Here is a 57,671-nt window from a genome sequence, read left to right on the forward strand (position 1 = left end):
GTTTGCTGGCAAACAAGCAATTTCAGGTATCTCCTTTTTACTATGGAGATGGTACTACCGGTATGTATAACGATACGTACTACTATCGCCAGAGTATCAGGGTTACAGGAGAACAATTTCTTGTCAACGGAATTCCTTCCGGAGAGGCGAAGAACAATCTTGTGGCGAAGAACGGATATGTATGGCCGATGGATAAGATGATTCCGCTGACATCAGAAAAAACGTTCCTGGGAAATATGGAACAGGATCCCCGCTTCAGCATGTTTGTAGAAGTGCAGCGCAAGGCCGATGAAATGCATGAAGCTATTTACAGACAGTTAACAGAAGAGAATTTCGGATATGATCCTTATGTGCCGGACTACAAAAGAATAGACTATATCAATGTAATGGAACCACGTTATTCCGGCAGCTACAGAGTGATCGGTTTCAGAATGATGTTTGCACCTACCAATGAGGCTTTTCAAAAAGCAGGTTTTCAGACGGTGGACGATGTGCTTGCATGGGATAAGAAATATATGTCCATTCCCGAACCCAATTGGGATGAGTATGACATGACTAAGTTTGGATTTCCTTCCGATACAGTATTGGCCTACCACTGGGATTTCGCCAAAGCGCTTTTACCCACCAACGCCAGTGTGCAACCCAAACCCTACTACTCCGCATTCTTTGTGAACGATCTTAGAAATGAGTATGTATCCGACGCACTGCCTTTAACTTTCGCTACCGGCACTGATGGTAAAGTAACAGTGAAGATAAAAGGCTCCGATGCACCAGCTGCCACCATCCTTGAAACCATCAACACTATTCAGGGACCCATGCATGTGGTAGACCGCCTGCTGATTCCAAAGAATTTTAAAATGAATTGATATGAAGTGTGCCAAAGCTTTATTATATCTCCCTCTGTTTACCATGCTGGGCATCAGCTCATGCGTGAAGGACAGTGATCTTCAACCGAACGGATTTGACAATAACAAGATCAATCTGGTGGTGGCTGATAACTTCAACCTTTCTTCTTTCAGCGCTGCGCTGCGTCGCAGTTCACTGGATAAATATCTGCAGAACGGCGAGGGGCCTTATACGCTGCTGGCCCCGTCTGACCTGGCTTTCAGCAAGGCAGGTTATGGAAGTGCAGTAGCTGTGCTGGCAGGCGATCCGGTAGCTGTTACTAAAATAGCGAACTACCATACCATGGAAGGAAAGTATGAGCTCAACAAGCTTCCCTTTCTTTTCAATCAGGAGCTGACATCACGCGGCGGGAAATTATATGCTACACATTGGGTGAAAGGCAACGATACGGTACTTACACTCAATGGTGCAAAAGTGGTGGCTACCAATATTCCGGCATCAAACGGATTGATCCAGGTGATCAACCAGGTACTCACTCCCTATCAGCACGATAAAATTTCTTCGGCCATCGCATCTGAGAGCAGCATCACCTTGTTTTTTCAGGCGCTGAAAACATCGGGGTTGCTGTCTTCAATCGATCAGGATGGTGCGTATACAATATTTGCTCCCACCAATGCTGCCATGGAAGCAAGGGGTTACAAATCTGTTCAACAGATTCTCCAAACCGATCCTTCGCAATTGAAAGAACTGGTGAACTATCATATCGTTCGCGACAGGCGTTTTATTTACGACTACATCCTTAGTACAGGAGCTTCAAACACTACAAAGCAGGCCATGATGAATGGCATAACGGTCGATGTAAAACTGCTGCCTGATCCGGATGCACCGGGTAGTTTCAACAGCATTTCTCTGCGGGGGATCGGCAATACCTCCGACGTGAACCTCAGCAAACGGGACATTCTTACCGGGAATGGCGTTCTGCATGTGATTGATCAGACATTGCGGGTGGTGCGTTAGTCCGCCGCTCAAAAAATTGACAGAAAAAAATAACTCATGTATAAAGGTATTGTCAGCTTTTGTTTTTGTATTGCGATGCTGCTCTGCAGCACACTGAAAGCGCAGGAAACATCCGGCGGGCTTTCAGGTAAAGTACGCGACGCTGCAGGTAAACCGCTGTCAGGCGTTAGTATCGTGGCTGTGCATACAGCTTCCGGTACAAAGTACTCCATCGCCAGCGATGAAAAAGGATTGTACTTTCTCAACAATATGCGTATCGGTTCAGGTTACACCATCACAATTTCGATGGTGGGCATGCAAACTGAAACCAGAGAAAATGTAGAGATCAGATTAGGTGGAAGTCAGCAGCTCGATTTCACATTGAAAGCTGCCAGCACCGAACTAAATGCCGTAGTGGTATCTGCCAAAACCAGCAAGCTGCGTGCAGATATTTATGGTGCAGGAAAGAATATCAGTGGTGAGCAGGTGAGGAATATGCCTACTGTAAACAGAAGCATCACCGATATCACCCGCCTCACGCCACAGGGCAGCAGGGACAATAGTTTCGGAGGATCCAACTTCCGCTACAACAACGTTACTATCGATGGCGCTATCAACAATGATGCAATCGGGTTCAGTCCTTCACTCGGCGGACAAACCGGTACTTCCGGAATGGCCGGCAGCAGCACCCGTACCAATCCCATCTCTCTCGATGCTATCGAAGACATGCAGGTATACCTTGCTCCCTTCGATGTGAAGATCGGTAACTTCACCGGTGGCTCTGTGAATGCTGTTACGAGAAGTGGAACGAATAAGGTTTCAGGTTCCGTGTATGGTTTCGGAAGATTCGCTGCCATCACCGGAAAAGACAATGCAGGAAAGCTGGGTAAGATGAACAGCGATTTCTACGATTATCAGGCCGGCTTCCGTGTTGGTTTTCCCATCATCAAAAACAAACTATTCTGGTTCACCAGTGAAGAGATCACCCGCAGACAAGATCCGACACAACTTACAGTAGGTACACAGGAGACCAGCCACATACTTTCTTCCGCAGATGCAGAAGCTATTGCCGGCGCAGTGAAAAGCCGATACGGAAATATCTTCGACGCAGGCACTGCAGGTGTTTACACCAATACCAGCGAGTCGAAGAAATTCTTCAACAGACTCGACTGGAATATCAACAACAAACATCAGCTGGCGATCCGCAACAATACCATCTTCAGCAAGGCTACGCATATGGATCGTGATCAGCAGGATTTCCGGTTCAGCAGCATGGCCTTTGAGCAAACCAACAATCAAAGCAGCACAGTAGCTGAACTGAAGAGCCGCTTCAGCAATCAGCTTTCAGGTAATCTGGTAGTGGGTTTCACTCAGGTGAATGATAAACGCGATCCGCTGAGTGATCCAAGTCTGCCACAGGTACAGATCATGGGAAGAACACCGGGTTCAACCATCTATCTGGGAACTGACCGTGAAGCCAGCATCTTCAACATGAGGCAACGTACATGGGAGGTAACTGCCAACCTGAATTACACATTGGGAGCACACAAGCTGCTGGTGGGTACACACAATGAGCTGTACAATATCCGCTATGGATTTGTGAACGGATGGAACGGCCGTGTGGACTATCTCAGCATTGAAGACTTCCTCGGCAACAATCCGTACAGGGTGAGAGGTAGCTACAACTACACCAACAATACCCGCGACTATATTATGAAGAATCCGGCCGCAACATTCAACGTGCATTTGTACAGTCTTTATGCACAGGATGAGATCAGGGTGAGCGATAAACTCCGCATCACACCTGGTCTGCGCGCCGACCTTGCTTATCTGCCAGATATGCCAACACTCAGTGATAAACTGCGTAACATCTACGATGATCCTGCATTTGGGAACACCTATACCTATACTCCGCTGAGCCGTATCAAAAACAAATTCCTCAACAAGGTACAGCTCAGTCCTCGTGTAGGATTCCGATACGATGCATTCGGCAATGGAGACCTGATTGTGCGTGGTGGTGCGGGGCTCTTCACCGGTCGTATTCCATTCGCATGGCTGGCATACACCTACTACAACACAGGCAACAGCTATGGTGCATTTGATCAGAAGGCAGATGAAAAAATATTCGTACCAGGAAGTGACGCCATTAAACCTAATCCTAATGGAATCGGAGAGTTCATTCGTCAGAACGGTGCTGTGATCAATGATCCCAACAGTGGCAAAACGCAGATAGATCTGGTGGACAATGATTTTGTTCTTCCCAAAGTATTCCGCGGAAGCCTGGGAATCGACTATGAAACCAGTGAGAAATGGAAGTTCACACTGGAAGGTCTTTATACCAAAGTGATCAAAGATGTAATGTTCCAGCAGCTGAACACCAGTGATAATCCATTGTACAACGGATATGATAAAGAGCGTCGTCAACCGGTGTACAGCGGAACAGTAGATGCACGCTTTTCCAATACCTACCTGCTCAGCAACACCAACCAGGGAAGCCGCTACAGCATTACAGGAATCGTAAGTAAAACCATCAATGGTAAACTGAATGCAAGCATTGCTTACACGTATGGACAGTCAAAAGATCTGAGCAATGGAGTAAGAAACTCTATGGAGAGCAACTGGCAGCTGAATCAGGCGCTGGTACCTAATAATCCGGGATTGGCTTACAGTAATTTCGATACGCGTCATCGTATTGTTGGTAATTTCTCTTACACGCACAGATGGGAGAAGGCTGGAAAAACCAATGTGTCGCTGTTTGTAAGTGCACAATCGGGTGCGCCTTTCACCTATGGCATAGTGAACAACAGTGTGCAGGGATTGCCTCAGCAGGTTTCACTGGTGTACATCCCAACGAGAGAAGAAGCGGTAAGATTCTTCAAGAATACAAAAGAAGCCACTGCACAGCAGCAGGCTGATGATTTCAACCGTTTCATCGATAACAACAAATACCTGAATGGCAGAAGAGGCGATTTCACAGAGAGAAATGCAGCACGCACTCCATGGAATGTGCAGGCAGATCTGCATATATCTCATGACTTCTTCGTGAATAAGCCCGGTTCTAAATTCATCACGTTGGTGGTGGATGTAATGAATATCACCAACCTGATCAACAGCAACTGGGGTATTCAGTATTTCTCGCCCAATACTTTCAACAGTACGGCCAGTGTGGGTTTAACGCCATCGTTGTTTCCTCCGGTTCAGAATCCTGGCAATTATCCGGTGTATACTTTCAGAGATCCGGGTAAATCGTACAGCATCGATTATTTCGGATCGAGAACACAGATGCAACTGGGCATCAGGTATACATTTTAAGCATTAAACTGATTATATGCGCATCAATATGAGACAGTCAAAAAAATGGTGGATACTTCTTCCTGCGATGTTGTTAGCACTGGTTACACTGGTGATCAGCGGTTGCAAAAAGAATGACAAGCTTCCTCCGTTACAGATAGAAATAAAGAGCTATTACCCCAATAGCGGACAGGCAGGTACACTGGTAACTATCGAGGGTACAGGATTTGTAACCAATATCAACCAGTATAAAGCAGATATCGGAGGAACAGAGGTTGAAGTGATAAGTGCAACAGACAAGGCGCTGGTGGTGAGAATGCCGGGAGCAGGTAAAACCGGAAAGCTCAACATAAAGATTGAAGATAAGACCTACGCTGTAGGTGACTTTTCTTATCAGACGCTGACCCTTACCAAACTGTTTCCTGTGAATGGTTCGGCAGGTTCACAGGTGCGTATCAGCGGTGCCGGTTTCAGCAGTGTAAGCGAACCTGCTGCGGTATATTTCAATGGCGTAAAAGCGCTTATTGTAAGTGCAGCAGATACGGTGTTGGTTGCGGAAGTGCCAAAAGATGCAGGTTCAGGACCAGTAGTGGTGAAGGTGAATGGTATGGAAGTAAAAGGTCAGCATTTCAAATATCAGTCAGTGCTGGGCATCAAGCCAATGAGTGGCGGGGCCAATACCAGAGTGGTGATCAAAGGTTCAGGTTTTGAATCAACACTTGACGGAAATCTGGTTGACTTCAACGGAAAACCAACTCCGGTAATTTCTGCAACAGAAACAGAACTGGTAGTTGCAGCTCCTGCAGGTGTTGAAACCGGTGCGGTGAGTGTTACAATCAACGGACAACAGTTCAGCGGTCCTGCATTCACGGTAGTGCCTAAGCCTGTGCTCGGTCTCATCACTCCGCTCAGCGGACCAAAAGGTACGGAGATGATCATCAATGGAGATATCTTCAGTACAGAAAAGGATGAGAATAAAGTATTCATCAATAACACAGAAGTGCCTGTAACATCGGCCACAAAAAATCAGCTGAAACTGATATTGCCTGGCGGAACAGGAAACGGTCTGATCAAAGTAGTGGTAAACGACCAGGCTACAGATGGACCACAGTTCAAAGACCAGACATTAGGCATCAGCTCCATGACTCCTGAAAACGGATTCGGCGGAACAACAGTCACTATCACCGGTACAGGGTTCAGCCCGGTATTGTCTGATAATATCGTTACGTTCAATGGGCTTCCTGCTATTTTGAAATCAGTTACAGAAATAACGCTGGTGGTAGAAACCCCGGCAGCATTGACTTCGGGTGAAGTAAAAGTAAAAGTGGGGGCACAGGAAGCAGTGGCGCCGCAGATCTTCAGAAGGGCAGGTGTGAAAACACTGATTGGTGGTCCAAATTCCGATCAGCTTGGCCTCAATCCTGGTGATATGGCGCTGGATAGTCATGATAATATCTATGTAACTGATCCCAATAATAACCGCGTAGTAAAGATCACACCACAGGGTGTTATGTCTGTATTGCAGGCGAATGGCGCTGATATTTATTTCCAGGGGCCAAGTGGCATTACGATTGATAAGAATGATAATATCTATGTGTCGGACTCCCGGACCAATGAGATCAGAAAGATCACACCATCAGGGCAGAACCTGCTGTACGCATCAGGATTTATGCCTGCAAACATCCAAATCGATCACAACACCGGCCTGCTTTATGCGAACGATAAGAACAATAATTCGGGTATGTATAAAATAAGCACCAGCGGAACCGTAACCAAAGTAGCAGGACCAGCATGGGTTCGTGCACGCATGGCCATCGATGGAGCCGGCAATGTTTATTATGCTGATGAGAACCGCACCAGTGGCAATGCTGTGATGAAGGTAACACCATCCGGCAGTTCGTTTGCTTTGGCAGGATCCAGTGATATCGGCTATCAGGATGGAGCAGGATATGAAGCCTTGTTCTACGGAATTAACAGCATCATATTCAGTAACCCAGGTGAACTGCTTGTTGCCGACAGGAATAATCAGGCAATACGTGCGGTGGAAGTGGCAACAGGAAAAGTAACTACACTGGCTAAATTCAAGGTAGGATATGCAGATGGTATACTGCAGGATGCCAGATTCGGTGAGATAGCAGACCTGGCAGTAGCGAAAGATGGAAGCATCATTGTGGTTGATTCGAGGAATAAAGCTGTAAGAAAGATCTTTTTGCAATAACAGGTAGACTGAGAGAGCAAGCCCACCTGATTGAGTAGCAGGTGGGCATTTTTTTTGTCCAGGAAAACAATAACGGGCTTGTTTGTACGTTACTGGTCCGGTTCGTACGGTTACAGCCCGATTGTACATTCCCCAAATATTATTGTTCTCCTGTTAAAACCCCTAAGTATGAAAAGATCAGTACTCTTTTTGTTAGTATTTGCTATGGCTGTAACCAGCTGTAAGAAAAGTAAAGATGATGTGAGCAATCCTGAGAGCAGGGATTCTTACCAACCTGTAACCACTGGAAGTTTCTGGAAGTACAAAGTGAGCGGCGGCCTGTTCAATTATGAAACAACTGCTACGGCTACCGGAAAGACCACCACAATTAATGGCATTAACTACAACATCCTTACAAGTACAGGAGGATCATCAGTTGGTGAAGGATATTATGGATACAAAGATGGAAAGTATTACACGAGAGTGGCGGGTGTTTCACCAAATACAGGAGCTTCTTTCGATCTGAACATGCTTTACCTGAATGAAAATGCAAAGCCAGGGGATACCTGGACCAATGAGGCTGGTCAGGGAAATGGCTTCTCTGCAAAAACTCCCGGCAAGCTTATCGCTAAAGGATTAAAAATGACTGTAGCCGGAAAAACTTATACTGATGTAATTCACACCGAAGTGATCCTTCAGTACGTATTGCCTGAAATCGGAGTCATGAACACCGGATATTATCAATATTACATCGTAAAAGGTGTAGGTATTATCAAGATCGAGTTCAGAACCGAGGATATTGATGAAGATCCGCTCTCCATCACTGAGCTGACAGACTATCAGATCAAATAAAGATTTTTCCCATCGCCTGATAAAAAATGTTCAAACCGAAAAGACCTCACAATTGTGAGGTCTTTTAACGTACAGATAAAACTACTATTTTGGGGATATAGTTGACTAGATCTTTAAAGCCGATTGCAAAAATGCTTTCACTTCATCAGCAGGAATTGCAACAGAACTTGTTCTGCACACGCGTGCGATATTGATTCCCATGAAACGTCCTTCACTGTCGAAAACCGGACTGCCGCAATCCGAAGGAAATAATCTTGCATCGTGAATGAAAGTTTTTCTGAAGCTGTCGTTACGCACACTCTTGCCTCCTTCGAATTGTTCTGCAGGATGTTTTTCGTTAGGACCTGAAAAGGCCTGCTTCTGCAATTGCAGTTTTCTTGAAAATCCGAAACCATGTCTTTTGCCTTTCAGTGTAACCATAGAACCGGGGAGCTGACGTGCGATCTCCCATCCGTAATCGTCACTGTTGTTGACTTTCACGCCATTGATGCTTACAATTCTGTCGCCGGTTTTGAGTTTGGCGCCACTGATCTTGCCGTAGGCAGGAATATGATCGATGTATACTTTGTTGTTACGGTCTGTTGTTGTTACACCCAGCCAGGTGTTGCCGTTCCTTGGAATAAAACTGATGGAAGGCGAGCTAAGCACACTGATCATGGCTGGTTCGCTGCCAGTAGCAGACAGCAAAAATTTTCCTGCCGTAAATGATCCATTGTTCTCTGTTTGCTGAAACAGTTTAATGCCATTGCCGAGATCGGCATTCACTTTCAGCAGTACAAGATCTTTCAGTGAATCTCTTGACACCACTGTTGCAGCATAAGTCTTATTTTTTTGTGAGATGCTAATGGCATCATCCCCTACAATTGAACTTTTGCTGATGATGTAGCTGGTATTGGCAGCTGCATTCGGAACAGCGATGAGTGTACCCATTGCATCCAAAGATTCATTTACTTTTTTGCTGCTGATGCTGAAGCTGGAGTTTTCGACGGAAGCCAGCAGTGCAGAAAAATTCTGCGGCATGTTCTCCAGTGCAGGAATCGGCTTGATGGCATATGCAGCGGGCATTTCAGGTATCTTTTGTTCCTGTGCTAATTTGTCGAGAAGAAAGAATTTTCCAGACAACAATGCATCCCAGTACTTACGGAACTTATCAACTGGCACTTCGTAGTTGGCGTCCATCGATTGCCAGATTCTGCTGTGAATGCCAATTACACGACCGTTGAGATCGAATAAAGGTCCACCTGAATCGCCGGGTTCCATCAATGCTGTATTGCATAAGAAACCGGGGAAGAGTGTGCTCTCATTAACATGACCGAACCTCACCAGCGGATGTCCGCTCTGACGCATATTGGCCGGATAGCCCATGCTTATGGTAGGTTGAAAAGGAGTGAGAGAAGATGACCAACCCATTTCTGCATGCGGGTATTTTCCTTTGTTCAGAATTTTCATGATGGCTGCATCGTTCTCCGAAATGCTGCCAATGCCTTTGGCGATCACGGTTTTTCCATCGGGGAAGATCACCTGATACACACCGCCCGGGCTCGATGCGTGAGCTGCTGTGAGGATCAGTCCGTCTTCACTTACCACTACGGCGCTGAAAGTTGGACCGGTAATTCTCTGCTGGGTAGTATCGTAGCTATGCGCTGAAACGGTAGCAGGAGCTACTTTTTTCACCACTTCCTGAATGGATTTTTCGAGCGATCTGTAATCGAGCTGCTGGCTGAAAAGAGGCCCGGAAGTGAGCAGGAGAGCAAGTCCGGTTATGGTGGAAAACAATCTGATCCGCATCTTTTGATGGTTTTAAGCTGATGATGTTGGGTGTGGTACCAACTACTGACAACCGGAGGGGCGGATAGGGTGAAGCGGCGGGCAGTTATTTTCCGGGGAAATAGTACATTTGTCACCATCGATGACTGCTATCTTCCGTATGACCAAAAACACAAACCTGCGCAAATCTGCGGGATCCATGCTTCTTGCCATCCTATGGCTATGCTCATTCTCCGCCAATGCCCAATACGAGCATTGGTTGAACCGCAGTTATCCTGAGCGGGTAGGGGATATCAAGATATTCATCGATGGTCTGCTGTTCAATCCTGACTCCAATGCCATTTTGCAAAGGATCGAAGGATTGCGGGAGTTTGGTAAAAAACACAACGATAAAGAGATAATGCTGGAGGCAACCCTGGTAAATGCCTATTATCTCAGCATTCATGCAGCCGACAGAAACCGTGTGGTGCGGTTGTTTCAGCATCTGATCGATGAAGCCAAAGAGAAAGGTTCTTTGGTGTATGAGGCCAGAGGCCATCGTCATCTTTCTTATTATTTCTGGAATTACATCAAGAATTATGAGCTGGCATTCGAGCAATTCCTCCTGCTCGATCAGGTATTGGAGAAAATGAACTCCGATATTTTTCCTGATAAACTCGATCATTTATATCAGATCGGATTAGCGTACTATCATTTTTCAGAGCATCGCGAAGCGATCACTTATTTCTCTAAGGCATTACGCCTGCCTGAAACATCGTTCAACAAAATATATGTGAATCAGGCGAGGAACACTATGGGACTGAGTTATCAGGCGATCGGGCAATTGGATTCTGCCGACCAGTGTTTCCGCGATCTCATCAAAGCCAATCCCGGCAATATCTGGGAGGGCATCGCCAGTGGCAATCTCGGCTACAGCTATTACCTGCGGAACAATTATGATGCTGCTATTCCTCTGCTGGAAAAAGACATCAGCATGGCGCTGAAAGAAAATGACTACGGACTGGCTTCCGGCTCCGGTATGACGCTCGCCGATATTTATTTCCGGAGAAACCAAACCGAAGCCGCAAGAAAACAAACTGTATTGTGCCGTGAGTATGTGTTGAAATCGGGTCAATATTCCCGCTATCGTTATCTCTATCCGTTGATGAGCAAGATGTATGCAGCCGAAGGCAATCTCTCACTTTCCAATGTCTATCTCGATTCTGCCATCATTGTAAAAGACAGTCTGGCCCGGGAATTCAATGCCCTACAGATGATGCGTGCTGCACAAAAAGCGGAGCAGGTTCAATACAGGGCATCCGTAACGGACATCGAAAATAAACGCCGCCTCAACAAAATTGAACGCAATATTCTCATTGCGGTGGTGATGATGATGATTGGAATTGCATGGTACTGGTATCGTTTGCAGGTGAAAAAGCAGCAACGGCAGGAAGAGCAGATGCGTAAGGCAGAAGAAGAACTAGCCACTGCCACCAGACAGCTGAATGAATTTGCACGGCATATTTCCGAAAAAAATAAACTGATAGACCTGCTGCAAGAACAAAACGGACAGCAGGATAACGAACTCTTTCTCCAGCTCCAGCAAAGCACCATTCTCACGGAAGAAGAATGGGACAGTTTCAAATCTCTTTTTGAAAAAGTACATAGCGGCTATCTCCGCCGGCTGAAAATCAAACTGCCAGAATTGAGTCCGGCAGAAATCCGTTTCATGACGCTTGCCAAATTACAGTTCACCAATAAAGAAATGGCAGCAACACTAGGAGTGTCGCAACAGGCTATCCGAACCACCTGGCACAGACTGAGAAAAAAACTCGATCTGCCGGAGGAGGGAAGCCTTGAAGAACTGGTGAACTCCATCTGACAGAATAAAAACTCCTTACTGTTTTCTGGATCTGAATGTATTTGCAGTCTGCCGAAGCAGTTCTGCAATGTTTTGTATTTCAATGTGTTTGATGGTTGTAACGTTTTTGTGACGCTCCTGTAACGCTTTTGAAATGCGTTAAAAATTGAATCCCTTCTTACTGTCTATAGTTTTGTCCGGCATCAAACCACCACCCATGCCGGAGAGAAAAAAACTATTGCTTTGGCTGATTGCAATGATCTTGATTTTTCTGTTGCTGCTGGTGATCATCTGGCTTGTGTACAATTATCGTATACATCAACTCGATCGTCAGCTGGAGCATCCTCTTTCGTTTTCATACTACCCGAATACCATCATACAAGCAAAACCAAACAACCTGAAAACAATCTGTATATGAACAAAACATTTACAGTTCCCAACCCTCTGAATCATTTTTTCTTAACTGTTTTCATCTGCCTGCTGACCTTGCAGGCAAGAAGTCAGCAAAACCTGTATGTGGATGGAACCGCCACCGGCACCAGCAATGGAAGCAGCTGGATCAATGCCTACAATAAGCTCAGTGATGCATTGACTGCGGCTGCGGGTGGAACTACCCCAGTTAACATTCATGTGGCCAAAGGAACTTATTACCCTGCCGGATTTCAGTCGGGGATTAACAGAGATAGTGCCTTTACCATATTGCGCGGAGGAATAAGAATGTATGGAGGGTATCCTGCGGGTGGAGGGGTAAGGGATATTGCGAACAATCCGGTTTATCTCGACGGCAATATCAACAACAATGCAACGAATACAGACAATAGCTATCATATTATGGTAATTGCAGGATTGGTTCCAGCAGCGGACAGTGTGATTGTCGATGGATTCATTTTCCGAAACGGGCATGCCTCCGGTCCCGGAAAGAAAGCTTATCTGGGCTATGATATTTTGCAGCAATATGCTGGTGCACTGATGATGCAGCTGAATAAGAACAGCGGGAAGATAAGGGTACGTAATTGCGGATTCAGCGATAACAAAGCTGTGAATATGGGCGGTGCTGTACAGCTGTCGTTTTCGGATGCGTCGTTTGAAAATTGTTCATTCAGCAATAATAATGTAGCTGTGGGAAGTTTCGGCGGTGCGGTGTTTGTTGGAGGAAGTAAATCCAGTTTCACCAATTGCAATTTCAGTTCAAATTCAAGCACCCGGGGCGGTGCGATATATAATTCTGATGCAAGAGTAGAGATAACTGGTTCCCGCTTTGTATCCAATAGTTCAGACAGGGGAGGAGCGATTGTTAATACCAATATTTCTTTCGTTACTATTTCCAGCACACAATTTGAAAACAATGTTGTTACTGTCGCAGGCGGTGCTATTTATCAGGAGGGTGGCACCATACTGCTAACTGCTTCACAGTTTCTCCGAAACAGTGCGCAATATGGCGGCGCTATCCGCAATCAGTTAAATCCAATTCTGTCTGTAAAGAATTCAGTATTCACCGGTAATACCAGCAGCAATACGGGAGCGGCAATGAGTCTTTCAGAAGGAAGTGACACACTCGTGAACAATGTGTTTGTTCTGAATAAAGACAACAGTACTGTTGGTGGCGGGGCGCTTTGTGTAACAACAGGGAATTTTTCCATTGTTAATAATACTTTCTATGCAGACACCACTACTCTGGGAAAGGGCGGTGCAATTCGGATGGAAGGGAATACTGGTTCTGTAAAACTGCAGAATAATATCTTTTTCAAGTGTAAAGGATCCATCGGTAATGATGTGTATAACGATGCAGCAATGCCGTATACAGCAACGAATAACAGTTTTTCTATTGATCCGCTTTTTGTGAATGAGCCTTTGCCGGTGGGAGCTGATAATACGTGGGGTACAGCTGACGACGGCCTGGGGTTGAGTGCAGCCAGTTCATCTGCCAATGCTGGAAACATAACCGGTGTCAGTTCTTTATTGCCTTCCACCGATCTGAGTGGTGGAGTAAGGTTTTTTGGAGGCTCGATTGATTTGGGGGCTTATGAATCGAGGGTGGGTCCATCCCGTGTGTTGTATGTAGACAGTACTTCCGGCAATGATGCAAACAATGGTGTGAGCTGGGCATTTGCTCATAAGACACTTGCACATAGTCTAAGTATCGCAAACATGGAAGGTAGTGTGATAGACAGTATTCTTGTTGCGAAGGGCACTTACTTTCCTACCGGTGCACCAGGCGCCACAGATCGCGACAGTGCATTCGCCATACTGCGTTCGCGTATCAAATTGTATGGAGGTTATCCTGCAGGAGGTGGTGTTAGAGATCATCTTGCCAACAAAGTAATTCTCGATGGAAATATCAATAACCCTGCTGACAGTGCAGACAACAGCTATCATGTGCTGGTGATTGTTGATCCCCGCAATATTTTCGACAGTGTTGTTGTTGATGGATTTACAATCCGCAATGGCGTAGCCAACGGAGCTGACAGTAAAGTGTATAAAGGATTGAACGTGCAAAGGAATTCAGGAGCTGGCGTGTTTACATTAATGACAGGCATTTCCGCGCAACCTAATCTGGTGCGTTTCATCAATTGTACTGTAACCGGAAATTCTTCCAATGGAGAGGGAGCCGGTATGTATAACAACAATAGCTCGCTTTCTATTTCAAACTGCAGCTTTACGATAAACAGAACGCTCGTTTCCGGCGGAGGTATAACCAATGTTTCAGGTGCTTCTCCTGTAATCAATTATTGCATCATTTCTGACAACAGTGCTGTTGTATCTGGTGCTGGTATGTACAATCATTCTTCAGATCCTGTTATAAAAAATAGCAGTATCATGAATAATATTGCAAGTGGAATTGGTAGTGGCAATGGAGGAGGAATGTATAATTTTTCCAATTCGGCACCGCAAATTGATAGCTGCATTATTTCCGGAAATGCAGCAGCCAGAAATGGTGGAGGAATTGGAAGCATGGGGGGATCCAATCCAGTGATTAGAAATAGTAGTTTCATAAAGAATAGTGCTGTAAACACTGGTGGAGCAGTTTATGGTTTAAGCGAAAGTGATCCGGTTTTATATAATTGTACTCTTTCAGAAAATACAGCTCAATCCGGTGCAGGTGTCTACTGTTTTGTAGGTTCGGATCCTACTCTCATCAAATGTAAGTTTATCAGGAATATCGCTTTGGGAAGTGGAGGTGCTGTAGGTTTTGCTAATGCAGATTTTTTAAAGGTGGACAGTTGTGAGTTTTCCGATAATGAGGCGAAGTCCGGGGCAGGTATTTTTGGTGGGCGAATAACACTGCTTTCAATAAAGAGCAGTCGTTTTGTTCGGAACCGTGTAGCCGTAAATGGAGGCGCACTCTTGGTTTCCAATGAATTGAATGGTGTGCTGGAAGCAAATGAGTTCAAAGAAAACCATGCACAGAAGGGAGGGGCTATATATGAAACAGGCGGTAATATGAATATTAGGAACTGCCGTTTCGAGAGTAACACAGCAGACCTAAGCGGAGGTGCGATATGGTATGAAAACGGAAATTTTCTGATTAACAGAACTTTGTTTGGCCGTAATCAGTCACAGTATGGCGGTGCATTGCGGCACGAAGGCGTCAATGTTATACTTTCTGTAAGAAACTCAATCTTCGAATCCAATGAAAGTACCAATACCGGTGCAGCGTTGAGCATGTTTCAGGGGAAGGATACATTGGTTAATAATGTTTTCGTCAGCAATAAGGACAATAGTGTTCCTGGAGGTGGTGCTGTATGTGCAGCCAACGGAGAATATCATATCATCAACAATACATTTTATGGCAATAGTACCAAGGGTAATGGAGGGGCAATAAGGTTCGAGACTGCTGCGGGACAGGCACGAATTCAGAACAACGTATTTTATAAGTCCGTTGCTGTTACTCCTGCAACCAGTGATATTTTCAATGAGAACGGAATGCCGGTTGTTCAGAGTAATAACAGTTTCGTTGATCCTGCATTTAAGAATGAAGCTGATGTTGATGGGCCAGATGATAAATGGGGAACTGCAGATGATGGACTAATGCTGACAGCCTGCAGTGAGGGTATCGATGCCGGTGAGAATAGTTTCCTCGATGTTGCAACGGTTGCAGATATTGCTGGTCAACCGCGTATAAAATTGAGTAAGGTTGACTTAGGAGCATATGAAGCTGATCGTGTTTTTTCTTTGAACGAAACCAATGCTGCATTATTGGCTGATAGCTATTGTGGCACTGACGGATGGCTGAATTTCTACAACAGCAATGAAGCTAAGTTGCTTGTTGCTGTGAAACCCGGAACTAATGATCTGGGAGTTATTTCGGCTACTGGTAATCTCAGAGCAGGATATGGAACCAATAGTACAGCAGTAATGTCTGCGCCATTTGGTAAATCTTCTAATTATTATCCTTTCAACCGGAGCTTTACCATCACTACCTCCAAAACACCCACAGATTCGGTAGGAGTGCGCTTCTATTTTGCATCAGCAGATAGCGGAGATGTGAAGAACACAACATCGTTCGATCTGCTTCGCGATCTGGTATTGTATAAAGTAGATGGAGCCAATGCATGGAATGGTACAGCAGCAGGATACACTGGTTATGTCTATTCAGAAAAAGCAACGAAGACAACTTTTACGCTTGGAGAGTATCAGGGAGCGCAATATGCGGAATTCTATGTAACATCATTCAGTTCAGGTACAATGGCAGTTGTACAATCAGCACCATTGCCTTTGGATCTGTTAAGTTTCTCTGGTCAGCTGATCAACGAAAAAACAAAACTGCAATGGCTTACTGCCAATGAAGTAAATTTAGACCGCTTCGATGTAGAACGAAGCAGTAACAATAACAACTGGAAAGTGATCGGGCAGGTGAATGCAAAGAATACGGCAGGCAATCAGTCCTATGAGTTATGGGATAACAATCCCGGCAGTGGATGGAATTACTACCGGTTGAAGATGGTTGATATAGATAGCCAATACAAATACAGCAAAGTAGTTGCCGTGCGCACAAATGGGCCTGCATTACAAGTGTATCCCAACCCAAGTAACGGTCAGTTTACAATTCAGAGCGATAATGCGGCAAGTGAACTGAAGATGTTTGATGTGAATGGAAGATTGGTGCATAGTCAGCGATTAGTACAGGGGGGTAATAAAATCAATGCAGGTGTTTTGAGCAGGGGAGTGTATGTGCTGAAGATTGAAGATGGAGTAAAAATTTATATCGAAAGAATGATAATATCGAAATAAGTAAAGTTCGAGTTTTCATATGCGGCTCATCCTTGTGGCATTATCCCAATGATGAGCCGTTTTATTTTTTCTGATGACAGCAGTGAGCCGCTGGTAATCTTTTTTGTTTCAGGAAACGGATCGGGGTGTTAATTTTGCCATGTGGAACCAACCGACATCATTGAATACCGTTCACTGCTCACCGGCATTGCATATCGCATGTTAGGGGAGAAGCAGGAAGCTGAAGATATTGTTCAGGATGCGATTGTGCACTGGCTGGCTATAGATACTTCGCAGGTGAATGAGCCTCGCAATTATCTGATGCGCATGGTTACTAACCGCAGTATCGATCGTCTTCGGAAACTGAAGGAACAACGTACATTATACAAAGGCCCATGGTTGCCGGAACCAGTGGTAGATGTGCAGGAGTCTATGCCGGAAACCGGAAAGGATATCTCCATCGGTTTTCTCTTTCTGCTTGAAAAATTGAATCCGCTGGAAAGGGCCATCTTTATTTTGCGCGAAAGTTTCGACCTCTCCTACAAAGATCTCGAAGTAATTCTTGAGATCACTGAAAGTACCTGCCGCCAGCACTTGCACCGGGCAAAAGAAAAACTGCAAAAAGATAAGAAGCGGTTTGATGCTGATGTGCGGCGTCATCGTGAACTGCTGAATGCTTTTATTACCGCCAGTTTGAGTCTGGATCAGGCCAAACTGATCGCAATGCTGAAAGATGATATTTGTTTGTATGGAGATGGTGGCGGAAAAGTTACAGCTGCTACACAACCTTTGTTCGGGCAGGATGTGGTTTCACGATTCATTATCGGACTTTTCAAAAAAGTGCCTGTTCCAACCCCATTATACAGTTTTCCATTGGTGAATGGATTGCCTGCACTGGCATTATTCGATGCTGTTACCCGGGAGCCGATCACCTGTGTTTGCTTTGAACATGAAGGCGATAAGATCAACAACTTCTATTTTATCAGAAATCCTGATAAATTAAAAAATCTCGTTTATCAGGACTGAAAATTGTCACGAAACAGGGAGATTGCCGTCTTCCTGTAAAATACGTTGACAATGGAACATCAATTAAGGCTGGCGCCCATCGAAAAACCTAAAAGCCCCTACGTTAAACTGGGATTCTGGTACTTCAAAAGACTGTTCGGTAAAGTGATCACACCGGCCAAAGTGGTGTATGCGCGCGTGCCATCGCTGATGAAAGTAGCCGGATTATTCTATAAGATCAGCAACAAAGCACCTTTGAATGAAGATCTGAAGATCATGATCCATGCCCTGGTGTCCGATCTGAATGCCTGTCCGTTTTGTCTCGATATAGCCAACGCCTTCGCAATGAAAAAAGGCAATTCAATGAAGAAGCTGGGAGCAGTGCATGAGTTTGCAAACAATGATTTGTTCTCTCCTTCGGAACGGGCCTGTCTGGCCTATGTAAAAGAAGTGACATTGCATAAGCAAGTGCCGGATGAGGTATTCAGCGAACTGAAGAAACATTTTACTGAGGAGCAGATCATCTTCATAACATTTCTGATTGCATCGGAAGTGTACTACAACACTATGAATCTGGCATTGGGGATTGGATCGGATGGTCTTTGTGCAGTTGGATAAATTAAAAGAGCGGAATGTAATGGATAGAAAATAAAAAAGGATTCAGTGCAAACTGAATCCTTTTTCTTGTACCCCCAATGGTTGTATCCGCGAACCAGATATTTGAGAATCTTGAAAAAATTTTACATTTCAGTGCAAATGTGCTCCAATTAAAACGAGTTTAGGTTCACGGCATTTTCCATCTATCTCCTTGCGCAAAACCTACCCACCTTACCCGTTATTAATAATCCATGATCCTCTAAATACTAAGGCAATTGGGTAATTCTGGAAAAATAGCATTCATTTTTTTTGTAGATAATAATTAAATATAATATTATAAAAACTTTATTTATGAAAGGAAACAAATTTAAGTTCAAGACTTATTTTACCGTAACCTTATTCCTCATTTCAATCTTCTGTCTTGTTGGCGCATGTCAAAAGAAACTAAAAGAGCCTGAAGTAAGTAAAACTGAGCTTCAAAATGAAGTTACCCAATGGCATAACCAAATTAATTCGCAATTAACACCTAAAATTCAACGCCACACTGACTCTATCATTCGAATACTTGATTATAGCAAATTCAGAACTGTAACCTTTGAGAATGGGAAATCAATAACCATAATTCTTATTAAGAATGAAGATGCAAAGGCGGATTACTATTTATCCTTTGCAAAGGAAAATGGAAATTATAAAACCTTAGCAGTAGTTAAGACTGCTGAGAATGATGGAGAAGCTCAATTAAGTCAGATTGGAAATTTTTTTAAAAATGGTAGTCTTAATGAAAATTATCAATTAAGATTTTACAAACTAGGCGGAGGACATATATTAACTTTTGATGGTGGCAGCAAAAGTCTGAAAGAGAGAAAAATGGTTCCACTAAAGGACAAGAAAGTTAGTGGAGATAAGGTGTTGGACGCAATTTGCACAGATTGGTATCTGGTTACAACAATACATTATGCTGATGGCACAACAACTCAATATAAAGAATATGTTGGGACTACCTGTGAGGGTGATAGTGGATGCTCGCCAGATTATGAAGGATTTTGCCCTGGTGATGGAGGAGGAGGCTCAACGGGTGAATTAGAAAATTCGGCCATCGCTGATGATAATCACATAAGTTGCAAATCTTTTGCTTTCACGAAAGGTGGATCAACTGATGCTCAAGAAGCAGGGATTAGTAACCTGAGTTTCGATATTGGTTCAAAGGATTTTGCCACAACTATTTCAAGGAATCTTCCTGGACCTTTTTATGTTACTGTTCCATATCAAAAATATACCGGAGATATAGTTCTTGCGCCAGAAGCAGCAGCTAGGGCTGCTGATGCGCTTGATAGAGCAGGAATTCAATTAATTCAATACTATAGAGATCTTAACTATACTTTACAAGAATTTATGGAACTATCAGATGCCAGATTACAAAAGGAACTTATGGGTTATTGGACCGAACAATTAAAAAAAGAATTTCCCTTTTCACAAATTTCAATTTCTGATAAATCAAAATTTCCAACAACTACTGTTACAAAGAATGCGATCATCAATGATCCGTTTACAATTCTTCAAAATCGGCTGACAGGTTCTGGTTGTTATTAGCCGATATAAATCTTCCTAGCTAACAAAGAGTTAGAATTTAACCCTGATATTCATGCTAGGTTATGAATATCAGGGTTTCGTATAGTTCGAGGCTAACGGAAAAAAGGATTAACAACCTTCTCAAATGAAATAGAATTTGAAATTGATCCAAAGATGAGTAAAATTGAATATGAGTTTACTTAATTATTATCTGGAAATTGCTTATAAATTTTATCCTAAAGGTGTAAGTGAGCTTAAGAAAGAAATCTATAGTTCTACTAAGGAAAATAAATTATTGGAGTCAACAAAACTAGCAAATATTCAAAGAAATAATCTACAGTGGAATGAGTTACTAAAGGAAGTCAAAAAAAGATTTCCCGATGCCCGTGTTTATTCTTTTGATTACTATCTAAATTCATATGAACGGTCATTTCCTGTATGCTTATCTTTTGATCGGAAAGGCTCCAAATTCAATTTCATCAACTTGGTTCTCCATATTAGTGTTTTGATTGATAGCTTCATTGTTTATCAAACATATCCTGAGAAATTTTCAACCTCAAATGATATGAGTTTTGCAACATACAACATAGAAAAAAGTGTACTGCAGGATTATTACAAATTAATCGAAGTTGTTGAATCATTTTTTCCCGATCATAAACAATTCCCAATAGAAGTAATTGAAGAAAATATCCCTGACATAATGTACGAAGGGATAGGAATTGTAAATGATAAGGAAGGGAATTTACATGCAGGCTTTCAACGGCAAATGAATTTATATAATGCCTTTTTTAGTAGTCAATATTATTATAATGCTTAAATATGATCGATGAAATTGAATTTGATTTTTCTAATGTTGTCTACCTTGTTTTTATCAATCAAAAGTAAAGCTCAGACTTGCGTTTCAAAATTAAACATTGAAACTTGCGGGGTTAGTTTGGAAGTTGGCAAAAAGGTTAAAACGCAGGATTGCGATAATATTAAGGATAGCAGCTATTTTGAGAAATATAGCAAAATACTTTTTCTTGATTCGTTAAATTATCAATTAAAGTTGAATTCGGAGAAAGTAAATAATGTAAAAATATTTGGATGTCAAGTAGCAGATGCTCTGATTCATTTTGACAAGGATAGCATAATTGATAGAGTTAGTTATGTGATTGCGGTGAATGATGGATCTCTGATTGATTCTTTAGGGGCGCATTTTTCAAATCCTCCGAATTCTATTAATACAGGTTCATACAATCCTCGTCAATTAAAAAATGGGGCTATAGTAAATAGCATTTACTTCTGGAAATATGATAGCATTCATGAACTGTCCTTATTGTTTTTTTCTGAGCAGCAATTGCCAGAAGAGCTTAATCACTTCAAAAAGGATATGGCGATAATAATGGTTAGAAGAAATAAGTTCCAGCGATTTTGAAGGAAAACAGCAGCTTCAAAAAATGATCTTTCCGGAGGGAATCTATTATAACAGGGAAAGTGACCAAACGCGAACCACTTTTATCAATCCTTTATTTTGTGTGATTGAATGCCAGCAGTGTAATGTAGGGGAATTAAAAAAGGGACTCAGCTATGAATTTAAGCTAAAGTCCCTTTCTGTACCGGGGACGAGAGTTGAACTCGTGACCTCAGGGTTATGAATCCTGCGCTCTAACCGCCTGAGCTACCCCGGCGCGGCCCTTTCAAGCTTCTTTCGTTGCTAAAAGGGTTGCAAAAATATAGAAATTCCTGATACGGAAAAACTTTTATTTAGTTCTACCAGGATATTCTTTCAAAGCTGCTTCCAGACAATCCATTGCACTATTCAGGTCGTCTACGTTCAGCACATACGCCAGACGTACTTCGTTCAGCCCTAATCCTTTTGTTCCATAGAATCCTGTAGCTGGTGCCAGCATTACTGTAGCGCCATTGTGGTTGAAAGATTCCAGCAACCACTGACAGAATTTATCCGAATCATCGATGGGCAGTTTTGCCATTGCATAGAACGCACCACCTGGGTTAGGACAGAAAACGCCTTCCATTGCATTCAGTCTCGATACCAGCACATCTCTGCGTTTCTGATATTCCGAACGTGTTGCGTCGAAGTAATTATCGGGAAGATCAACTGCTGCTTCTGCCAGGATCTGAGCAAAAGAAGGAGGGCTCAGTCTCGCCTGTGCAAATTTCATGGCAGCATCAAGTAGTTCTTTATTCTTTGTTACGAATGCGCCGATACGTCCACCGCAGGCGCTGTATCTTTTGGAAATGGTGTCCATCAGTACCACATGCTGTTCTGCTCCTTCGAGTTGCATGGCGCTGATCTGTTTGCCGTCGTAAGCAAACTCACGATATGCTTCATCCGAAAACAGGAAGAGATTGTGTTTGATCACGATCTGCTTCAGGGTATCCATCTCTTCTTTGCTGTAGAGATAACCGGTAGGGTTGTTAGGATTGCAGATCACAATAGCTTTGGTGCGTGGCCCGATCATCTTTTCAAACTCACTGATCGCGGGCAGTGCAAAACCTGTTTCGATATGTGAAGTGATTGGCTTCACCACTACTTCGGCTTCCACTGCAAATCCGTTGTAGTTTGCGTAGAATGGTTCGGGGATCAGCACTTCGTCGCCCGGATCGAGGCAGGCCATAAATCCGAAGATGATGGCTTCCGAACCGCCGGTGGTAACGATGATCTGGTTGTGATCTACTTCGATGCCTACCTTCTTGTAGTACTCCACCAGTTTACGGCGGTAACTCTCATTACCTGCACTGTGACTGTATTCCAGCACTTTGAAGTCTGCATGGCGAACTGCATCCAGAATCTGCGGAGGCGTTTCGATATCGGGCTGACCAATATTGAGATGGTAAACTTTCGTTCCTTTTTTCTTGGCTGCTTCCGCAAAGGGAACCAGCTTACGGATGGGTGATGCGGGCATTTCTTTGCCACGCTGGCTTATCGTTAACATGCAACAAAGATAGGGGAGTATAATTGAATCTTTTTACCGTACAAAAATAAAGCGGGGTCTTCCATTTATTGTCAGCGACAACAGGAAGACCCCGCGCAAGAAAATTATAGTTTACTTAGACTTATTTCCTTTTTCTTTCTGATATTTTGCATAGTCCACTTCGCTCAGCACCTCACCGGTAATGCGCAGTTCGAGCGGCGCATCGATACCTGCCACTTTCACGGCAATGGTTTTGTTGAATGGTCCGAGTGCAGCGGCATTGAAACCTGCAGTGATTTTGTCTGCTTTGCTTTTTGCAACAGGCGCTTCGGGTTTAACCGGAGTGGTGCATCCGCAAGATGCCGTAGCTGCTTCGATCACTACAGGTTTGGTACCTACGTTGGTGAATGCGAAGTTGTATGTAACAGGTACACCTTGTTTGATCTTACCGAAATCGTGCACCAGTTCTTTGAACTTTACCACGTTTTCAGCTGACTGAGGTGCGGTTGCCTGTGCGAAGCCAGTCACTGAAACAAAGATCACGCTTAATGCCAGAAGAAGTTTTTTCATAATTTGATTGAGTTTATTGGAGTCCATTAATGTTTTTCAGTAATGTGATGGATGAATTGGCCGGTGCCGCAGTAGCGGGTGTTTTGTACACTGTACCGGAAATCATCAGCGTTTTCGATTCTCCTTTATTGTACTGGATAGTGATGCTTTTGTTGAAGAATCCTTCAGCGGCAGCATTGTATCCTACCTTGATCTGTGCTGAGGCGCCCGGTTTGATCGGATCTTTGCTCCACTCAGGAGTGGTGCATCCGCAGGAAGCCTGCACATTGCTCAATAACAAAGGAGCCTTGCCAGTGTTCACTATTTCAAAAATATGTGTTACGGGCCTTCCCTGAGGGATCTTGCCAAAATCGTACCCGTTCTCTTTCAGCTGAAGTACATCTGCCGGAGGATTGGCCACTGTTGCGCTCTGTGCCATCAGGCTGCCCGATGCGGCCAGCAGTATGACCAGTACAAGCGAACACAATTTTTTAGTCATGTGTTACTTTATTTATTTGTTAACGTATTCAAAATTACATTTTTAACGTTCTAATTGCCAAGAAATTTCAGGGTTAATGACAATTTTTTAACATCCGCAATTTCTGGCCCCATTTGAGCAGTTGGTACCTACTTAAATACTACTTTTGAGCCATGGAAAATGCCATACACAACCCATTGTTTGCCAACGAAAAATTATCGTTCGACAAGTTCCGTGAGGAAGTGTTGAACGATTACCGTATGGCCTGCGAAAGCAGAGAGGCCAGCCTCTTAGGCCGTAAGGAAGTATTGACCGGAAAAGCCAAATTCGGCATCTTCGGTGATGGAAAGGAAGTTGCCCAGATTGCAGCAGCTAAATTCTTCCGTCGCGGAGATTTCCTCAGCGGGTACTACCGCGATCAGACATTTGCTTTCGCTTCAAAGCAAGCCTCTGTCGAAGAGTTCTTTGCACAGCTCTATGCCGATCCCGACACTGCCAATGATCCGCACAGCGGCGGCCGCCAGATGAATTCACATTTCGCTACTCAAACCGTAGACGAAAATGGTAATTTTCTCGATCTGGTGAACCGTAAGAATATTGCAGCAGGATTAGCGCCTACAGCCGGACAAATGCCCCGCGCCCTCGGCCTGGCATTCGCCTCCAAACTCTTCCGCAATTCAGAAGCGCTGCTCGAAGAAACATCCCTCAGTGATGAGGGAAATGAAATCTGCTTCGCCACTATCGGCGACGCCTCCACGTCTGAAGGACATTTCTGGGAAACCGTCAACGCCGCAGGTGTTCTGCAGGTGCCTCTCGCAGTTTTTGTGTGGGATGATGGTTACGGGATCTCCGTTCCCAAAGAATTTCAAACAACCAAAGGATCTATCTCCGAAGCCCTCAAAGGTTTCCAGAGAAAAGATGGAACTACCGGTTTCGACATCTACAAAGTAAAGGCCTGGGATTATGCGGGCATGTGCGAAGTATTTGAGACCGCCATCCAGAAGATCCGCGACACACATATTCCAGCTCTCTTCCACGTGGAAGAAGTAACGCAACCTCAGGGCCACTCTACATCAGGTAGCCATGAGCGTTATAAAACTCCTGAGCGTCTCGAATGGGAACGCGAATGGGATGGCAACAAGAAGTTCCGCGAATGGATTCTCGAAAATGAACTCTGCAGTGAAGAAGAACTCCATAACGTAGAGATCCATGCAAAAGAGTTCGTGCGCGACAGCAAGAACCGTGCATGGGAGAAATACAGCACGCCGATCAAAACGCAGGTGGCGGATGCGGCAGCAAGAATTGAAGAGCTGATCACTGCCGGCCTCGATGCTCATGGCGAAATTGCCAAAGCAAAACAGGAGCTCGTTTCCAATCGCGAGCCGATGCGCCGCGATGTGCTGGCTACTTTGCACACTGTACTTGCAGTTGCAGGAAAACATCCATCTGCAGACAGTCTCCGTCAATATTACAATCAGCTGAAAGCCGAAGGCTACGCCATGTACGATTCACATCTGTACGACGAAAGCCCTAAAAGTCCGCTGCTCGTTCAGACATCAGAGCTGCGCTACGCTTACGATGCACCCATGGTGAACGGATACGAAATCCTCAACCGCTATTTCGATATGCTGCTTACCCAAAACAACAAGGTGGTGGCATTCGGAGAAGATGTGGGTAAGATCGGTGACGTAAATCAGGGCTTTGCCGGTCTTCAGGCGAAACATGGCCCTGAGCGTGTGTTCGATACCGGTATACGTGAGCTCACCATCATGGGACAGGGCATTGGTCTTGCTATGCGCGGCCTTCGTCCTATCGCCGAAATTCAGTACCTCGATTATCTTTTATATGGTCTGCAACCGCTCAGCGATGAAGCAGCCACATTGCACTGGCGTACCAAAGGCCGTCAGAGCTGCCCGATTATTGTGCGCACACGTGGCCACAGGCTCGAAGGCATCTGGCATAGCGGCTCGCCACTGGGCATGATGATCAACTCACTCCGCGGCATGCATATCTGCGTACCACGCAATATGGTGCAGGCGGCAGGCATGTACAACACCCTGCTCAAAGGCAACGATCCTGCGATTGTAGTGGAGTGCCTCAACGGGTATCGTCTGAAAGAAAAACTGCCTTCCGATCTGCTCGATTACACGGTAGCGCTCGGCGTTCCGGAAGTGATCCGTGAAGGTTCCGATATCACCATCGTTTCTTATGGCTCTATGCTGCGTGTAATTCAGGAAGCTGCCGATGTGCTGGCTAAGCACGGCATCAGCTGTGAGATAGTGGATGTGCAGACATTGCTGCCTTTCGATACGCATCATGTAATTCTGCAAAGCCTCAAAAAAACAAACCGCATCGTATTTGTAGATGAGGATGTTCCCGGTGGCGCATGCGGATACATGTTCAACGAAGTGATGGAAAAGCAGGGCGGTTTCCGCTGGCTCGATGTAGCTCCACGCAGCATCACCGGCAAAGCACACAGACCCAGCTACGGCAGTGACGGCGATTATTTCAGCAAGCCCAACACCGAAGAGATCGTGGATGTGGTAACTGAAATGATAAATGAATAAAATCTACCTCGACATTATCGAGATCGGCGGTACCATCGCCTTTGGCTTATCAGGCGCATTCATGGCCATGGAAAAAAGGCTCGATCCTTTTGGCGTGATCATCATTACGTTTGTTACGGCTATCGGCGGTGGAACCGTTCGTGATGTACTTATAGGCAAAACGCCGGTGAGCTGGCTGCAGGATAATACCACGGCCATCGTGATCCTCTGTACAGCAATCGCAGCGCTGCTCTTCGGCAAACTGCTCAAGCAACTCAGCAGAACCATGTTCTTCTTCGATTCGCTCGGCCTCGGATTATTCACTGTTGTGGGTATCGAAAGGGCGCAGAATGCAGGGCTTAGTCCACTTATCTGCATCGCGCTGGGAACCACTACCGGATGTTTCGGAGGCGTATTGCGCGATGTACTGCTGAACAATATCCCCCTCATTTTCAGAAAGGAGATCTATGCTTCGGCCTGTATTGCAGGCGGATTGCTGTATTTCGGCCTCAATCGTACCAATATCCTTGTGGAGTACACCACCACCATTACCATTGTATTCATTGTACTCATTCGTGTAATTGCAGTGAGATATAAGATATCTTTGCCTGCATCTTACCATAAATAGTCTGCAAATGTTAACAGCAAAGGAGAAGCGATTCATAAAGTATTGGGAAGAACAAAGAAAAGGTGGGCAAAGATCCTACCTCACGCTGTACATCCTTGCGGGAACATTTATCGCCACCATCATTGTGTTCTTCATCTTTGCCATGTTCGGCATCGACTTCGAGAATAAGCTGTGGACGATTCCTACAATTGCATTCGTGAGCATCACCATTATTTCTGCCACTACGTGGAAGTCGAATGAGAAGAAATTCAAGCAGCTCATCCGAAGGGAAATCGGAGAGGGGATGAATGATGAAAATCACACCAACGGGCAATAAGTCCTTTTCTCTTACAGCTTCACTTCCAGATACAGCACTTTTCCAGTAAGGGTATCTTCAAAAAAGAGCATGTTGTCTTTTTTTGTTGCCGTTGCCGGTTTCCAGATCAGCATGCGGGTTGCGGGTTTAAACCAGGAAGGCACTGTTTTAGGAAGTGTATACTCCGTCTGCGCTTCCATCTTATTCGATTCGATCAATTGTTTTCGCCATTCTTCGGACGCCTCCATTTTGAGAAAGAGGGCATATTGACCGTCTTTGCGCTGATACATTCCATTAAGCACATGGACGTTGGAGTCGGGCAGCTCGCCTGTCCAGTATTCGTATACCTGATTAGGGCTGGTGGTGTAAACGCCATTGCAGCTGCTCAGAAAAACAACGATCAAAAAAGCGGAGGCGATGCCAGTTAATAGTTTCATGATTCGGGATTTATTCTTCACCGGTTCCAGAAATTTTTCCATCCGGGGTAAGTTACAATTTTATATGCCAGCAACACAACACCTGCGATTTTCAGCAGAATGCCTGCGATTGTCCAGTAATCACTTTTCGCCCAGTGCATAATTCGGATCCAGGAACCGAGGAACTCCAGTACGAAGCCGATGGCAAGGAGAAAAAGAGCGTGCTTGGCTTTCATTTGTTAGTGAAATTTGTTTTTACAGTTGTTGGTTACCGTGATTATTTTTCGGTTAATGGTTACATTTATCAGGTGAAAAGAAATGATAACCGTGCCATGAAGAAATAACCCTATGAAAGTAAAAATAGATCTCGAAGATACGTATGAACTGCTATTGATAACGCCTGATCTGAGAGAAGCAGCCTTTCATTCCTGTGATAAAAAAGGCAATGCTGTATTAATGAAGATTCAACTAAAACCAGCTATGATCGGTTTATTGCCGGACGTTTATAATCTTAGTTTTGGTCCTCCTTTGCCTAATGGAACGATAGATGATTCAGCCGAAATCTCCCATGATGATCTGAACAAGTTGTTTTCCTCCATTATTTTGTTTGCATTGACATTCCTGCGTGCAAACCCGGAGTCGAGTATCGGATTAGATGGCTCTGATGATGTGAGGGCCTATCTTTATCATAGAATATTTATTGGCAACAGAACCTATCTCTCTGAATATCTTAAAGCCTTTGGTGTTGACTGGTTTGCCCGACTTATGAGGAGCGGGGATATTGAAAGAAAGAATGATGGCGCTGTCTTCTTTAAACCTCAATCCGAATTGCTAGACAGCCATAGGCCTGCAATTGATCTGTACAGATACTATGTTTTTAGAAATATATAGCGAATGGTTCAGGGATTTTTTTTCAGTAAATTTGGTTTATGAATGAAATAATAAAGGCTAAAATGGATGCCATACAAAAATTAGCGGATGCTACAGCTAATGATCCATTCTATGTGCCTCGTGAGATTCCGGTATCAACTAAAAATGAAGCTCTTACGAAAGTGATTACTACTGAGCAGGACGCTGAAGCATTCTTAATTCAAATAGAAGCATTGTCTTCAGTTGCAGCTTCAGGAAAATAAACACATCATCAAAATAATAAAGCCTCCACAGATCACTCTGAGGAGGCTTTTTATTTTCAGTTAACTTATGCGAGGTTATAGAACACTTTCTGCACATCTTCATCCTGCTCCAGCTTGTCTACCAGCTTCAGCACTTCCTGTGCCTGCTCTTCGGGCAGTTCAACTGTAGTACCTGGAATCCATTCCAGTTCTGCACTGATTGGAGTGATGTTCTTTTCTTCCAGCGCTTTCTGCATATTGCCGAAGTCTGTGAATCCTACGCGCAGTACGAGCAGCGTTTCTCCGTTCTCACCGGTTCCTTCTCCCATTTCTTCGAGGCCGAAGTCGATCAGTTCCAGTTCGAGGTCTTCCTGGCTGAGCCCCTGCGGGTTCAGTTTGAATACACCCATTTTCTTGAACTGAAAGGCTACCGATCCACTGTTACCCAATGCACCATTGCCTTTATTGAAATGTGCTTTTACGTTGGCCACTGTACGAACATGGTTGTCTGTAGCAGTTTCTACGAGAATGGCAACTCCATGAGGACCATATCCTTCGTACAGGATCTCTTCGTAGTTATCCATTTCTTTGCCCGATGCACGCTTGATGGCAGCTTCCACACGATCTTTCGGCATGTTCACACTCTTGGCGTTCTGCATGCATCGGCGGAGAGCCGGGTTGGTATTGGGATCGGGGCCACCGGCTTTTACGGCGATCACGATCTCTTTTCCGATACGGCTGAATTGCTTGGCCATTTTGTCCCAGCGGGCAAACATGGTAGACTTCCGAACTTCAAATATCCTACCCATATTGGTATTGATTTCTTATTTACGATGTTGACTGAGTCCGGCCTTCCGGCTCAGGGCTGCAAAAATAACCTTTGCAATCCTTATAAAAAAACGCCCCGGTACTACCGGAGCGTTTTTATGTATAAGCGCTTGATTTTATGGTCTTCCCAATTTGCTGCGGCTTTTGCTGTAGCTGAAGTAGATCACCAGACCGATGATCATCCATACCAGCGCTGTGAGCTGGGTTACGTGATCAAGGGAAATGATCATGGCAGTACATACAAGAATTCCCATGGTAGATACGAACGGAACGGCAGGCGTTCTGAACGGACGGGGAACTTTCGGATCGGATTTTCTCATGATCCAGACACCGGCACTTACCAGTACGAATGCGAAGAGCGTTCCGATACTGGTGAGGTCGCCAGCCAGGTGACCCGGTACAAAACCTGCGAATGCTCCTACGAAAATGAAGAGGATCAGGTTGGATTTGTACGGTGTTCTGTATTTGGGATGCAGATCTGCAAACACTTTTGGCAGCAGGCCGTCGTTACTCATAGAGTAGAACACACGGCTCTGACCAAGCAGCATCACCAGTATCACTGAGCTGAAACCAGCCAGGATAGCCACGGTTACTGCTGTTGCCAGCCATTCGTGATTGAGCATGTATGTTTTGATGGCATAAGCTACAGATGCTTCACCACCTGCTTTCTGGAAGTCGGTGAAGGGAGCCACACCTGTAAGTACATAAGAGAACAGGATGTAGAAAATGGTACAAACAACCAGCGACCCGAGGATACCGATAGGCATATCCCTTTTGGGGTTCTTCGCTTCCTGCGCAGCAGTGGATACCGCGTCGAATCCGATGAAGGCGAAGAATACAATGGCTGCGCCTCTGAGTACTCCCAGCCATCCGTGATTGAACGGCGGAGCATAGGAATATTCCTTGCCATTATTCAGGATAGCAGGTGGTTGGTCTGCGGGAATGAAGAATGGTGTATGGTTCTCTGGTTTGATATATTGCCAGCCGATAGCGATAAACACCAATACTATGGCCACTTTTACAAATACGATGATAGCATTCACCAGCGCTGATTCCTGTGTGCCTTTGATCAGCAGCAGGGAGAGTAACAGCAGAATGAAGAGAGCTGGTACGTTCATGATACCGCTGTGCATTACGCCGGCTGCATCTACTGCAGATTCCAGCGGCGAGTGGCACCATTCATATGGTATTGCCCCCCCCAGCAAATTATTTAAGTATTCACTCCAGGCAATCGATACAGTGGCGGCGCCGAGGGCATATTCCAGTACCAGTGCCCATCCGATGATCCAGGCAACCAGCTCACCCATTGTAGCATATGCATAGGTGTAAGCACTACCGGCGATGGGGATCATAGACGCGAATTCAGCATAGCATAAGCCAGCGAAAGCACATCCAACAGCAGCAATGACAAATGAGATGGTAACCGCAGGACCAGCGTGGCCGCCGGCAGCTGCTGCTGTTCTTACGAACAGTCCGGCTCCAATAATGGCGCCAATGCCAAGGGCAACCAGGTTACCGGCTCCGAGGGTACGTTTCAACCCTTTCTCCGATTCGGCAGCCTGGGCAAGCAGTGCAGTCAATGATTTCTTACGAAACAAGCTCATAACAGTCGGTTATCTATTTTTGAAAATGAACAATGGGGTTTTAAAAAAGATATAGGGTGGAAAGATAACGAAATAATGATACCGTCAAAGTAAAAGATTTACCAACCCCGCTGCCCTGTACATGAGTGAGAATAAGGGTTTGCAAAAAATGCTTTTTATTGTTTAAGTGCTATATTGCGGCCATTATTCATCAGAAGCCCTTACATGAAAAAGAACAGGCTGACCCTTTACATACTGCTTGCCATGGTACTCGGCATTGTTGTCGGATACCTGGTTCACGTTTCCGCATCAGAAGAATTCATCAAGCCTTTTTCAAAGAATATCAACCTGCTCGGTAAGGTTTTCATTCGCCTGGTTCAGATGATCATTGCACCATTGGTGTTCTCAACGCTGGTGGTAGGCATCGCCAAACTCGGCGATATCAAGACCGTTGGAAGGATTGGCGGAAAAGCCATCCTCTGGTTCATTTCTGCATCACTCATGAGCCTTTTGCTGGGACTGGTGCTGGTAAATATCTTCAAGCCGGGCACCTATATCGATCTTTCACATGCCGATACCGAAGGCGTGAAAGACCTGATGAAGAACTCTTCTCAACTCACCCTCGAAAAATTCGTAGAGCATATCATCCCCAAAAGTGTGGTGGAAGCCATGGCTACCAATGAGATTCTGCAACTGGTGGTGTTCAGCATCTTCTTTGGTGTGGCCATGACGGCGCTTGGCGATTACGCAAAACCACTGATCAAAGCCCTCGATATTGTGGCGCATATCATTCTCAAGATGGTAGGTTATGTGATGAACTTCGCTCCATTGGGGGTATTTGGTGCACTCACCGCCGTAGTGGCCGCACGTGGACTGGATATCTTCAAGTTCTACATCGTTTATTTCGCATTCTTTTTGCTTGGCATAGCTATACTCTGGGTGCTGCTGTTAAGTGCCGGAGCCATGATTCTCGGTACAGGCCGTGTGAAAGAACTGCTGAAAAGAATCAGTCAGCCTTTGCTGATTGCCTTTAGCACCACCAGCAGCGAAGCCGTTTTTCCCAAGCTGACCGAAGAACTCGAACGCTTCGGCAATAAGAATAAAATCGTTTCGTTTGTACTGCCGCTGGGGTACTCGTTCAACCTCGATGGCAGTATGATGTATATGACCTTTGCCAGCCTTGCCATTGCACAGGCTTACAAAGTGCCACTCGATCTCTCTACCCAGCTCACCATGTTGCTGGTACTGATGATCACCAGTAAAGGAATTGCCGGTGTGCCCCGTGCTTCACTCGTGATAGTACTGGCCACCTGCGCCATGTTCGAAATACCGCCTGAAGGCGTAGCCATTATCCTGCCGATCGACCACTTCTGTGATATGTTCCGCAGTATGACCAATGTAATCGGAAATGCCCTCGCCACTTCAGTTGTGAGCAAATGGGAAGGTGAGTTAGGACCAGGCGACAGCGGAGATGCAGCACAGGCTTAAAACCTTGCTTTCATAAAACTCAAGCAGCCTTTATGGATCTGATACTGTTAGATTTTTCGTGGTCTCAGTTATTGCAGCCGCAATTCTATATCGAGAATGGCGGACTATGGCTCTTACTCTTTGTGGTATTCGCGGAAACAGGTCTCTTCGCAGGCTTCTTTCTTCCCGGCGACTCCCTGCTTTTTGTTGCCGGCATCTATGCGCATGAAATGGACAAAGGCGTTCCCGGCATCACCCACCAGTTTCTCAAACTCTTCGGAATGGGACAGGTGAGGAACGAATACGTGGATCTCTTTGTGCTCTGGGCACTGATCTCCGTTTGCGGCATCCTCGGAAATATGGTAGGATACTGGACGGGGCGAAAGATCGGCCCATCGATGTACCACTGGAAAGACAGATTCTTCTTCAAGAAAAAATTCCTCTATCAGGCGCACGACTTCTACGAAAAGAATGGAGGCTGGGCAATAGTGGTGGCGCGTTTTCTGCCCATCATCAGAACCTTCGCACCCATCATCGCAGGCATTGTGCAAATGGACAGAAAGAAATTCGGCTACTATAATGTGATAGGCTGTATCGCCTGGGTATTCAGCATGCTTTTTGCGGGTCACTTTCTGCAAAAATGGATCATGAGCGCTTTCAACTTCGATCTCAGGCAACACCTCGAAGTAATCGTTCTCGGCATCGTACTGGTAACAACTGCTCCTGTATTGTTCAAATTATTTTTCAGTAAAAAGAAAGATAACCACAAGGAACCGCCAGTTCCCAAAAACCCTGCTTAAAGTTATGCAACCAAAAACTAACTCTATTTTCAGTGTAGCTGTTTTAGTGGCTGCACTTGGATACTTCGTAGACATATACGATCTGCTGCTGTTCGGTATCATCCGCGTTCAAAGCCTTACCTCCATGGGCCTTACGCCCGAACAGGTAACCACTTCAGGCGAAAGCATTCTCAGCTGGCAGATGTCTGGTCTGCTGCTCGGAGGCATCCTCTGGGGCGTAATCGGAGATAAGAAAGGAAGATTGAGCGTACTCTTCGGCTCCATCATTTTATATTCACTCGCCAATATTGCCAACGGATTTGTTCAAACGGTGGAGCAATATGCTGCTATCCGTTTCATCGCTGGTCTTGGCCTCGCAGGTGAGCTGGGGGCGGGTATTACGCTGGTAGCGGAACTTACTCCCAAAGAAAAAAGAGGCATTGCTACTTCACTGGTAGCGGGCATCGGACTTACGGGTGCTGTGGTGGCCTTCATCATCAAAGAGAATTTTCACTGGAGAACCTGTTATTTCATCGGAGGTGGATTGGGGCTCGCATTGCTGCTGCTCCGCATCTCCGTATTCGAATCCGGCATGTTCAATGAAGTGAAGAAACAGAATGTTCAACGCGGCAATTTCTTCATGTTCTTTACCAACGGCGATCGTTTCAAAAGATACCTGCTTTCTATTCTGCTGGGTGTGCCTACCTGGTTTGTGATTGGGATACTGGTTACCTTCTCCAAAGAATTCGCCAAACATTTCGGCATCACAGAACCAGTGGATTCGGGTAAGGCCATCATGTTTGCCTATGCCGCCATTTCGGTGGGCGATATTGTGGTAGGGCTCGTAAGCCAATGGCTGCGCAGCCGCAAGAAAGCATTATTCGTATTCTACGGCATCACTATATTCTTCATCATACTTTTCTTCACTGCACTCTGGAATGGCTCGGCCAGCGCGCTGTATTGGATATGCGCCGGAATGGGCTTCGGAACAGGGTTCTGGGCCATCTTCATCACTATGGGAGCAGAGCAGTTCGGCACCAACCTGCGTGCTACAGCTGCCACTACCATTCCCAATATGGTGCGCGGATTGCTGGCACTCGCCATTCTTCCGGTATTCCAGTTTTTGCGTGGTATCGAAGGCATAGGATATGTGAAGGGAGGCATCTACACAGCCGTAATTTTTATGGTGATAGCCATTGTTGCAGCTGCTTTCACCAAAGAGACTTTTGGAAAAGACCTCAATTTTGTAGAAGAGTAAGCCAAGAGCTGTTGTAATATTGCACCATGAAGTTTCTGATCATTCGTTTCTCCTCTATCGGAGATATTGTGCTCACCACACCCGTGGTACGTTGTCTGAAAAAGCAGGCAGGTACTGCCGAAGTGCATTTTCTTACCAAGAAAGCATTTCTGCCGGTACTGGCAGCCAATCCCTACATCGATAAGATCCATGTGCTGCAGGATGATCTCGATGCAGTAACAAAACAACTGGAGGAAGAAGATTTCGATTATGTGATAGATCTTCATCATAACCTGCGCACCCTGCGCGTGAAGCGGGCGCTCGGAAAAAAAGCCTTCTCCTTCAACAAGCTGAACATTCAGAAATTTCTGCTCACCAATTTCAAGATCAACCGTATGCCCGATGTGCATATTGTTGACCGATATCTCGATACGCTCAAAACTTTCAATATACAGAACGATGGTCTCGGCCTCGATTACTTCATCCCCGAAAAAGATGAAGTGAAAGAAGCAGATATCCCCACTTCACATCATGCCGGTTATATCGGCGTGGTGATCGGTGCTGCACTCAATACTAAAAAATATCCGCTGCATCACCTGAAAACACTGTGTTCGCTCATAGATCATCCTATTATTTTATTGGGAGGAAAAGAGGACAGTGCAGAAGGAGAAGCCATCGCTGCATTAGACCCTGCCAAGATCTACAATGCCTGCGGCAAATTCAATATCAACGAGTCTGCCGATCTGGTTCGGAGATCGAAACTCATTATCAGCAACGATACCGGATTGATGCATATCGCATCGGCATTCCGCAAACCCATCATTTCTCTATGGGGAAATACAGTGCCGGAATTCGGCATGTATCCTTACTATCCTAAATCTGCGCCCGGCGCGGCTCCGCTCTTCGATATCATGGAGATTAAAGGATTGGGTTGCAGACCCTGCTCCAAGATCGGCTACAAAAAATGCCCTAAGAAACATTTCAAATGCATGGAACAGATAGAGCCGCAGGCCATCTGGGAGAAAGTGAAAATAAGGTTGGGAAGAAAAAGCTAAGCAGTTCCCAGTTTCTGCGTTATCAGTTTTTTTTCTGCGACGGAGCAGGTTAGTCCCATCGCCAGCATCAGATATTTCTTTGCATGTTCTTTCTCGCCTGCGCGCAGGTAAATATCTCCCAGTACAGCGCTGTACATATATTGCGATTGCAGTAATGTGTCGATTTTTTCGATGGCAAAAATGTCTTCAATTGCCTGACCGTGTAAGCCAAGCTGTGCCTTCACTACAGCGCGGTTCAGTTCGGTGATTGGTCCGGGTTTATGTTCCGCGAGAAGATCATAGAGTGTGAGCATGCGTGTCCAGTTGGTGCTGCTGAAAGATGCCGCCATGCTATGTTCCGCTGCAATGGCCGATTCGATATGATACACCGAAATAGTATCTCCTTTGGATGAATGATTCAAATAAACGAATCCTTTTCGGATCAGTTCTTTACTCCAGCGATTACGATCCTGCTGTTCGAGTAGGATAATGGTATCATCTTCTCCCATTCTGCTTTCAAATCTCGATGCCTGAAAACACATGAGCGACATCAGTGCATACACCGAAGGCTGTTGCAAGGCCGGTTGCTCAGTGAGCAGGAAGCAGAGACGCATCGCTTCGGCACAAAGATCTTTGCGGATAAGTTCGTCGGCTTTCTGCGAATTGTATCCTTCGTTGAAGAGGAGGTAGATTACCAGCAGCACTGTTTCGAGGCGGCTTGCCAATGCAGTACCATGCGGCATTTCGAGCTGCACCTGATTTTCCTGCAATGCTTTTCGTGCACGGTACAATCTTTTCTGGATGGCGGCTTCCTGCATCACCAGCGCTTTTGCGATCTCGGTGGCACTGAATCCACTGATGGCTTTGAGTGTAAGGGCTATCTGATCTTCTTCGTTGAGTATGGGATGGCAACAGGCGAAGATCATGCGCAGCTGGCTGTCGCGAATTTCATCGTCGAGAAAAAGTTGCTCTATGTGTTGCTCTGTCACCAGATCGAGCCGGGCAGCCAGTTCGCGGGAGATATGGTTGAAACTTTGTTTGCGCCGCACTATGTCGAGCGCTTTGTTGCGCGCTACACGCATAAGCCATGCGGCAGGATTATCTGGAATGGAATTGTATCCCCAGCTCTGGATGGCTTTGAGAAAAGCATCCTGCACTACATCTTCTGCAAGGCATAGGTTTTCGGCGCCGAAGATGCGTGCCAGTACTGCGATCATTCGTCCCGCTTCGTGCCGAAACAGGTGATCCACCAGTTGATGGGAAGAGCGCGTTGTCATATTTTTTCAGTACAGATCAGATCAGTTCTCTGAATGGATGCCTACTTTATTTCCTTCGGTATCCTCGAAATGGGCGAAGTAGCCGAAATCTGCGCCCAGTGCAGTTTTGGGCAATATTATCCTGCCTCCTGCTTCTTCAACTCTTGCGAGAATGGGAGCGAGGTCGGGATTTCCATTCAGATAAATAAGGGTGCCGGTATTGTCTGGAATGCATCCGTATCCGCAGGTGATGCATCCTGCAGGTTTGCCATTCTGATGAGGGAAAAAGCCCATTCTGTACGAACCTGTATCTTCCGTATTCATCCTGATGTTGAGGATGCGTTCATAAAATTGTTTCGCCCGGTTGAAATCCGAAACGGGCAATTCAAACCAGTTAAGCATTTTGCCTGTCATACAATTTTGAATTTACTGCTGTGCAAAATGGTGCTCTTTCCCTTTGATAGATCAGAACTAATTTTGTTCAAGAGCAGAAGTGTCGAATACTTCCCTTATTTCGAGCGTACCCTGATACTTGTAATCAGGAAAACCTTCCGCAATTTTTACCGCTTCATCAAAATCAGCTGCTTTGATAACAAAGTAACCGCCCACCACTTCTTTGCTTTCTGCAAACGGGCCATCGGTAACAATTCTTTTGGTGGCTCCTGTAATTCTTTTTGCAGGAGGCAGCAATGGCCGGCCATCTACGTACTGTTCTTTTGATTTAAGGTCGCCTACCCATTTGAACCAGCTCATCATTTGCGCCTGCGCTTCTTCTGCACTCAGGTTAAGTTCTTCATACGTTGGTCCGGAGAAAATGAACATAAATTCCTTCATAGTCAGTTTTTTTGAAAATTGAAAAATGTAACTGTCGGGCTAATGACGAACCATATGGATGGCGAAGGACAAAATTTCAATATTTTTTTTGCACCTCACACCAATGGGGCAAAATAAATGATGAATGCCATGTTTTGGAGGTTGGTCCGGGATTAACCCAGATAAAAGGCGGGCATTAAAAAAGCGCGTACCATCGCCGGTACACGCTTTTTCTATTGAGATTGAAAAGATGCTTAGAGAGTTTTCAGCACGTCGTTCATGCTGCGAACGGCGTCTGCACTCTTGTTGAAGAGAGCCTGCTCGTCTGCGTTGAGTTTGAAGTCAACGATTTTTTCCCAACCATTTCTGCCGATCACTACAGGAACACCGAGGCAGATATCTTTCTGTCCGTATTCACCTTCGAGTGATACGCAGCAGGTGAAGAGTTTCTTCTCGTCGCGGAGAATGCTTTCTACCAGTGCTGCTCCGGCTGCACCTGGTGCATACCATGCAGAAGTTCCGATCAGTTTGGTGAGGGTTGCGCCACCTACCATAGTGTCGGCAACGATTTGTTTCTGCTGCTCTTCGCTGAGGAAGTCAGTAACAGGAGCGCTGTTCCAGGTTGCATAGCGGATGAGAGGGATCATAGTTGTATCACCGTGACCGCCCACTACTACAGCGTTCAGATCAGAAGGGCTGCACTGGAGTGCCTGGCTCAGCTGATATTTGAAACGGCTGCTGTCGAGTGTACCGCCCATACCGATGATGCGGTTCTTTGGAAGACCTGTTGCAGTGAGTGCGAGGTAAGTCATGGTATCCATCGGATTGCTGATCACAATGATGATCGCATTGGGAGAATACTTGAGAATGTTGTCGCATACAGTTTTTACAATACCGGCATTTGTTCCGATCAGTTCTTCACGGGTCATTCCTGGTTTGCGTGGAAGGCCTGAAGTGATTACCACCACATCAGATCCTGCAGTTTTGGAATAATCGTTGGTGCTGCCTGTGATCTTGGTATCGAAGCCCAGGAGGGTAGCGGTCTGCATCATGTCCTGCGCCTTTCCTTCTGCCAGTCCTTCTTTAATATCGAGCAATACCAGTTCTGCGGCCAGTTCCTTACGGGCGATATTATCGGCACAGGTTGCGCCTACTGCGCCTGCACCTACAACTGTTACTTTCATCAGAAAACAATTTTATTATAATGTGATTCAATGTTTGCGTGGGCAAAGGTAGGGAAGTTGAGTGTAGTTATTTCAAGGCTTCGAGCAGCTTTGCTACTTTCACATTTCCCTCGAATGTGGTGATGAGGTCGCCTTTTTTATTGTACAATGCCAGATAAGGCAGGTTGCGGATATCATAGAAGGGAGGCAACAGGTATTTGATGTCTCTTCCCATTTTGATATTTGAATAATTGGCGAGCTTGTAATCTTTGTAGAAATCCTCCATTTCTTCTTTGGGAGAGTAGGAGGCCAGTACAATCTGATATTGACTGAGCTTATCCATATTCTTTACCATCTCTTCGATCTGATGCTGGCAGTGATCGCAGGTAGGACTGAAAAACATCAGAATCAGCGGCTGCTTCTTCAGTTTGTCTTTGGTGAGCATGGAACTGTCCAGCTGCTGCAACTGAATCGGCGGTACCGAAGGAAAGCGTTTGTAAGGCGGCTCAGGCTTTTGAATGTTTTGTGCAGCAGCCCATTGCATAAGGAGTACGGAGCTGAGAAATAGAACCCATCTTTTCATAAGAATGCTTCATTTAAATTTTAGAGCGAAGACCAAAATTAACAGTAAAAAACTTTGCTATTCTACGAATGTTTCGTAGGTTTACGAAAACTTCGTAGATATGGAGAAGCTCACCCCTCAGGAAGAGGATGCGATGCAGGCAGTATGGAAGGCCGGAAGCGGCAGCGTGAAACAGATTCTGGATCAGCTGAACGAACCGAGACCGCCTTACACCACGCTCGCTTCCACCATCAAGAACCTGGAAAAGAAAGGGTATGTGGAAAGCACGCTCAATGGCAATACTTATTTGTATAGTCCGGCTGTGAGTGAAGAGGACTACAAAAAGAAATTCATGAACAGCGTGGTGAAAAATTATTTCGACAACTCTTACAAGGAGCTGGTGAATTTCTTTGTGGACCAGAAGAAACTGAGTCCGGATGAACTGAAAGAGATCCTGAAAATGATCGAAGGCAAATAATCCAAACTGCTACGTATGTTATTTCTACTCAAAATTAGTATAGGCCTTTCCGTTACATGGCTTTTTTATACGCTGTTATTGCGCAGGCTTACCTTCTATCGCTGGAACAGATTGTTTCTGCTGACCTATCCGGCCATAACATTTCTGGTACCATTGATAGATGTAAGTGATCTGTTGCATCAGCAGCAAAGAACATGGATACAGGTGATTCCTGTGCTCGACCAATACGCGTTTGGTAAGGGTACTTCCGAAACTCCTGAACCCATAACAGCCTCTACTGTAGGATGGGCCTTGCTTGCAATAGGTATACTCATAATGGCCATCAGGTTGGGCTGGCAATACTGGAGTCTCCGCAAAGCCGTGTCCGGAGCGGTTTTACTGGCAGACAACGAAGCCAGGCTCTACCATGTGAACAAACGCATCATGCCTTTTTCTTTTGGCCGCAGCATTTACCTCAACAAGGATCTTCATTCGGATGAAGAATTGCAGGATATTCTCCGGCACGAATTCATTCATGTGAAGCAGCGTCACTCGCTGGATATTTTCTGGGGCGAACTCATCTGTATACTCAACTGGTACAATCCGTTTGCATGGCTGATACGAAAGGCCATCCGTCAGAATCTGGAGTTCATAGCAGATTATCAGGTGCTGGCCAATGGAGTGGACAGAAAGCAGTATCAGTATCTGCTGCTGAAAGTAACGGGCATGACGGGGTTCCCGGTGGCTAATAATTTCAATCTTTCATCACTCAAAAAAAGAATAACCATGATGAATAAAAAAACAAGCGCCAGTGTACATCTGCTGCGCTTTGTACTGATCGTTCCTGTGCTGGCGGTAGTGCTGCTGGCATTCAGGAGCGTGGTACACCCTGCAGCTGCTAAACCATTGCAGATAATAACGGTTCAGTCAGTGGGGTTCAGTGCACCCGATACAGTTCCTGCCAAAAAGAAACTGGTGCTCAAAAAAGCCAATGAAGGTTTGCATATTTATGTAAAAGACAATAATGCAGTAGTAAAGAAAAAAGATGGCAGCGTTGAGAAGTTCGATCTGAGCAAGCCAGCAGAGAAGAAAGCATTCGAAGATAAATATGGAGCAGTGCCACCGCCTCCACCACCGCCACCAGCTCCACCAAAGGTGGTTGAATTGAAATTATCACCCGCAAATCCACCACCGCCACCACCTCCTGCAGCGCCCACTCCGCCGGACGTACCCAAAGAATTAGCTCTTTTTCTGGAAACGGAGATTCCCCAAACCAGTGCAACTATTCATTTCAATACCGACGGCAGCTCCGAAGTAATTTATACAAACGAAGCTGGCAAAAATGAAAATCAGGCACCACCACTTTTTGTTATAGACGGAGTAATTCAACCTCCCGGCACAAAATTTCCTACCGAGCCGAAAGCAGAAGACATTGCCACGGTTTCAATTCTGAAAGGTTCAAGCGCTGCAGCTGTGTATGGTGAGGCTGGCCGCAATGGTGTTGTGGAGATAACGACTAAAGCCGCAGCAAAAACGGCATCAAAAATCACCGTGAAGGTTTCCAGAGACTCTAAAAAAGAAATGATCGACGATATCTGCAAACTGAACGCCATCATTCTGATAAACGAAAAAGAATATGACTGTGAGGAAGCCAAAGCCATTCTGAACAGCAAGGATGTAACCATTGTTTCGGTGAATGTTTTGAAAACAGCAGCCACAGTAAAAGCCAAAACCGGCAAAACTGCTGAAAATGCTATTATGGTCACTACCAGCAGAAAGGGCTGAAAAAACGCGCCAAACCAATTGCACACTTCTTTGCAGCGTAAGGTTTTTGCTGTAGTTTTGCCTCCTTTCAGAGAAGCATCATTCAAAACTTACTTAGAATTATGGCAACTACATCAGATATCAGCCGCGGTATGATCATCAAGCTCGATGGCAGCTTATACACTGTGGTGGAGTTCGGTGAGAACAAGACCGCCCGCGCAGCCGCCAAGGTTTGGGCTAAATTAAAAGGTGTTGACAATACCCGCAGCATCGAAAAAACCTGGAACTCAGGCGATAGCATCCATCCTGTACGTGTTGAAAGGAAAGATTACCAATACCTCTATAAAGATGATACTGGTTATAATTTCATGGACAATGAAACTTTCGAGCAGATCGCTGTAGAAGAAAACAAGGTAGATGCTCCACAGTTTCTGAAAGAGTCTCAGGAAGTGAGCATCCTGTTCAACACAGAAACCGAGCAGCCGATGAGTGTGGAACTGCCCGACAAGATCGTTCTGAAAGTAACTTACTCAGAACCAGGCGTTAAAGGAGATACTGCAACCCGTACCCTGAAGCCTGCAACCGTTGAAACCGGTGCTACCGTTCATGTTCCTCTGTTCGTAAACGAAGGAGAGCTGATCCGTGTGAACACCAAGACCGGAGAATATGTAGAGCGCGTAAAAGAATAATTTCTATAAATACCTTATTTACAGGAGGCCGCCTCGGTTCAGAGGTGGCCTTGTTGTTTATGCAGGAAGGGGCTATTTTATGTACGATTTGGGTATTTTTAGTGCACAATCCTTATCTTAGCCGCCTGTTTTTCCGAAATAACCGTCAAAAAAAATTATTTTCAGATGGATTTTAAACAAATTCAGGAGTTGATCAAGATGATCAACAAATCCAACATCGGCGAAGTAAGCATCGAGGAGAAAGGATTCAAGCTGACCATTAAGCAGAAAGAAGAACCAGCCCAGAACGTAATTGCAGCACCCATGCAGGCCATGCCAGCTTATGCGCCGCAGCCAGGTGTAGCTCCCCAGCCGGCCGCTGTAACTTCTAGCCCGGCAGCCGCCCCCAAAGCAGAACAAGCCGCAGACAACCTCGTTACTATCAAGAGCCCAATGATCGGTACCTTCTACCGCAGCCCCGGACCCGGCAAACCTGTGTTTGTTGAAGTAGGTTCTGAAATTGCTCCAGGCAAAGTTGTATGCATCATCGAGGCAATGAAACTCTTCAATGAAATTGAAAGCGAAATATCCGGAAAGATCGTAAGGATCCTGGTTGATGACGCTACTCCTGTTGAATACGATCAGCCGTTATTCCTCGTTGAGCCAGCCTGATAAGGTTTATCGCTTGTCAATCATTTTCAAAAAGAATGCATGTTTAAAAAGATATTAATCGCTAATCGTGGAGAGATAGCCCTGCGGGTAATCCGTACCTGTCGGGAAATGGGAATCAAGACCGTAGCCGTTTATTCCACTGCAGATAAAGACAGCCTTCACGTAAGGTTTGCAGATGAAGCTGTTTGTATCGGCCGCCCCGCCGGTGCCGACTCTTACCTTAACATCGCACATATCATGGCCGCTGCCGAGATCACCAATGCGGATGCCATTCACCCGGGATATGGATTCCTCGCGGAGAATGCCCGTTTTGCCGAGATCTGTGGCGAACACAATATTAAATTCATCGGACCTACTCCTGATCAGATCCGCTCTATGGGCGATAAGATCACTGCCAAAGAAACCATGATCCGCGCAGGCGTTCCCGTGGTTCCCGGTGGAGGTGGTCTGCTCCAGAGCCTCGAAGAAGCCAAATCACTCGCCCTCGAAATCGGCTATCCCATTATCCTCAAAGCCACCGCAGGTGGTGGTGGTAAAGGGATGAGAGTTGTTTGGAAAGAAGAGGACATGGAAAGCAACTACGATACCGCCAAAATTGAAGCCGGCGCTGCTTTCAAGAATGATGGCATCTACATGGAGAAATTCGTGGAAGAGCCCCGTCACATCGAGATCCAGATCGCAGGCGACCGTTACGGAAAGGTATGTCACCTCAGCGAGCGCGACTGTTCCATTCAGCGCCGCCACCAGAAACTGGTAGAAGAATCACCTTCTCCTTTCATGACCGAAGAACTGCGTCAGCGCATGGGCGAAGCTGCTATCAAAGCTGCTTCTGCTATCGGTTACGAAAGTGTTGGTACCATCGAGTTCCTGGTAGATAAGCATCGCAATTTCTACTTCATGGAGATGAACACACGTATCCAGGTAGAACACTGCGTTACTGAAGAGGTTACCAACTTCGATCTCATCAAAGAACAGATCAAAATAGCGATGGGCGAGGCTATCAGCGGAAAGAACTATGAGCCGCAGATGCACGCTATCGAATGCCGTATCAATGCTGAAGATCCTTACAACGATTTCCGCCCAAGCCCAGGCCGCATCACTACGCTGCACCAGCCCGGCGGACACGGAATCCGTATCGATTCGCATGTGTATGCGGGTTATGTGATCCCTCCTTACTACGATTCAATGATCGCCAAGATCATCGCAGTAGCACGCACCCGCGAAGAGGCCATCAATACCATGAGCCGCGCACTGAGCGAGTATGTGATCGAAGGAGTGAAAACTACCATTCCTTTCCATCAGCAACTGATGAAGAACGAAGATTTCATCAAAGGGAATTTCAATACCAAGTTCCTGGAGACGTTCAAAATGCAATAAATGCTGGTTGCAGCATAAGAATAAAAGGGCGCACTACTGGTGCGCCCTTTGTCGTATATGGTTGTTGTGTTATCTCATGAAGAATGCCGGCGGCTCGATGCCCAATGCCCTCAGATACACATATCCCTGCCCTCTGTGATGTATTTCGTTGTCGATGAAATACAGGATGGTGGAATACAAAACGCCTTCGTATTGCCCGAATGCTGCGTCGATATCCTGAAAACGATATGCAGGGATCTTATTCCATGTTTCTTCGATAGTCTCGGTGGTCTCATCCCAGGCTTTCAGCAATTCATCCTTGGTTTTGTATTGCAGGTCTCTCCATTCCTGATGTTCCCAGATGCCTGTAGCTACACCTCTTACACCGGGGCCTCCCATCTTGATCATCTCTTCTGCCATCTGTGCAAACGGACGCATGCCGCCAATGGAGAATTCAAAAAGGTCCTTTTCCGGAAATGCAGCGATCACGCGACGGGTGAGCCGGCGATGTCCCTGCCATTGGTCGAGTAACTGACGGGCCGTGATTACTGGCGCTGCAAATGTCTTGGTCATATGATTGTTTTTATAGTTTACCGTTGATTTGTTACACAAAGAAACAACAGTCCTGTGACAGCAGTATGTCAGCAGCCCATTACAAAATAAAAAAAAGCGCCGTGAAGCGCTTTTTGCCAGACCGTGATTGGTGAGTGTTCCTTTTATTGTTCAGATTTTTCGGGCTGTTCAGCCTTTTCTTTTTGTTCTTTCTTTTCCTGCTGCTCCTTTCTTTCCTTCCAGTGTTTCATGCCTTTGCCGTGTCTGCCATCCTTACCATCTTTCATGTGTTCCTTTCTTTTCTCTCCCCATTCCTTCATCTTTGCTTTCTGATCTGCATTGAGGATGCCTTCCATCTTTTCTTTGCGTTCTTTTCCTAATTCCATTGCTTTGGCCTTTCTGTCGGCATCGGAAATGGATTTATCGTCGCGCAGCGCCTGCATTTTCTGCTTTGATTCTTCTTTGATGGCCTTCATTTGCTGAGCCTGTTCTTTGCTGAGGTTCAGCTCATCTTTCATCTTTGTTCTCGCCTCCGACCTGTAATGTGAGCGGATGGTATCGCGTTTGTTATCCTGCGCATTTGCTGTAAGCTGAACGCCAATGATCACCAGCGCCAGCACAATCATTTTTTTCATGTATGCTTCGATTTTTTTATGAACAATACAATGTTGTCTGCGGCCTCGGGGCACAGGTATTAGAGCATAAAAAATACAGAGGGTTTAATGAGAGATCAGAATTGTTCTGCAAGCAGATCCACCTGTTCTTCAACTCCATAGAATCCAGCCAGGCGGCGGATCACCGCTTCTACCTGTGCATCGGGACAGCTTGCTCCGCTGGTGATCAGTATTTTCACCGGGCGGTTATGCGGCAGGTAATCGGTGCTGAGCAGCTCCTGTTTTGTGTGATAATTATAATGGAGAACATTGTTTTCTGTTACCAGTTTATCATCGGAATTGATGAAGTAGGTAGGCAGTTTCAGTTCGCAAAGCTCCACGAGGTGTGTGCTGTTGGATGAGTTGTATCCGCCCACCACGATCGCCAGATCGGCAGGGGTGTTCAGCATATGCGTAACAGCCGTTTGGTTGTCGTTGGTAGCATAACAGAGTGTATCGCGGGTATCGGCGAAACGTTCTCCGATATTGCTGCTGTTGAGGTTGTAGTGTTCGGCGATGGTTTGTTTGAGGTAATCGGCAATGGCCTGTGTGTCGGTTGCGAGCTGAGTAGTTTGATTCACTACGCCGATCCGTTGCAGGTCTTTGGCCGCATCGAAGCCTTCGGAGAATCTTCCTGCAAATGCTTCGGAGAACCCGCTGGCAGGGCGTTCGCCGGTGATGAATTGGGCGAGTAGCTTCGCATCTTCCATATCATTCAAAATCACAGCAGGGGCAGTGTAAGCGGCATGAGAAAAAGTTGCGCGTGTTTCTTCGTGTTTTGGTTTGCCGTGGATAACAATGCTGTATCCTTTCTGTGCGATCTGTTCGCTGCGGTTCCATACCTTCTCTACAAACGGACAGGTAGTATTGTATTTTTCAGTGGGAATGCCCAGCTGATTGAGTTTTTCTTCGATGACAAGTGTGGTTCCGAATGCGGGGATGATAACAACATCGTCGGCAGTGAGCGATTCGAAGGGGATCAATTGTTTGCCGTAGGTATCCTGTAAGAATTGAACGCCTCTCGATACGAGATCGGCATTTACCTGTGGGTTGTGGATCATCTCACTGAGCAGGAAGATGCGTTTGCCGGGATTTTCTTCGATGGTTCTGAACGAGATCTCGATGGCATTCTCCACTCCGTAGCAGAACCCGAAATGGCGCGCCAAATAGATCTGTAAAGGGCCGAGGTCGAGCAGGGTGGGAGTGAAGTCTTTCTTCATTTTATCCTGCTGTTTCCGCTTGTTCTTTACGGCGCTGATCAGGGGGCTGCGGTAGATAACCGGAACGTTGAATGTTTTCATCAATGCAAATTTAGCGATTAGGATGGTTTCTGAAACTTTAAGGTGGGGAACTTAAATGTAGTGAAGGAAGATCAGTTCCCTGGTTTGCAGCACTTCCAACATATTGTTATGAAATTGATTAAGCCTAAACATACAGCCCGATTCTGGGTTATATTCGTATATGGCTAGAAATTTCCCCCTTGCTCCCTGGCTCCATGGCAGCACAGTGTACGAAGTGAATATCAGGCAATACACGCCGGAAGGCAGTTTCAGCGCATTTGCGGCACATCTCCCTCGACTGGCTGCAATGGGTGTGAAGATACTCTGGCTCATGCCCGTAACTCCCATCAGTAAGGAGGGAAGAAAAGGAACCCTCGGCAGCTACTACGCCTGTGCAGATTACAAAGCCGTAAACCTAGAATTCGGTACCCTCGATGATCTCCGCCAGCTGGTGCAGCAGGCCCATGGGCTCGGCATGTATGTGATTATCGACTGGGTTGCCAACCATACCGGACTCGATCATGTATGGACGCAATCGAACCCCGGATTCTACAAAAGAAATCTCTCCGGAAAATTCTACGATTCACATGGCTGGGATGATGTGATAGATCTCAACTACTACGATGGCGCTATGCGCCTTGCCATGATCGATGCCATGCAGTTCTGGATCAGCCAATGCGATATCGATGGATTCCGCTGCGATATGGCCCATCTCGTTCCGCGCGATTTCTGGCGTCAGGCGCGCACCGCGCTCGATCCGCTGAAACCCCTGTTCTGGCTGGCTGAAACAGAAGATCTCAACTATCTCGATGTATTCGACAGCTGTTACTCCTGGCGCTGGATGCATGCCACAGAAGATTACTGCAAAAAAGCCACCAGTCTCAAAAATCTGATACAACTGGCAGGTACATACGAAAATGATTTTTCCGCAACCACACTTCCGCTTTTCTTCACCAGCAACCACGACGAAAACAGCTGGAACGGAACCGATATAGAAAAATACGGCGATGCCCTGAAAGCCTTATCCGTATTCAACTTCACCTATTATGGCATCCCTCTGCTTTACAGCGGGCAGGAACTGCCCAATGAAAAACGGTTGAAATTCTTCGACAAAGATCAGCTCGACTGGAACCAACCACTGACCATGCAGGAGTTCTACAAACAGCTGATCGGCATTCATGCTACGCATCCCGCAATACTTGCCGGCGCCAACGCAATGCCGCAATGGGTTGCTACGGATAAAGCAAATGCAGTGTTGGCTTTCGCACGCAGGTACGATAATCAGGAGTTGCTGGTGGTATTGAACCTGTCCGCCGATCCGCAACAGATTGGTTTTGCTTCCGCAGGCACCGAAGGTAATTATGCCGATCTGCTCAACGGAGGAACCAAAGAGCTGAAAGCCGCAACCGGACTCTATCTGGAGCCATGGAACTTTTTTGTGGGAAGCAGACAGCGCTGATCAAGGTCAATTACCTCTATTCAAAAAAACCGCTGCTCCTTTAGCGGGACTGCCTGTTTTTCGGGGATATGTAACCGGGTCTTGAAATGTGTTATTCTACAGCCCCGGTTATGCAATCAGTTTCATGCTACATCCTTTTATTCACCGGAGATACAACTCTTCCCGGCACATTTCATCACCCGTGTTTCGTATCCCCGGAAAACAAAAAAAATCCCCGGCTCATCGCCAGGGATTTCATATCTGATTAAATTGACTTAGTTGCCGAGATTGATCACAATCGGATAGATGCCTTCATAGCCCGGATACATGCCTTCGAGCTTCACTGTACCATTGGATTCATCGATCACTTTGGTAAGGTCTTCCACATTCTTCACTTCCTTGTTGTTGGCTTTCAGAATTACATATCCTTCCTGAATGCGCACTTTGCTCAACACTCCACGACGGTCGATGGATTTGATAGCCACACCGCCATTGATGCCTAACTCCTTCGCTTCATTTTTGTTCAGCGTTACCAGCTCTGCACCGAGTTTGTCGAGTTTGGATGTTTTCACCATATCGGTTGTGCCAGACTGATTGCGGAGCGTAACATTCGTAGTGCTTTCTTTTCCGTCTCTGCGGTAAGTGATGGCTACTTTATCGCCAGGACGGTAAGTAGCAATTTGCCCCACCATATCAGCGCCTGAGTATACAGGCTGACCATTCACTTTGGTGATGAAGTCGCCTTTCTGAATGCCGGCTGCAGCAGCTGCACCACCAGAAGGCGTAGCCATTACGTACACACCTTCACCTTCTTTTACACCGTTGTTGGTCTTCTGTTCATCAGACATTCCATCAGGAGCGTACTCGATACCGAGATATGCACGCTGAACGGTTCCGTGTTTCATCAGGTCGGAAACGATCTTCTTCACAATGTTCACGGGAATGGTGAAAGAGTAACCTGCGTATGCACCTGTAGGAGATGCAATGGCGGAGTTGATGCCGATGAGCTTGCCATCGGTATTGATCAGCGGACCGCCGCTGTTGCCGGGGTTCACCGCCGCATCTGTTTGAATGAACGATTCGATCGGTGTTCTGCTCTGACGGCTGTTGATATCGAGTGTACGGCCTTTCGCACTTACAATACCCGCTGTAACAGTTGTTTCCAACGTTAATGGGTAACCTACGGCGAGCACCCACTGGCCAACCTTTACATCGTCGGAGTTTCCGTAGATGAGGAAGGGCAGGTTCTTGGCGTCGATCTTGATCACAGCCAGATCGCTGCTGGGGTCAGCAGCTACGAGCTTTGCCTTGAATGCTTTCTTATTGTTGAGTGTAACGTTTATTTCGTCGGCTCCGTCGATCACGTGATTGTTGGTAACGATATAACCATCTTCACTGATAATGGCTCCTGTACCGGATGCCTGCTGAGGAATGGAACGCATGCGGCCACCGCCTCCACCGAAGAAATCATCGAGATCCATATCGAACAGATCGCCGAAGGGGCTGTTGCGCGGCAGGTTGTTCGATGCCGTGCGGGTAGCTTTTGTTTTGATGTGTACGGTTGCAGGGATGGCTGCATTGGCAGCAGCGCTGAAATCTACGGGGTCCGCACCAGCCATGCCATTGAAGCCTGCATAGTTTGCGGGGATCTTTCCGGTATCATTATTATCCTTTGCACTCTGATAAACATATGTTCCGCTTCTGGAAAATTTGTTATAGGCCCAAAGAGTAGCAACAGTAGTAACAGCACTGATTAACACAACCGTTACAATTTGTTTGAACTTCATATTGCGACAATTTTTAGAAATGTTGTTTTTAAAAGTAGTAAACCCGTTTCAATTTGTATGCCGAAGCAGAAACAAATTAACACCGAAAAACAATCACTGTTAAGTCAACCGCCACGTTTAACATATAATTTACTAAGGTCTTCGTACTTGGTGCTACCAAATTTACAATAAAGTACTCAGTATCAAAAACATCATTTCTGAATCTCTGTCACAAAGCCTGCTTAATTTGTCATAGTTTCAGCAAAAATTGCAGGGTATCAACGCCATCCGCATAATCTGTGAGCGATGGTTGCTGCGCTTCTCCGAAAGAAGTATAGCCCGCTCCCGCAATGCATTGAATGGATTCGTTGTTTTTGAGGTCAGATTCAACCGCTGCAGCGTCGGAGTAGAATTCGTAGTTGAGCTGGCTGATAGGCGAGTACACGGCTGTATTCTCGTGCAGAATAATGCTGTCGTTGGTCATGTAATACTGCTTATTGAGAATCAGTATTGCCAGCTGGTAATCGTAATTGTTCTTGTATTTGTTATGATCTGCGAAGTAGTTGTATTTTCTGAATACGTTTAGCAGAGGGAGAAAATCATAATCTTTCGGCACATACATTTTGGTTACGTTGCGGCATCCCATTCCGAAATATTCATGTACATCATCGGCAAGTTTTTCCAGCTCCGCTGTTGTTTCGTTTCCTGTAAGAACGGCTACAGACGTGCGGTTTCGGCGAATGATGTGCGGATACTTCGCAAAATAATAATCGAAATAACGCGCTGAATTATTGCTGCCCGTTGCGATATACGCATCGCATCCCTTGAGCATGGTTTCGAAACGAACCAGGTCTTTTGTTTCCTCATCCCATTGCCAGAGCTGACTGGCCAGATGGCGCATCAGCACATCATCTTTGGAAGATAGTTTGATGGTCTGACGATGCCCGCTGATGAAAACGCAGAGAAAATCGTGAAAGCCCACCAGCGGAATATTGCCGGCCATAATGATGCCCACGTTCTTTGGTGCAGGGTTATCCTGAGGGATTTTATATTGAGCGGCCCATGCGGCCAGCTTATCTTTCGCTAAGAAATGCACGGCAATCCTGTTGGCGGCCAGATCTATGAATTCCGGGGTGAACCATCCGTTTTCTCTGGAAGCCCTGTCCCTGGCCATTTGCCAGTCTTCGCCACCAGCCAAAATATACTCTCCCAATCTTTCCAATAAATCAAGCCGTTTTTGTAAATTCATTACATCTTATATTTGTCGTGCAAAAATAGGATTCAACCCATTAAAATTGTAGAAGCTATGGCAATCAAAATAACAGAAGAATGTATTAACTGCGGAGCCTGTGAACCAGAATGTCCGAATAATGCCATTTATGAAGGTGGTGTGGAATGGGCCATCACAGACGGAACATCCATTAAAGGGCCATTTACGCTGCTGGACGGTTCGGTAACCGATGCAGACGAGCGTCATGCCCCTGTAAGCGTAGACACGTATTATATCGTTCCCAATAAATGCACCGAGTGCCAGGGATTTCATGAAGAACCACAGTGTGCGGCTGTTTGCCCGGTAGACTGCTGTGTTCCTGATGAAATGTACCAGGAGACTGTAGATGAGCTGATGGCGAAGAAAGAAAAACTCCACGTTTAATCTGGTCTGTATGCCAAATTTGCACCCTGTAAATTTGGAAACGGCCTCTTCAAAGTAGTAAATTACAGGTACACAAATAGTGAATGTAGCCTCAGTGCTACTTGTAACAGGCGGGTGATATTTCCCGCTATGAAGGTGAAGGGATAACGTCCTTCACCTTTCTTATTTGCGGCCTGCACTCCACAGGCTGGTAAGAGATTGTAAAAAATACTGACAATCATATAATAGCCATCCTATTTTTCGTTTATTTGCTGAAAATTCAGCATAAATACATCGAATGAAACCTGTTATTGCATTTGTTACCGGTGGCTATTCTTCTGAGGCCGTGATCTCGTACAAAAGTGCCGTTACCATTGAAAACAACCTCGATACGGATAAGTATGATGTGTACAGGATCGACATCACACCCGATAGCTGGTTCCATCAGACAAAATCAGGTGAGAAAGTAGAAGTGGAGAAAGGCGATTTCTCCATCACGCTCAATGGAAAGAAGATCAATTTCGATGCTGCCCTCATCGGCATTCACGGAACACCCGGTGAAGATGGCAGACTGCAGGGCTATTTCGATCTGGTGAATATTCCTTACAACACCTGTGATACAGCCAGTTCGGCCATTACCTTCAACAAACGATACAGTGTGGCGGTAGCCGGTTTTGCCGGAGTAAACGTAGCCCGCTCCCTTCATATTTTCAAAAATCATCCCATCAGTGCAGAAGCCATTCTTAAAGAGCTGAGCCTGCCCGTTTTTGTGAAACCCAATAACGGCGGATCCAGCATCGGAATGAGTAAAGTGAACAAAGCAGAAGATTTGGCAGGGGCTTTGCAAAAAGCATTTGCTGAAGACGATCAGGTGCTGGTAGAAGAGTTCATTTCGGGCCGGGAATTCACCGTAGGGGTGATGAGAACCACCAAAGAATTGCTGGTACTGCCCATCACCGAAGTGAAAAGCAAGAACGAATTCTTTGATTTCGAGGCCAAATATCAGGGATTGAACGAAGAGATCACTCCGGCCCAGATCAGTGATCATATGGCGGAGAAAGTGCGTTCTACAGTCCGCAGGATCTACGAAGCGCTCAACTGCCGCGGTGTTGTGAGAGCCGATTTCATTTACAACGAAGCAAAGGACGAACCTTTCTTCCTCGAAGTGAATACCATACCCGGACAAAGCGAGGCCAGCATCATTCCTCAGCAGGTACGCGCCATGGGATGGAACCTGAAAGGACTGTACACCGAGATGATCGAAGAAACTCTGAGCAGAAAGAAAAGCTCATAATTTATATCATTTAAAACCATTGTCGTTTGTTCAAATTCATCACCGGCAAACCCCTTTGGGCGAATATCCTTTTTGCCATCACCATTGTGGTGGTACTGCTGTTCATCTTTCTGCAGTCGCTCAACCTTATCACCAAACACGGTAATACACTGGTGATCCCTGCCGTAACAGGCAAAACTTACGAAGAAGCGAAACAGATTCTGGAAAGCAAAGGATTTGATGTGGAGATCCAGGATTCTGTGTACAACGATACAGCAAGGGCGCTGAGCGTGCTCCGCCAGTTCCCCGATGCAGACGAGAATGTGAAGGAGAACAGAACTGTTTATCTCACCATCAACCGCGCAGTTCCGCCTACCATCGAAATGCCGAATCTCGAAGGCCTGAGTTTCCGCAGCGCGGAGATCGCACTTAAACAATACGGACTGAAACTCGGAGATACTACCTACAAAATGGATTTCGCCAAGAACTCCGTACTGGAGCAATGGTACAATGGAACACGCATCAAAGCCAGTTCCAAACTGCCGATGGGCAGCACCATTTCACTGGTACTCGGCAGCGGCCTCGGCACCAATGAATTCGGTGTGCCCGATCTCGTTGGCATGACTTACTCCGAAGCAAAAGTGTTGCTGGAATCGCTCCATCTCACCATCGGAATCCCCGTGGCAGACGCTTCCGTGCGTGACACGGCAAATGCGTATATTTACCGCCAGAGCCCTGAGAAATATGGGCCCGACCGCCAGGTAAACCTCATCCGCCAGGGACAGGTAATGGATATATGGCTTAGTCCCACCAAACCTGAAAAAACAGACGGCGATTCAACCGCTCCTGCAGGACCTGCAACAGAGAATAATTTCTAACTAATAAAACAGAACTATGCAAAATATTACAGCCGAAGAATTAAAGGCAAGGCTCGATGCCGGAGAGAAAATCAACCTGGTAGATGTTCGTGAACCGAATGAGCATGCTGAATTCAATATCGGTGGTCAGCTGGTGCCTCTCGGCCAGATCAGAAATTTTCAGGTAGATGAGATTGAAAACCTGAAAGATGCTGAAGTGATCGTATACTGCCGCAGCGGCAACAGAAGCGGACAAGCCGCGATGCTGCTCGAAACAATGGGTTTCGGCAATGTGCACAACCTCGCAGGAGGCATGATGCGCTGGCAGGAACTGTACAGCTAATTACTGCATTACAATAATGGAAGGCCATCTCAAACGAGGTGGCCTTCCTGTTTATGCAGAGTTGAATTAGTGTGCAGGTTTTTTATCCAGCAATGGCCTCGGATCGAAAACTACACGCAACAGATTGATCTTATCGCCGCGCAGCTGATACCAGCTGCATCCGAAAATCGATTGGCCGTTCATATCGTAATCGCAGAGTACAGCTACATCATTTCCGTTTTCGAATACTTGATGGATGTTGTATTTGATCTTCATTCGGCTCATATCTTCCATGTAATTCGATGCGCCTTCGCGGGAGCCCATTACTCCGGCAAATTTAAAATCTGGTGTCAGCAGGGCTTCTGCTTTTGCCCAGTCTTCATTGTTTAATGCATTCATGAATTGCTGAACGATGTTTAATGATGCTGCCATTGCCGGTATTTTTATGATGAAGTGGAATGCTGGCATAGGAGAGCCTAAAATAATCATGCCAGGGTAGGTAGGAGGCTTATCCTTAACTCTGCAAAAAAGGTATAGAAAAACAAATCAGAGCTTGAAATCTGCCGGGTATTGGAAGCAGGAGTTGTTTGTAACATCTGTTCCATTATCTCAATCAAATAGCGGTAGTAAGTAACTCAAAAATGAATGAGAGGAAGAATGTATAATAAGGAAGAAAATAAATAAAGCGGGGTCGAATAACCCCGCTTTATCGACTATGGTTTTTTTGCTTGATACTCAGGTGGCAAATTGACTACTTTACTGAGCATTTCTTCTACCTCAGCATGCAGTTCAGGATACATTGGCCCCTTAAAAAGTTTTTCCGAATCCGGATAAACTCTGGCGTTTTTGAAGATTTCTTCTGCCAGTTGTTCAAGTGATGTAATTTCCATAAACTAAATGTATGTTTTTTTCTTGACTAAAAAGCCTGAATAATTTTCTCCAGACCTGAATGTTTTCACGAATGAGTAATCGCCAAAGCTGGTAAGACCTCTCAATTCAAAACTCTTTTGCAAAAGTGTAAGATTTGCCGAAATGGCCATTCTGTACAACCTTGTCCGCGCTTCATTACTTCCTTTGAAAACCAACTGTGCCTTTGGTTTCTTTGAAAGGAAGTCCATGGCTGCAACTGCTACAGTTGCCAATACTTTGTTCCTGTCCTGATTTCTGTTCTTTACCATGTCATCTACATCTCCGTTTGCTATCAGATTGCCAAACGAGAGATTATAGATATTCAGGTGGCAGGTCTCTGTAAATTGAACTGTCAGTTTAATATCGCCATTCGGACCAGAGCTGGTGAAATAGTATTCCTTCCCGTCACCTGACACATCCGTGAATTCATATCGTTCATAATGCATTTCCTCATGTGTTTCTCTAGAAACAGAAAACGGTGTTTTTTGTACTAGCCTTCCCGAATATTTTTTTAAAAATAAGTAACAAGAACACTTAACCGATTATTCTTTGAGGTAAAGTATCCCTCCTGGTTTTAGAATAAAACATAGAACGATATTTATTTCCACCGACTTGAAAAATTCCTCGCAGGTGCCTTTCCGGCGATTCGTGGTGCTTTGTTCAGAAGGGTTTAGGTAGAATAAAAAACAGGGGCTGCATCTTCCGATACAACCCCTGTTAGATGGGTGGTTCTTCAATCGTTATAATTTGATCTGCAGCGCTACCAAAAAGTTGGTGCCTGCCATCGGGAAGTAAGAGTTATCTGTAAGGATGGTTCCATCATCTCCATTATACGAATAGGTATATCCGTTAGCAACGTACATTCTGTTGAATACATTGTTCACCTGCACAGCCAGCGTAGATTCTTTGAACAAGAGTTTGCGAAGTGTATAGCTTACGCGTGCATCCTGCACATAATAATCATTCAGCTGATGTGCTTTGAGGCTACTGTTATTCAGGTACTGCTTGCCTACATATTTTGCAGGAAGTGTGATGTCGAGGTCTTTCAACGGAAGGAAAGTGAGTTGTGCTCCTGCAATAACGTTTGGCGCAAAAGCAATATCAGTTGTTTTGCCTGTGCCGTTGTAATTCCTGATCTTATTGCTGCTCAGTGTGAGGTTGCCACCGGCCTGGAACCATTGTGTGAGGCGGGCTTTGGCCTGCAGCTCAACGCCCATGCGGTAGCTGTCTTTCACATTCTGGCGGATATAAGATCCCACATCGTTGATGCTGCCGGTAAGTACCAGCTGATCTTTGTACAGCATATAGTAGAGCGTAGCTCCGTATGAGAAAGTCCCATTCTTTCTTTCAACTCCCAATTCAAAATCGTGCAGTTTCTCAGGTTTGAGACTTTGCCCCTGCGATTTTTTTTCATAATTGGCTTCGAAATCATCACGGTTGGGTTCTCTGTTGCCCATGGAGTAGCTGAGGTAGATCTGGTGATCTTTCAGCGTGTAAGTGATACCTGCTTTTGGATTCACGAAATTGTAAGTTTCGCGTACTCTTGCATCGGGTGTTTTGCGGTAGCCGTTCATCTGATAGAGCACACGGCGGTATTGCAGATCCACAAATGCTTCGAGGGCTGTGCTGAGTTTGCGTTGATATTTCACATATCCGTTCACATCTGTTTTGAAGGCAGTGAGATCGTACCAGCGATGCTTGTAAGGAATATTCTCACCAGCCCACATCACCTGTCCAAAGTGATGATTGTTGAAACGGTTCCATCCGCCGCCTACGCTCATCTGATCTTCATCGCCTTTGTATTGAACAGAGAAGATCTGCCCGAAGTAATCGTTCTTCAGGTGAAGCTGACGAATAAGATCGGTGGCGGAATCTTTTTCGGCTCCCTGAATAATATCGGGTCTGCCGTATTCTTTAAATAATTGTGCTGCTTTGTATTCTTCGTAGTAGCCAGCTCCCTTGGTGAGGAAGAAAGCTGTATTCACCGTCAGTCGCGGATTGAACTGATGATTGATGAAGAGCTGAAAATGATCCTGCTGATAATTGTCTGTCTGGTTATCGTAAGGATCTCCGGGTTTGTCCATCCCCGCATAATTGATGCGGCGATTGGCTTTCAGATCTGCCGCCGATACGCCATACCAGCTCTGATAGGTTTTTTCTTTTCCGGAGAATACATTCAGTCTTACAGAAGTATTGGTTCCGATATAGGCGCCGGAGAGATAGAAAGAGCGGAGAT

54 protein-coding genes and 1 tRNA gene (2 of these 55 running past the window's edge) are annotated in these 57,671 nt (G+C 45.6%); 32 read left to right on the forward strand and 23 right to left on the reverse strand.

All coding sequences use genetic code 11. The features are described from left to right. From HHL16_RS08640 to HHL16_RS08660, 5 genes are all read left to right on the forward strand, one after another. On the forward strand, positions 1 to 866 hold the 3' portion of the coding sequence (locus tag HHL16_RS08640) for a fasciclin domain-containing protein (protein ID WP_169424724.1). 397 nt of this gene lie to the left of the window's left edge; the window shows 866 of its 1,263 coding nt (coding positions 398-1,263); its start codon lies off the left edge, out of view; it ends in the stop codon at positions 864 to 866. A gap of 1 nt (position 867) precedes the next feature. Next, positions 868 to 1,863 (forward strand): fasciclin domain-containing protein, encoded by a 996-nt coding sequence (locus HHL16_RS08645; protein WP_169424725.1) that lies wholly within the window; start codon positions 868 to 870, stop codon positions 1,861 to 1,863. Between the two features lie 36 nt (positions 1,864 to 1,899). Then, the gene (locus HHL16_RS08650; protein WP_169424726.1) at positions 1,900 to 5,154 is read left to right on the forward strand and encodes a carboxypeptidase regulatory-like domain-containing protein; all 3,255 of its coding nucleotides are present in this window, start codon (positions 1,900 to 1,902) and stop codon (positions 5,152 to 5,154) included. Between the two features lie 28 nt (positions 5,155 to 5,182). After that, a complete protein-coding gene (locus HHL16_RS08655) occupies positions 5,183 to 7,351 on the forward strand; it encodes an IPT/TIG domain-containing protein (protein ID WP_169424727.1) in 2,169 nt (722 codons plus the stop codon). A 168-nt stretch (positions 7,352 to 7,519) separates the two neighbouring features. Continuing rightward, positions 7,520 to 8,182 (forward strand): hypothetical protein, encoded by a 663-nt coding sequence (locus HHL16_RS08660; protein WP_169424728.1) that lies wholly within the window; start codon positions 7,520 to 7,522, stop codon positions 8,180 to 8,182. Positions 8,183 to 8,287: 105 nt separating this feature from the next. On the opposite strand, the gene HHL16_RS08665 is transcribed toward HHL16_RS08660, so the two are convergent. Further along, on the reverse strand, positions 8,288 to 9,970 hold the full coding sequence (locus HHL16_RS08665; RefSeq protein WP_169424729.1) for a trypsin-like peptidase domain-containing protein: 1,683 nt from the start codon (positions 9,968 to 9,970) through the stop codon (positions 8,288 to 8,290). A gap of 178 nt (positions 9,971 to 10,148) precedes the next feature. On the opposite strand from HHL16_RS08665, the gene HHL16_RS08670 reads away from it, so the two are divergent. The 8 genes from HHL16_RS08670 (at position 10,149) to HHL16_RS08705 (ending at position 21,588) form a co-directional block, all read left to right on the forward strand. After that, positions 10,149 to 11,810 carry a tetratricopeptide repeat protein gene (locus HHL16_RS08670; protein ID WP_169424730.1) on the forward strand — a complete coding sequence of 554 codons (1,662 nt, stop codon included), beginning with the start codon at positions 10,149 to 10,151 and terminating at the stop codon, positions 11,808 to 11,810. A gap of 196 nt (positions 11,811 to 12,006) precedes the next feature. Next, positions 12,007 to 12,207: a hypothetical protein gene (locus tag HHL16_RS08675; protein WP_169424731.1), complete on the forward strand. Its 201-nt coding sequence runs from the start codon at positions 12,007 to 12,009 to the stop codon at positions 12,205 to 12,207. Continuing rightward, positions 12,204 to 17,021, forward strand: a complete 4,818-nt coding sequence (locus HHL16_RS08680; RefSeq protein WP_169424732.1) for a right-handed parallel beta-helix repeat-containing protein — start codon at positions 12,204 to 12,206, stop codon at positions 17,019 to 17,021. Before HHL16_RS08675 ends, HHL16_RS08680 begins: the two co-directional genes overlap by 4 nt. Before the next feature lie 141 nt (positions 17,022 to 17,162). Beyond that, positions 17,163 to 18,026, forward strand: coding sequence for a sigma-70 family RNA polymerase sigma factor (locus tag HHL16_RS08685; RefSeq protein WP_169424733.1), 864 nt, complete (start codon positions 17,163 to 17,165; stop codon positions 18,024 to 18,026). Positions 18,027 to 18,077: 51 nt separating this feature from the next. Beyond that, on the forward strand, positions 18,078 to 18,623 hold the full coding sequence (locus tag HHL16_RS08690) for a carboxymuconolactone decarboxylase family protein (RefSeq protein WP_169424734.1): 546 nt from the start codon (positions 18,078 to 18,080) through the stop codon (positions 18,621 to 18,623). A 330-nt stretch (positions 18,624 to 18,953) separates the two neighbouring features. Then, complete coding sequence (locus HHL16_RS08695; RefSeq protein ID WP_169424735.1) at positions 18,954 to 20,192, forward strand: hypothetical protein; 1,239 nt, start codon at positions 18,954 to 18,956, stop codon at positions 20,190 to 20,192. Positions 20,193 to 20,361: 169 nt separating this feature from the next. Then, the gene (locus HHL16_RS08700) at positions 20,362 to 20,988 is read left to right on the forward strand and encodes a hypothetical protein (RefSeq protein ID WP_169424736.1); all 627 of its coding nucleotides are present in this window, start codon (positions 20,362 to 20,364) and stop codon (positions 20,986 to 20,988) included. Positions 20,989 to 20,997: 9 nt separating this feature from the next. Further along, positions 20,998 to 21,588, forward strand: a complete 591-nt coding sequence (locus tag HHL16_RS08705; protein WP_169424737.1) for a hypothetical protein — start codon at positions 20,998 to 21,000, stop codon at positions 21,586 to 21,588. A gap of 179 nt (positions 21,589 to 21,767) precedes the next feature. Here HHL16_RS08705 and HHL16_RS08710 read toward each other — a convergent pair. The 4 genes from HHL16_RS08710 to HHL16_RS08725 all read right to left on the reverse strand — a co-directional run bounded on the left by HHL16_RS08710 (position 21,768) and on the right by HHL16_RS08725 (position 24,137). Continuing rightward, positions 21,768 to 21,841: transfer RNA gene (locus HHL16_RS08710), tRNA-Met, on the reverse strand. 72 nt (positions 21,842 to 21,913) lie between these two features. Then, positions 21,914 to 23,110, reverse strand: coding sequence for a pyridoxal phosphate-dependent aminotransferase (locus HHL16_RS08715; RefSeq protein ID WP_169424738.1), 1,197 nt, complete (start codon positions 23,108 to 23,110; stop codon positions 21,914 to 21,916). Between the two features lie 111 nt (positions 23,111 to 23,221). Continuing rightward, on the reverse strand, positions 23,222 to 23,659 hold the full coding sequence (locus HHL16_RS08720) for a DUF1573 domain-containing protein (protein ID WP_169424739.1): 438 nt from the start codon (positions 23,657 to 23,659) through the stop codon (positions 23,222 to 23,224). A 13-nt stretch (positions 23,660 to 23,672) separates the two neighbouring features. Next, positions 23,673 to 24,137 (reverse strand): DUF1573 domain-containing protein, encoded by a 465-nt coding sequence (locus tag HHL16_RS08725; RefSeq protein ID WP_206022302.1) that lies wholly within the window; start codon positions 24,135 to 24,137, stop codon positions 23,673 to 23,675. A gap of 152 nt (positions 24,138 to 24,289) precedes the next feature. Between HHL16_RS08725 and HHL16_RS08730 the strand changes: the two genes are divergently transcribed. Genes HHL16_RS08730 through HHL16_RS08740 form a run of 3 tightly spaced genes read left to right on the forward strand, consistent with a single transcriptional unit; the run spans position 24,290 to position 27,606 of the window. Further along, positions 24,290 to 26,683 (forward strand): alpha-ketoacid dehydrogenase subunit alpha/beta, encoded by a 2,394-nt coding sequence (locus tag HHL16_RS08730; protein WP_169424740.1) that lies wholly within the window; start codon positions 24,290 to 24,292, stop codon positions 26,681 to 26,683. After that, a complete protein-coding gene (locus HHL16_RS08735; RefSeq protein ID WP_169424741.1) occupies positions 26,676 to 27,290 on the forward strand; it encodes a trimeric intracellular cation channel family protein in 615 nt (204 codons plus the stop codon). The genes HHL16_RS08730 and HHL16_RS08735 overlap by 8 nt, the downstream gene beginning before the upstream one ends. Before the next feature lie 7 nt (positions 27,291 to 27,297). Further along, the gene (locus tag HHL16_RS08740; protein WP_169424742.1) at positions 27,298 to 27,606 is read left to right on the forward strand and encodes a hypothetical protein; all 309 of its coding nucleotides are present in this window, start codon (positions 27,298 to 27,300) and stop codon (positions 27,604 to 27,606) included. Positions 27,607 to 27,617: 11 nt separating this feature from the next. On the opposite strand, the gene HHL16_RS08745 is transcribed toward HHL16_RS08740, so the two are convergent. Both HHL16_RS08745 and HHL16_RS08750 read right to left on the reverse strand, forming a co-directional pair. Further along, entirely contained in the window at positions 27,618 to 28,022 is a 405-nt protein-coding gene (locus HHL16_RS08745; RefSeq protein WP_169424743.1) for a hypothetical protein, read from the reverse strand. A 17-nt stretch (positions 28,023 to 28,039) separates the two neighbouring features. After that, positions 28,040 to 28,237 carry a hypothetical protein gene (locus HHL16_RS08750; RefSeq protein ID WP_169424744.1) on the reverse strand — a complete coding sequence of 66 codons (198 nt, stop codon included), beginning with the start codon at positions 28,235 to 28,237 and terminating at the stop codon, positions 28,040 to 28,042. 112 nt (positions 28,238 to 28,349) lie between these two features. Here HHL16_RS08750 and HHL16_RS08755 point away from each other — a divergent pair, with 112 nt between their 5' ends. Together HHL16_RS08755 and HHL16_RS08760 are read left to right on the forward strand one after the other, a co-directional pair. Further along, complete coding sequence (locus HHL16_RS08755) at positions 28,350 to 28,892, forward strand: hypothetical protein (protein WP_169424745.1); 543 nt, start codon at positions 28,350 to 28,352, stop codon at positions 28,890 to 28,892. 38 nt (positions 28,893 to 28,930) lie between these two features. Next, positions 28,931 to 29,134, forward strand: coding sequence for a hypothetical protein (locus tag HHL16_RS08760; RefSeq protein WP_169424746.1), 204 nt, complete (start codon positions 28,931 to 28,933; stop codon positions 29,132 to 29,134). A 65-nt stretch (positions 29,135 to 29,199) separates the two neighbouring features. On the opposite strand, the gene HHL16_RS08765 is transcribed toward HHL16_RS08760, so the two are convergent. Further along, complete coding sequence (locus HHL16_RS08765; RefSeq protein ID WP_169424747.1) at positions 29,200 to 29,922, reverse strand: YebC/PmpR family DNA-binding transcriptional regulator; 723 nt, start codon at positions 29,920 to 29,922, stop codon at positions 29,200 to 29,202. Positions 29,923 to 30,057: 135 nt separating this feature from the next. Further along, positions 30,058 to 31,545 (reverse strand): amino acid permease, encoded by a 1,488-nt coding sequence (locus tag HHL16_RS08770; protein WP_169424748.1) that lies wholly within the window; start codon positions 31,543 to 31,545, stop codon positions 30,058 to 30,060. 204 nt (positions 31,546 to 31,749) lie between these two features. On the opposite strand from HHL16_RS08770, the gene HHL16_RS08775 reads away from it, so the two are divergent. From HHL16_RS08775 to HHL16_RS08790, 4 genes are read left to right on the forward strand one after another with little or no spacing between them, the layout of a single operon-like run. Further along, positions 31,750 to 33,012 carry a dicarboxylate/amino acid:cation symporter gene (locus HHL16_RS08775; protein ID WP_169424749.1) on the forward strand — a complete coding sequence of 421 codons (1,263 nt, stop codon included), beginning with the start codon at positions 31,750 to 31,752 and terminating at the stop codon, positions 33,010 to 33,012. Positions 33,013 to 33,044: 32 nt separating this feature from the next. Further along, complete coding sequence (locus HHL16_RS08780; protein WP_169424750.1) at positions 33,045 to 33,791, forward strand: DedA family protein; 747 nt, start codon at positions 33,045 to 33,047, stop codon at positions 33,789 to 33,791. Positions 33,792 to 33,795: 4 nt separating this feature from the next. Further along, the gene (locus tag HHL16_RS08785; protein ID WP_169424751.1) at positions 33,796 to 35,028 is read left to right on the forward strand and encodes an MFS transporter; all 1,233 of its coding nucleotides are present in this window, start codon (positions 33,796 to 33,798) and stop codon (positions 35,026 to 35,028) included. A gap of 26 nt (positions 35,029 to 35,054) precedes the next feature. Continuing rightward, the gene (locus HHL16_RS08790; RefSeq protein WP_169424752.1) at positions 35,055 to 36,062 is read left to right on the forward strand and encodes a glycosyltransferase family 9 protein; all 1,008 of its coding nucleotides are present in this window, start codon (positions 35,055 to 35,057) and stop codon (positions 36,060 to 36,062) included. Here HHL16_RS08790 and HHL16_RS08795 read toward each other — a convergent pair. From HHL16_RS08795 to HHL16_RS08815, 5 genes are all read right to left on the reverse strand, one after another. Next, a complete protein-coding gene (locus tag HHL16_RS08795) occupies positions 36,059 to 37,318 on the reverse strand; it encodes a sigma-70 family RNA polymerase sigma factor (RefSeq protein WP_169424753.1) in 1,260 nt (419 codons plus the stop codon). The genes HHL16_RS08790 and HHL16_RS08795 overlap by 4 nt on opposite strands. A gap of 21 nt (positions 37,319 to 37,339) precedes the next feature. Continuing rightward, complete coding sequence (locus HHL16_RS08800) at positions 37,340 to 37,711, reverse strand: VOC family protein (protein ID WP_169424754.1); 372 nt, start codon at positions 37,709 to 37,711, stop codon at positions 37,340 to 37,342. Between the two features lie 57 nt (positions 37,712 to 37,768). Continuing rightward, positions 37,769 to 38,131: a YciI family protein gene (locus HHL16_RS08805; protein WP_169424755.1), complete on the reverse strand. Its 363-nt coding sequence runs from the start codon at positions 38,129 to 38,131 to the stop codon at positions 37,769 to 37,771. A 233-nt stretch (positions 38,132 to 38,364) separates the two neighbouring features. Beyond that, on the reverse strand, positions 38,365 to 39,294 hold the full coding sequence (gene mdh / locus HHL16_RS08810; protein ID WP_169424756.1) for a malate dehydrogenase: 930 nt from the start codon (positions 39,292 to 39,294) through the stop codon (positions 38,365 to 38,367). Positions 39,295 to 39,361: 67 nt separating this feature from the next. Beyond that, the gene (locus HHL16_RS08815; RefSeq protein ID WP_169424757.1) at positions 39,362 to 39,856 is read right to left on the reverse strand and encodes a redoxin domain-containing protein; all 495 of its coding nucleotides are present in this window, start codon (positions 39,854 to 39,856) and stop codon (positions 39,362 to 39,364) included. A gap of 100 nt (positions 39,857 to 39,956) precedes the next feature. On the opposite strand from HHL16_RS08815, the gene HHL16_RS08820 reads away from it, so the two are divergent. From HHL16_RS08820 to accC, 5 genes are all read left to right on the forward strand, one after another. Continuing rightward, positions 39,957 to 40,313: a BlaI/MecI/CopY family transcriptional regulator gene (locus tag HHL16_RS08820; RefSeq protein WP_169424758.1), complete on the forward strand. Its 357-nt coding sequence runs from the start codon at positions 39,957 to 39,959 to the stop codon at positions 40,311 to 40,313. A gap of 15 nt (positions 40,314 to 40,328) precedes the next feature. Beyond that, a complete protein-coding gene (locus tag HHL16_RS08825) occupies positions 40,329 to 42,077 on the forward strand; it encodes a M56 family metallopeptidase (RefSeq protein ID WP_169424759.1) in 1,749 nt (582 codons plus the stop codon). Positions 42,078 to 42,178: 101 nt separating this feature from the next. Next, entirely contained in the window at positions 42,179 to 42,745 is a 567-nt protein-coding gene (gene efp, locus HHL16_RS08830; RefSeq protein WP_169424760.1) for an elongation factor P, read from the forward strand. Positions 42,746 to 42,910: 165 nt separating this feature from the next. Further along, the gene (gene accB / locus HHL16_RS08835) at positions 42,911 to 43,396 is read left to right on the forward strand and encodes an acetyl-CoA carboxylase biotin carboxyl carrier protein (protein WP_169424761.1); all 486 of its coding nucleotides are present in this window, start codon (positions 42,911 to 42,913) and stop codon (positions 43,394 to 43,396) included. Positions 43,397 to 43,435: 39 nt separating this feature from the next. Then, positions 43,436 to 44,773, forward strand: coding sequence for an acetyl-CoA carboxylase biotin carboxylase subunit (gene accC, locus HHL16_RS08840; RefSeq protein WP_169424762.1), 1,338 nt, complete (start codon positions 43,436 to 43,438; stop codon positions 44,771 to 44,773). A 69-nt stretch (positions 44,774 to 44,842) separates the two neighbouring features. Here accC and HHL16_RS08845 read toward each other — a convergent pair whose 3' ends face one another. From HHL16_RS08845 to HHL16_RS08855, 3 genes are all read right to left on the reverse strand, one after another. Beyond that, positions 44,843 to 45,325: a DinB family protein gene (locus tag HHL16_RS08845; RefSeq protein ID WP_169424763.1), complete on the reverse strand. Its 483-nt coding sequence runs from the start codon at positions 45,323 to 45,325 to the stop codon at positions 44,843 to 44,845. Positions 45,326 to 45,468: 143 nt separating this feature from the next. After that, positions 45,469 to 45,939, reverse strand: a complete 471-nt coding sequence (locus HHL16_RS08850; RefSeq protein WP_169424764.1) for a hypothetical protein — start codon at positions 45,937 to 45,939, stop codon at positions 45,469 to 45,471. Between the two features lie 95 nt (positions 45,940 to 46,034). Further along, positions 46,035 to 47,258, reverse strand: coding sequence for a 4-hydroxy-3-methylbut-2-enyl diphosphate reductase (locus tag HHL16_RS08855; protein WP_169424765.1), 1,224 nt, complete (start codon positions 47,256 to 47,258; stop codon positions 46,035 to 46,037). 160 nt (positions 47,259 to 47,418) lie between these two features. Between HHL16_RS08855 and HHL16_RS08860 the strand changes: the two genes are divergently transcribed. Next, positions 47,419 to 48,696, forward strand: coding sequence for an alpha-amylase family glycosyl hydrolase (locus tag HHL16_RS08860; RefSeq protein WP_169424766.1), 1,278 nt, complete (start codon positions 47,419 to 47,421; stop codon positions 48,694 to 48,696). A gap of 254 nt (positions 48,697 to 48,950) precedes the next feature. On the opposite strand, the gene HHL16_RS08865 is transcribed toward HHL16_RS08860, so the two are convergent. Together HHL16_RS08865 and HHL16_RS08870 are read right to left on the reverse strand one after the other, a co-directional pair. Continuing rightward, positions 48,951 to 50,462: a trypsin-like peptidase domain-containing protein gene (locus HHL16_RS08865; protein ID WP_169424767.1), complete on the reverse strand. Its 1,512-nt coding sequence runs from the start codon at positions 50,460 to 50,462 to the stop codon at positions 48,951 to 48,953. Between the two features lie 229 nt (positions 50,463 to 50,691). Next, a complete protein-coding gene (locus tag HHL16_RS08870) occupies positions 50,692 to 51,690 on the reverse strand; it encodes an acyl-CoA reductase (protein ID WP_169424768.1) in 999 nt (332 codons plus the stop codon). A gap of 57 nt (positions 51,691 to 51,747) precedes the next feature. Between HHL16_RS08870 and HHL16_RS08875 the strand changes: the two genes are divergently transcribed. The 4 genes from HHL16_RS08875 to HHL16_RS08890 all read left to right on the forward strand — a co-directional run bounded on the left by HHL16_RS08875 (position 51,748) and on the right by HHL16_RS08890 (position 54,547). Beyond that, positions 51,748 to 52,095 carry a 4Fe-4S dicluster domain-containing protein gene (locus HHL16_RS08875; protein ID WP_169424769.1) on the forward strand — a complete coding sequence of 116 codons (348 nt, stop codon included), beginning with the start codon at positions 51,748 to 51,750 and terminating at the stop codon, positions 52,093 to 52,095. A 277-nt stretch (positions 52,096 to 52,372) separates the two neighbouring features. Then, positions 52,373 to 53,368 (forward strand): D-alanine--D-alanine ligase, encoded by a 996-nt coding sequence (locus tag HHL16_RS08880; protein WP_169424770.1) that lies wholly within the window; start codon positions 52,373 to 52,375, stop codon positions 53,366 to 53,368. A 26-nt stretch (positions 53,369 to 53,394) separates the two neighbouring features. After that, positions 53,395 to 54,225, forward strand: a complete 831-nt coding sequence (locus HHL16_RS08885) for a PASTA domain-containing protein (protein ID WP_206022303.1) — start codon at positions 53,395 to 53,397, stop codon at positions 54,223 to 54,225. A gap of 16 nt (positions 54,226 to 54,241) precedes the next feature. Further along, the gene (locus HHL16_RS08890) at positions 54,242 to 54,547 is read left to right on the forward strand and encodes a rhodanese-like domain-containing protein (protein WP_169424771.1); all 306 of its coding nucleotides are present in this window, start codon (positions 54,242 to 54,244) and stop codon (positions 54,545 to 54,547) included. Between the two features lie 66 nt (positions 54,548 to 54,613). On the opposite strand, the gene HHL16_RS08895 is transcribed toward HHL16_RS08890, so the two are convergent. From HHL16_RS08895 to HHL16_RS08910, 4 genes are all read right to left on the reverse strand, one after another. Beyond that, entirely contained in the window at positions 54,614 to 54,958 is a 345-nt protein-coding gene (locus tag HHL16_RS08895) for a nuclear transport factor 2 family protein (protein ID WP_169424772.1), read from the reverse strand. A 281-nt stretch (positions 54,959 to 55,239) separates the two neighbouring features. Further along, positions 55,240 to 55,416: a hypothetical protein gene (locus tag HHL16_RS08900; protein ID WP_169424773.1), complete on the reverse strand. Its 177-nt coding sequence runs from the start codon at positions 55,414 to 55,416 to the stop codon at positions 55,240 to 55,242. 3 nt (positions 55,417 to 55,419) lie between these two features. After that, complete coding sequence (locus tag HHL16_RS08905; RefSeq protein WP_169424774.1) at positions 55,420 to 55,881, reverse strand: hypothetical protein; 462 nt, start codon at positions 55,879 to 55,881, stop codon at positions 55,420 to 55,422. A 294-nt stretch (positions 55,882 to 56,175) separates the two neighbouring features. Continuing rightward, positions 56,176 to 57,671, reverse strand: partial view of a TonB-dependent receptor gene (locus HHL16_RS08910; protein WP_169424775.1) — the 3' portion only. The gene runs 847 nt beyond the window's last position; only the last 1,496 of its 2,343 coding nucleotides appear in the window; its start codon lies beyond the right edge, outside the window; its stop codon occupies positions 56,176 to 56,178.

The organism is Pseudoflavitalea sp. G-6-1-2, from assembly GCF_012927185.1.
Classification (GTDB): Bacteria; Bacteroidota; Bacteroidia; order Chitinophagales; family Chitinophagaceae; genus Pseudobacter.

Excerpts from the sequence above, each read along its gene's own strand:
- HHL16_RS08645 (WP_169424725.1), top strand. The coding sequence starts at position 868 with ATGAAGTGTGCCAAAGCTTTATTATATCTCCCTCTGTTTACCATGCTG.
- HHL16_RS08650 (WP_169424726.1), top strand. The coding sequence starts at position 1,900 with ATGTATAAAGGTATTGTCAGCTTTTGTTTTTGTATTGCGATGCTGCTC.
- HHL16_RS08655 (WP_169424727.1), top strand. The coding sequence starts at position 5,183 with ATGAGACAGTCAAAAAAATGGTGGATACTTCTTCCTGCGATGTTGTTA.
- HHL16_RS08660 (WP_169424728.1), top strand. The coding sequence starts at position 7,520 with ATGAAAAGATCAGTACTCTTTTTGTTAGTATTTGCTATGGCTGTAACC.
- HHL16_RS08665 (WP_169424729.1), bottom strand. The coding sequence starts at position 9,970 with ATGCGGATCAGATTGTTTTCCACCATAACCGGACTTGCTCTCCTGCTC.
- HHL16_RS08670 (WP_169424730.1), top strand. The coding sequence starts at position 10,149 with ATGCTTCTTGCCATCCTATGGCTATGCTCATTCTCCGCCAATGCCCAA.
- HHL16_RS08675 (WP_169424731.1), top strand. The coding sequence starts at position 12,007 with ATGCCGGAGAGAAAAAAACTATTGCTTTGGCTGATTGCAATGATCTTG.
- HHL16_RS08680 (WP_169424732.1), top strand. The coding sequence starts at position 12,204 with ATGAACAAAACATTTACAGTTCCCAACCCTCTGAATCATTTTTTCTTA.
- HHL16_RS08690 (WP_169424734.1), top strand. The coding sequence starts at position 18,078 with ATGGAACATCAATTAAGGCTGGCGCCCATCGAAAAACCTAAAAGCCCC.
- HHL16_RS08695 (WP_169424735.1), top strand. The coding sequence starts at position 18,954 with ATGAAAGGAAACAAATTTAAGTTCAAGACTTATTTTACCGTAACCTTA.
- HHL16_RS08700 (WP_169424736.1), top strand. The coding sequence starts at position 20,362 with ATGAGTTTACTTAATTATTATCTGGAAATTGCTTATAAATTTTATCCT.
- HHL16_RS08705 (WP_169424737.1), top strand. The coding sequence starts at position 20,998 with ATGAAATTGAATTTGATTTTTCTAATGTTGTCTACCTTGTTTTTATCA.
- HHL16_RS08715 (WP_169424738.1), bottom strand. The coding sequence starts at position 23,110 with ATGTTAACGATAAGCCAGCGTGGCAAAGAAATGCCCGCATCACCCATC.
- HHL16_RS08720 (WP_169424739.1), bottom strand. The coding sequence starts at position 23,659 with ATGAAAAAACTTCTTCTGGCATTAAGCGTGATCTTTGTTTCAGTGACT.
- HHL16_RS08725 (WP_206022302.1), bottom strand. The coding sequence starts at position 24,137 with ATGACTAAAAAATTGTGTTCGCTTGTACTGGTCATACTGCTGGCCGCA.
- HHL16_RS08730 (WP_169424740.1), top strand. The coding sequence starts at position 24,290 with ATGGAAAATGCCATACACAACCCATTGTTTGCCAACGAAAAATTATCG.
- HHL16_RS08735 (WP_169424741.1), top strand. The coding sequence starts at position 26,676 with ATGAATAAAATCTACCTCGACATTATCGAGATCGGCGGTACCATCGCC.
- HHL16_RS08740 (WP_169424742.1), top strand. The coding sequence starts at position 27,298 with ATGTTAACAGCAAAGGAGAAGCGATTCATAAAGTATTGGGAAGAACAA.
- HHL16_RS08745 (WP_169424743.1), bottom strand. The coding sequence starts at position 28,022 with ATGAAACTATTAACTGGCATCGCCTCCGCTTTTTTGATCGTTGTTTTT.
- HHL16_RS08750 (WP_169424744.1), bottom strand. The coding sequence starts at position 28,237 with ATGAAAGCCAAGCACGCTCTTTTTCTCCTTGCCATCGGCTTCGTACTG.
- HHL16_RS08755 (WP_169424745.1), top strand. The coding sequence starts at position 28,350 with ATGAAAGTAAAAATAGATCTCGAAGATACGTATGAACTGCTATTGATA.
- HHL16_RS08760 (WP_169424746.1), top strand. The coding sequence starts at position 28,931 with ATGAATGAAATAATAAAGGCTAAAATGGATGCCATACAAAAATTAGCG.
- HHL16_RS08765 (WP_169424747.1), bottom strand. The coding sequence starts at position 29,922 with ATGGGTAGGATATTTGAAGTTCGGAAGTCTACCATGTTTGCCCGCTGG.
- HHL16_RS08770 (WP_169424748.1), bottom strand. The coding sequence starts at position 31,545 with ATGAGCTTGTTTCGTAAGAAATCATTGACTGCACTGCTTGCCCAGGCT.
- HHL16_RS08775 (WP_169424749.1), top strand. The coding sequence starts at position 31,750 with ATGAAAAAGAACAGGCTGACCCTTTACATACTGCTTGCCATGGTACTC.
- HHL16_RS08780 (WP_169424750.1), top strand. The coding sequence starts at position 33,045 with ATGGATCTGATACTGTTAGATTTTTCGTGGTCTCAGTTATTGCAGCCG.
- HHL16_RS08785 (WP_169424751.1), top strand. The coding sequence starts at position 33,796 with ATGCAACCAAAAACTAACTCTATTTTCAGTGTAGCTGTTTTAGTGGCT.
- HHL16_RS08790 (WP_169424752.1), top strand. The coding sequence starts at position 35,055 with ATGAAGTTTCTGATCATTCGTTTCTCCTCTATCGGAGATATTGTGCTC.
- HHL16_RS08795 (WP_169424753.1), bottom strand. The coding sequence starts at position 37,318 with ATGACAACGCGCTCTTCCCATCAACTGGTGGATCACCTGTTTCGGCAC.
- HHL16_RS08800 (WP_169424754.1), bottom strand. The coding sequence starts at position 37,711 with ATGACAGGCAAAATGCTTAACTGGTTTGAATTGCCCGTTTCGGATTTC.
- HHL16_RS08805 (WP_169424755.1), bottom strand. The coding sequence starts at position 38,131 with ATGAAGGAATTTATGTTCATTTTCTCCGGACCAACGTATGAAGAACTT.
- mdh (WP_169424756.1), bottom strand. The coding sequence starts at position 39,294 with ATGAAAGTAACAGTTGTAGGTGCAGGCGCAGTAGGCGCAACCTGTGCC.
- HHL16_RS08815 (WP_169424757.1), bottom strand. The coding sequence starts at position 39,856 with ATGAAAAGATGGGTTCTATTTCTCAGCTCCGTACTCCTTATGCAATGG.
- HHL16_RS08820 (WP_169424758.1), top strand. The coding sequence starts at position 39,957 with ATGGAGAAGCTCACCCCTCAGGAAGAGGATGCGATGCAGGCAGTATGG.
- HHL16_RS08825 (WP_169424759.1), top strand. The coding sequence starts at position 40,329 with ATGTTATTTCTACTCAAAATTAGTATAGGCCTTTCCGTTACATGGCTT.
- efp (WP_169424760.1), top strand. The coding sequence starts at position 42,179 with ATGGCAACTACATCAGATATCAGCCGCGGTATGATCATCAAGCTCGAT.
- accB (WP_169424761.1), top strand. The coding sequence starts at position 42,911 with ATGGATTTTAAACAAATTCAGGAGTTGATCAAGATGATCAACAAATCC.
- accC (WP_169424762.1), top strand. The coding sequence starts at position 43,436 with ATGTTTAAAAAGATATTAATCGCTAATCGTGGAGAGATAGCCCTGCGG.
- HHL16_RS08845 (WP_169424763.1), bottom strand. The coding sequence starts at position 45,325 with ATGACCAAGACATTTGCAGCGCCAGTAATCACGGCCCGTCAGTTACTC.
- HHL16_RS08850 (WP_169424764.1), bottom strand. The coding sequence starts at position 45,939 with ATGAAAAAAATGATTGTGCTGGCGCTGGTGATCATTGGCGTTCAGCTT.
- HHL16_RS08855 (WP_169424765.1), bottom strand. The coding sequence starts at position 47,258 with ATGAAAACATTCAACGTTCCGGTTATCTACCGCAGCCCCCTGATCAGC.
- HHL16_RS08860 (WP_169424766.1), top strand. The coding sequence starts at position 47,419 with ATGGCTAGAAATTTCCCCCTTGCTCCCTGGCTCCATGGCAGCACAGTG.
- HHL16_RS08865 (WP_169424767.1), bottom strand. The coding sequence starts at position 50,462 with ATGAAGTTCAAACAAATTGTAACGGTTGTGTTAATCAGTGCTGTTACT.
- HHL16_RS08870 (WP_169424768.1), bottom strand. The coding sequence starts at position 51,690 with ATGAATTTACAAAAACGGCTTGATTTATTGGAAAGATTGGGAGAGTAT.
- HHL16_RS08875 (WP_169424769.1), top strand. The coding sequence starts at position 51,748 with ATGGCAATCAAAATAACAGAAGAATGTATTAACTGCGGAGCCTGTGAA.
- HHL16_RS08880 (WP_169424770.1), top strand. The coding sequence starts at position 52,373 with ATGAAACCTGTTATTGCATTTGTTACCGGTGGCTATTCTTCTGAGGCC.
- HHL16_RS08890 (WP_169424771.1), top strand. The coding sequence starts at position 54,242 with ATGCAAAATATTACAGCCGAAGAATTAAAGGCAAGGCTCGATGCCGGA.
- HHL16_RS08895 (WP_169424772.1), bottom strand. The coding sequence starts at position 54,958 with ATGGCAGCATCATTAAACATCGTTCAGCAATTCATGAATGCATTAAAC.
- HHL16_RS08900 (WP_169424773.1), bottom strand. The coding sequence starts at position 55,416 with ATGGAAATTACATCACTTGAACAACTGGCAGAAGAAATCTTCAAAAAC.
- HHL16_RS08905 (WP_169424774.1), bottom strand. The coding sequence starts at position 55,881 with ATGCATTATGAACGATATGAATTCACGGATGTGTCAGGTGACGGGAAG.